The following is a 57,671-nucleotide window of genomic DNA, read 5'->3' on the forward strand; positions in this document are numbered from 1 at the left end:
AAATAAAATCTCTATATGTCTTTTCACCTTCACCTTCAATAACATATTCTCCAATGTTATTTTCTAAAAACTTATGTGAATCAAATGACACCTCTGGTCCTCCATATAAAATTTCAATATTTTCATCAACATTCTTAATAAGATTAGACAGTCTTGTAACCATTTCTACGTTCCATATATAAACTGAAAAAGCAACAACATCAGGCTTTTCATTAATAATTTCTTCTAATATCTTTTCTTCTCTATCATTAATAGAAAATTCCCTTATTATACTTTCACAATCCATATCTTTAGTAAAATTTCTTAAATATCTAACTGCTAAATTACTATGAATAAATTTAGAGTTAATTGCTGTAAGTAATATCCTCATTCGTATTTGTCTCCTCTACTTCTTTAGAGTTTATTTCATTTTTAAGTTTTTTAGCTCTTATAAAAAACATATCCTCCCAAACTTTTATCTCTTCTATATCAAAATATTTTAAAAGTATCTTTTTTATATCTTCTACATTTGAACTTATTATTGGATTCAAATTTTTAAATGTAAATTCTTTTACTTTACCCTTTGGAAGTATAACTCTTATTTTATTATTAAATAATTTACCTCTTTCTTTATTAATATCCCAAATTAATATTTCTCCATTCTCTTTTATATAAGAATTAATTTCTTTAATTAACTTTTCTTTTTCTATGTTACTCCAAAATCTATTTAAATTAAAAAAAAGTGTACATGCGTCATATTCACTTCCTTCTAACCCCTCTTTATCATTACTAAAAACATAATCAAGTGACAATTCTGATTCTACTTCTTTGGAAATACTGTATATTACACCAAAATTTTCTTGTCCAACATCTAATACGTCACCTTTTAAATTAATGTCTTCTAAATTAATAACTAATGTTTTCCCCATAAAATTCCCCTCTTTTCCCTCTAAATATATATTCTATCATTATTAAGCGTATTATTAAAGTTATGGAAACAATTTTTTTAATAATATTAAGTCTAAAAATTTAAAATTTCATAAAAAAGTTTAATTAAAATAAGAAACCACTCTATAATATTTACTTTTATAGAGCAGTTTCTATTTCACTTTAAGGCTTTATTTTAAATACTCTTATTCTTTTTATTATTAAATCTAATTATATTTAGTATGAGCAAACTAAATAAAAGAACTATTATAAATATCCAAACTGGCTTTGGTAAGTTGAAATTTAGTCCTAAATTACCACATTGTAATTTATATATGCAACCTATACCTGAATCTAATATATATATATTACCACATGAGTATTTTATTCCTTTTACATCACTTTCACCTTTTAATTTTAACAGCTTGTATAAAACACCATTTGAATTTACTGAACTTATAACGTTATTCTTTTTATCATAAAATACATTAGAATCTTTTTCTAAAATTTTACCTTCTTTATCTATTGCTAAACATTTAATACTATTAACTTTAGAAAATTGATATTCTGGTCCATCAACAATTTTATTAGGTGGATTATTTATTATAGGCATTAATTTATTTTCATCATTAAATCTTGGTGAACTTATTGGATCCCCTCCACTAAAATCTGGCCATCCATACCAGTTTTCTTCCTGTAATTTGTATAAATAATCAAAATCTCTTTTAACAGGTCTTACTCCTTTCTCCTCCATACCACCAACTATTGCTATTAAATTATTATTGCTATCTAAGTCCCACCCTGTTATATTTCTTATTCCACATGCATATAGAGAGGTCTTATTAGTTTTTAAATCTATTTTTATAACAGATGCGTTTCCAAATTTTTCAGCACTTATTTTTTGACCTCTAATACTTGAATTGGTATATGGCATATATGCCCCTGTTTTTTCTTCTCCATAATTTTCACCATTCAATACAATATTTATAGGACTCTTATCGTATGGAATTTTGTTAAAATCTATTTCTCCATTACCTTCTGCAATTCCGGAATTAGTTGCTGCTCCAATTGATAAAAGTAAATTTGAATCCTTAACAATAAGATTTCTATCAAGATTTTCACCGTTTGTTGGTATTTCTTTTAGAATTACCTCCAGAAATTTACTTGCCATATTATAATGATAAAGTTCATCATTTGAAATAAAATACATATCATCCTTTGTACAAACTATACTTTCTATAGAAAACGACTTATTTTCTACCAATGTTTCTTCTCTTCCATCATCTTTTAATAATTTTATATAGTTCTTATACGCCACATATGTATTTTCATATTCATCTTTATCAAAAGCCACTGCATTCTTACAATTTTTTGATGAAATACTCCAATCTATATTATCTTTTAAAATGTTTACTCTATAAATTCCTGAAAATTTAAACAATAAAAAAGCTAAACTTACTATTATAACGGAACTAAATAAAAATTGACAAAATCTTTTCAAATCTTAACCCCCTCAATATAAAATTAACCATATATTTTCCCTTGTTAAATTTATATTTTAAATCTAATAAAATATACCCTTAAGCTTAACCTTTTAAATTAAAATGTTTATCATATCTTAACTTTTAATTTAAAATGTTCATATTTAGTCATTACTTTGAATATGCTTTATTGTAATTTAAAGGAGTGAATTAGATTTGAGTAAGGACAACTTTTTAAAGAATTCTTTTTTACTGACGGCTTCTAATATAACAACAGGAATTCTTGGATTTATATTTACTATATATTTGTCTAAAATACTTGGTCCCGAGGGTATGGGCTTATATAACTTAGTTATGCCAATTTATAATTTGTTCATATGCCTTATGAGTGCAGGAATCGTAGCTGCTATTTCTAAAATATCTGCAATATATAAACAAAAAGGAGAATATAAAAATATAACTAGAACTATACGAATTGTTTCTCTTTTTAACATAACCTGGGCTCTACTTATTGGCATAATGGTTTTTTTTGCTGCACCAATAATAGGTAAATATGGTGTTAATGATGTGCGAACTATTGATGCTATACGTGTTATATGTCCAGCTATGGTTTGTATTGCAATTTCAAATATTTTTAAAGGCTATTTTTATGGAACATCGGAAATAAAAGCACCTGCTATTATTGATATTTTTGAAAAAGCTATGAGAATTGTAACTGTAAGTATTTTAATATTTTTCTTAAAAGCTAAGACACTTCAAAATATGGTTACATTAGCTACTGTTGCATTATGCATTGGTGAATTTCAAAGCTTATTATGTTTATTTATTTACTATAAATACACTGTAAAAAAAATTCCAAAATCATATGAAAAACCAGAAGGTAGATTTCAATTATTGTTTGATGTAATAATAGTAGCAATTCCTTTATGTTTAAATGGCTTCCTAAGCAATATTTTAGCTACACTTTGCACTTTAGTTGTACCTAGGAGATTAGTATGTGCTGGTTTTAATTATTCTGAAGCCTTAAGCTTAATAGGTAAATATAATGGTATGGCTATGGGATTGATCGCTATTCCTCTTATTGTTGTTTCAACTATAAATACTTTGCTTATACCAGATCTTTCGCAAACTTTAAGTCAAGGAAATCAGTATAAGGCTTCTCTTCGTATTAGAAAAGTAATTAAACTAGCCTTTTTACTTGGACTTTCAACGACTATAATATGCAATATCATTCCTGATGAATTAGGAAAAATTTTTTATGGCAGAAATGATTTAGGTCCATATATAAGAGTTGCATCACTTGCTGCACCGATTTTCTTCACTTCTACTACTATGTTTGGAATTTTAAATGGTCTTAATAGGCAGGGTGTTATTCTTAGAAATTCATTAATTGAAGCTTCAATTGAGTTAGTATGCTTATATGTATTTACATCAATACCGTGTATAAATATTTTTGGTAATAGTATAACTCTATTTATAGCTTGTGGTATTGGATTATCACTTAATTTATACGAAGTTAAGAAACATATTAATATAAATTTAAATTTTACAAATGTAATAATATACTTACTTCTTGGTATTTTAAGCTTTTTAATTATTAATATATTCGCTAAAAATGTTTTAGTTAATTTACCTATAGTAAATAGTTTTATGGTAATTGGTTTAACTTTTATAATATTTTTATATCTTGGAACCTTTGGAGAAAGCGATGTTTAATAATGTATTTACTACTTATTTTAATTAAAAACTGGGAAATTAGAATTTTTAATTTTTGACAAACATAAAAAGTTCATGTTTCTAAACTCTACATTTAGAAACATGAACTTTCTCCTTAATTATGTTATATCCTATTTCTCAAACTCACATCAAGATTCTATTCAAACATAGCCAATTATTTTAATTTTACTCTCAAAAATCTTGGCAAGATATTATATGCTTTTTGAGAGAATGACGTAATATCATTTTTTCTGATGCCGCCTAATATTATCATCAAGTACAAGTATGCAAATCCACCTACTGAAATCATAAGCATTGTTACTAATCCTTGTGCTATTCCTCCAGCATCTAACAATATGAGTAATACTCCAAAAGGTTCTTTAATTAAGTATATGCCTGCAACCATTCCTATTGAAGAAAGAATCGGTTTTAAAGTATGCTTAAACATTGGTAATCTCATTTTTAATGTTTTGCTAAGTTTTCGTTGATTTAATATAAAAGGTATTGCAAACCATAGAAAATTACCAAAAACAGCACCTAATACATTGATCTCTGGCATTCCAACCAATATGTAATTTGTAACTATTTTAGCTACTATACCTATCATAAATGTTCCTAAAACAAAGTAAAGCTTATTCATACTTTGCAATATAACATTTTGAATTTGTACAACGGCCATTAATATTACAACAACAGAACCGTATATCATTAATTCAAATCCTTGTTCTGAGCCATATAATAATAAATAAATTTCTTTACTTAAAACGGCAAGTCCTACAGCTGCTGGTATTGTCACTGCATAAGTTATTCTAAATGCAAAATTTACTTTTCTTCTAATCTCTTTTTTATCTTTTATAGCTACTGCACTTACAATTGCAGGTAATACTGTTGTTGCTAGTGCTGTAACTATTACTAACGGAACAGAAAGTAATGTTTTGTACGTTCCAAGTATTCCGTAAAGCTCATTAGCTTGTTTTTCTAAAAAACCAGCATAAGCTAATCTATTTTTTACATTTACCATATCAATTAAGCTACCCAAGTTTTGTAATCCAGCACTTAATGTGATTGGTACTCCGTATTTGACTAATTTCCTAACTATTCTCTTATTGCTTACCCTTTTAACAGGTGACTCTGCACCAAAGGCTTCCCCTTCATAATTTTTCTTATAATATACATATATCATATAAAGGCACGCTATTATTGCACCTAATGTAGTACCTACTGTTCCACCAGCGCTACCATAAGGAATGCTTATTTTTACTAAAACATAAGCAAATGCTAAACTCACTCCAACATTTATTATTTGTTCTAATACTTGAGATACAGCTATTGCTGTCATATTATTTTTACCTTGAAAGTACCCCCTATATGCTGACAATATAGAAGTCACAAAAATACTTGGAGCTAAAAATAGCAGACCATATGCCGCTTGTGGTGTTCCTATTGCATTTGCTATAGGCGTAGATAATATCATGATAAGTATACTTATTATACCGCCAACACCAGCATAAAGTATTGTAGATATCTTTAGTGCCTTAATTGCATCTCTTTTATTTTTCATAGCTGTAAGCTCAGCTACAACTTTTGCAATTGCTGGCTGAGCTCCTAAAGTAGTTACTGCATATGCAAATATGAATACTTCATAACACATTTGGTATATTCCAAGGCCTTCAAGACCTATTGTTCTTCTTAATAACGGAACATAAAATACAGACATCAGTTTAGCTAAAAGTCCTGCTGCTGAAAGAATTACAAAGCCTTTAGTAGATGATTCTTCTTTCATATTAAACCCCTATCTAAGTGAAAATTTAAATACATCACTCTTTATCTTCTTTAATATCGGAGGTAAAGCATTAACTACAGTTTTATTTGTTAAATAAGATACTTTACCTTTCATTTCTTTAAAAACTAATTTATATGCATATAAATATTGATATTCTAATCCATACTTGTTTTTGAAGAATGAATTTAATTTTCTATCTCCATATTTGTCATCACCAATTATAGGACTTCCTAAATGTGATAAATGAGCTCTTATTTGATGGCTTCTTCCTGTAATTAAATTAATTTCAAGTAGTGAATATGCACCATTAGTTTGTGTTGTAGTAACTTCCATTGCTATTTTTTTAGAATCTGGTACTTCTTTTTCATATACCTTAGATATATTTGTATCTTGATTCTTTAATATATATCCTGTATATAATCCATCTTTTACCTTTCCCTTAACTAAAGCTACATAATATTTTCTTACTCTATCTTCTCTTATTGTTTCATTGATAGATTTTAATCCCTCAAATGTTTTTCCAAACATAACCAAACCAGATGTGTTTCTATCTAATCTGTTACATGGTGCAGGTGTAAATGTAATTTCATTTTCTGGAACGTATGATCCTTTTTCTTTTAAATATGAAAGTACATAATCTGTTAATGTAGGTTCTTTTTCATCTTTATCAGGATGTACTAAAATACCTGGCCATTTTTCAACTACTAATAAATTTTCATCTTCATATGCTGTTTTCATTCCACTAAAATTTACTTGAATAAATTTTTCTTTCTTTTCCGGATTACTCTTTATATATTTTATTTCAACAATATCTCCTTCTTCTAAGAAATACTTTTCACTTTGTTTTTTACCGTTAACTCTTATATCTTTTTTTCTTAAAGCTTTAAATATTGCACTTAGTGGAACGTCCTTTAATAACTTTCTTAAAAATTTATCTAATCTTTGACCGGCTTCATTAGCTCCTATTTCGATTTTCAAATATTATCACTCCTATAATTTTTCTTTTGGTTACTTTGTTAAATAATTAAATGCTGTTAAACACTGAATTGCTACACCAAGTGGTATACAATCTTCATCTATATTAAAAAGATTACTATGTGCAGGTTCAGTGGTTTTCTTTTGTTTATTTCCTGATCCTAGAAAATAAAATGCTCCTGGTCTTTCCATTGCAAAATATGCAAAACTTTCAACTCCCATATGAGGTGCTTTTTGTTCAACTACATTTTCATTTTTTAATATATGACTTGCAGAACTCTTTAACAATTCTACCATATAATCATCATTGTATAGACAAGGATAGCTTTCTTCTATCTCTATTTCTGCTTTTGCTCTTGAAGACAAAGCAATTCCATTAACAATTTCTTTTAATCTTTCGCTTGCAAATATTCTGTCTTCTTTTGTCATCGTTCTAATTATTCCGCTTAATGTAACTTCCCCTGGAATAATATTTTGAGCTGTCCCCCCATTTATTGTTCCAATAGTAATTACTGATGGATTTACAGGCGATATTTCTCTACTAACTATACTTTGAAGTGCAATTACTATATGACTAGCTACAACAATAGGATCAATTGTTGTATGTGGTGCAGCTCCATGTCCCCCTTGACCTGTAATTTTTATTTTAAATGGATTAGATGCAGCATTAACAACGCCTTTTTTAACTTCTATATTTCCAATACTTACATTTTCATCAACATGAAGACCCAACACATAATCAACCCTTGGATTTTCTAGTACTCCATCTTGTATCATATATTGAGCTCCACCAACAGTTTCTTCAGCAGGTTCAAATAATAATTTCACATTTCCACTAAATTCACTTTTGTATTTATTTAATATTTGGGCTACTCCTAAAAGTATTGTTGTATGTGCATCATGTCCACATGCATGCATTTTCCCACTTACTTTTGAGCTATACTCACAAGATTTCATATCTTGAATAGGAAGTGCATCCATGTCTCCTCTTATTGCTATAGTCTTATTGCTGCCTACTTTTTCTCCTTTTATAATTCCACAAACTCCAGTTTTTGATACCTCTATATATTCAATGCCTTCTGTTTTTAAAAAGTCTTTTATAAGGTCAGAAGTTCTATGTTCTTCAAAACCAACTTCTGGATGCTCATGTATATCTCGTCTTATTGATATCAATTTGTCTTTTATATCATTAGCCTCTTTTTTAAAATCTATCATAAACACATACTTCCCTTCTAGATATTATGACCAATAAACTTCTATAACATCGCCCTCATCTATTCTAGCTGTATATGATGAATTTTCCCCATTAACTTTAGAATTTATTGTGCCCTTTGAAATTGTTAAATCAAAATCTATATAGTCAAAAATATCAACAAAAACATATTCATTTTTGCCTTTTAATACTATCTCTTTATTATTTACAATAACTTTTATTTCATTAAATTTTTCCTGAAATTTATCTTTATCTACATCATTATTTAAATTATCATCAGTACTTAATTCATAATCTTCATTTAACTTAGACTCTTCGTTTTCTTTTTTAAGTTCTTCATTGCTATCGTTTATTGGTTCAATATCTTCTAGTTTATCATTCTCTATTTGTGTTTCAACTAATGAACTATCTTTTTTTATAAGTCTTTCTCCATCTTGAGCTTCATATTCCTCATGTAACAAAACATCATCTTTGAACAAGCTTATTTCATCATTATTTAAAACATATTCTTTTATTTCAGAAACTTTATTTGGTATAAATACTCTAAGTTCATCACTATTTTTCAATTCATAATGTATATCTTCTATTTTATTATTTATTGTTATTATAGGTTCCAAATTTATAAGTTCATCATTAATATAAATAGTTATAGAATTTATATTTTCAATATAATCACGTACTTTAGGACTCGCATTATTACCATTCTTAGCATATTGTACTTCTATATTATCATTAGCCTTAACTTCTGTTTCTAATGCAGATTCATTTCCATTTATAAATATCTTAGCACTAGTTCCATATTCTCCAAATACAATTCTTTTACGTCCATTATATTTAAATCTTATACTCTTTCCATTTTTAGCTATAAGTAATGAGGGATTAATTCCCGCTTGAAGTAATACATCCATAACTGTATGCTTGTGAGAATTAAATAAACTAACAGGTGTATCATTTAATATAACATCAATAAAATCTGTACCTAAATTTCTTAATGCTATAAGTCCTATTCCTAGTACTGTAACCCCTGCTGATCCCAAGGAATTATCAGATATGCATTCTGTAATAGCATTTCTATCTTTAATTGCAATTCTTTGAGGTGGTAAATTTAAATTCACACTTATACATTCTAATAGTCTAGGTGTATGTGCCCCTCCACCAACTAAAAATACAGCACTTGGAGACTTTCCACCATTTAATTCTAAAATCTTACTTGAAATCTCTTCTGATATCTTTTTTACTGATGGATCAATTAATTTAATAATATTTGATGATAAAATTGTATTTTCAAGGCCTAACACATCAGTATAAACAATTTCTTTAGATTCATTTACAGACTTTTTTATAAATTCTGCTGTATTAAAATCAACTAAATACTCTTGTGCTATTATTTCAGTAACTTCATCTCCAGCCATGGGTACCATACCATATGCAGATATTGTTTCTTTATTACTTATTGCTATATCTGATGTTCCCGCACCAACATCTATAAGAGCAATATTTAATAACCTTAAATTTTTAGGTATAGCAGCTTCTATTGCTGCAATAGGTTCTAATGTTAAATTAGTTACTTTTAAATTTACCTTATTCATTACAGAATAAAGAGAATCAATGACAGATCTCGGTAAAAATGTTGCTATTACTTCTGCTTCAATAGTTTTCCCCTTATGTCCTATTAAATTAGATATAACAAAGCCATTTAAATAAAAGCTTTTAACAGAATAACCAACACAATATAATTTTCCATCAGCACTATTATCTATTTCTTCTTCTGCATTTTTAACAACACTAAGTTCTAAACTCCTTACAATTTCCTTATCAATTTCTTGATCTTCATCTATTTCTATTTCTGCCCTTGAATTTACAGTTCTTAAAAATCTCCCAGCAGCTGCTATGGATACTTCTGTAAGTGTAATTTCTATTTTCTCTTCTAATACTCTTTTCACTTTTTCAACCACAGAAGCAACTAAATTAATATCATGAATTTGACCATCTACCATGGCTCTTTCTTCATGTTCCATATATTCTTCACATACTACTTCAAATTTTTTATCTCTTATTATCCCTACAGTTCCTATTATAGATCTTGTTCCTATATCTAATGAAAAAATTATATCTTTAGGATTAAAATTTTTTAACTCCATCTAAACACAACCTTTATCGTACAAATTTAGTAATTATTCCTCTTAAATATACTATAAATTATATATTATAATCTAATCACATTCAATTAATCATAATTCTCACAATTTCTTTATTATCCAAATAATTATACTATATATTTCATAAAAGTTATAATAAAATAAAATTATACAAAATATTATTATTTTTTTGCATGAAAATAAGCATAAAAATGAAGTATTAAAACTCCATTCTTATGCTTATTTAATTTTATTTTTCTTATATTTTTCTCGTTCTTCTTTTGGATTTATTATTTTACCAACTGCAATGAGTATAACTGCTGCTAAAATTAATATAACAATCCATAATTTAACATTCATAACGAAATCACCTTATCTCTCAATATAATGCATAAATCATAAATATTTATCTAAAAGTATATATTCTATAAATTAATATAAAATCCTTTAAAATAATATTAACTAAATATATAACTATTTATTACAAATAATTTATTCTATTATTCTTTAACATTTTTTACTTTAGCAAGAAAGCAGAGGCATATAAAAACAATATTTTATTTACAAAACTATTAAACAATCTTTTGTATTAAATTATTTTCTGCTAATACCTTTAAAGAAAAACTTCTAATAATTCCATCTTTAAAATTTATAGTAACTTTATCATCTTCAATTGATTCTATTTTACCTAAGCCATAAGTCTTTTGCATTATATCATCACCTATTTTATATCCATAAGTATCCTTAGGCAGTTTGTCAAATCCTGATTCACCTATAAATCTAGATATTTCCTTAAATTGTCCTCTTCTATTCCTTGGTGCAAATAAATAAAGATTATCTATTGTTCTTGTTATTCCAACATAAAAAAGTCTTCTTTCTTCTTCTATGTTTTCTTCTTTGCTAGAGGAATGTGGAATAGTATCTTCATTACAATTTATAAGATATACATTTTTAAATTCCATGCCCTTTACTCCATGAATTGTACTAAGTATTACTCCTTCTCTTTGATTTTTATTTTTACTTTCTTCTATTTCATTACTTACATTTTCAATGTGAACTAAAAAATCAAATATATTTTTAAATCCTTCTGCGGATAATTTGAATTCTTCAATTACTTCTTCTAAATCATCTAAGTTCTGACTAAATCTTTCGCAATAAGATTTCAAATAATCTATATATTCTAGATCCATAACTATATATGAAATTGCAGAACCTAAAGAAACTTTATTTAAATAATTAAAGTCTTTCTTTAATTCATCCAGCTTCTTTCTTTGAAATGGTGGAGTATCATCTTTGTTTATTAATATATCAATCAAATTTTCCTGTATAGTATACTTTCTCACATAATCTATATTGTGCTTACTTATATATCTAAATGGTTTATTTATAATCTTTAGAAAACTCTCTTTATCAAAGGGGTTTACAACAAATTTTAAATAAGCTATCAAATCTTTACATATAAAATGTTCAAAAAAATTATATTGTCTATCTAACAATTTAAATGGAATATGATTTTTAGTAAATGCATCTATAACACTCATAGCTTCCATATTAGTTCTATAAAGAACAGCATTTTCTTCATATTCTATATTATATTTTTTTTCATTTTTAATTAAATCTACTAAAATATCCCCTTGAGACTTTTCGTTATAAGGAGTATAGAATTTGATTATTCCATTTTCTTTTTTATTAGATAATATTTTTTTATTATTTCTTTCTTTATTAAACTTTATTAATGCCTTAGACTTTTCAACTATATTATCTTTACTTCTATAATTAATCGATAAATAATGTTTTTTACTATCTTTAAATATCTCATCAAAAGTAACCATATACATTGGTCTAGACCCTCTAAATGAATAAATACACTGATCTTCATCTCCAACAGCAAATAAAGAATTATCTTCACCATAATTTATTAATTTTAAAAATTCAATTTGTAACTCATCACAATCTTGAAATTCATCAACTAGAATATATTTAAATAATTTTCTATAATAACTTAATGCCTTTTCATTATTTTCAAGTAATTCTAACGCTTCTATGGCTAAATCGTCAAAATCTATTTTTCCATGCTCTTTTTTATAATATTCATAACATTCTAAAGCATCTTCAAATATTTCTCTAGATACAGATGGTTTGAAATCACTCAGTCTTATTCTTGAAGTTTTATATAATGATATATTATTTAAAACTTCTTTAATTTTATCTTCATTAATGTCATCAAAATACTTTGTTAACACTTTATTTATAAGCTTGTTTACAATACTTCCATCTATTATATCTATACTTTTCCCTGTTCTTAAAAGAATTTTGTAAAAGAGTCCATGAAATGTGCCAAAGAATGGTGATATATTTTGTTTAAATCTATTTTCATATCTTTCTTTCATGTTTTTAGCTGCTGCTTTAGTAAATGTAATTACTATTATACGTCCATTACTAACTTTTAGTTTATTAACTAAATAATATATTCTGTTAATTATTACAGTAGTTTTTCCAGATCCAGGAGCTGCAATAATTAATGCATTTTTATCCTTAGTTATCACTGCTTCATTTTGATATATATCCAGATTATACATTAACTTCCTCTTTCCTTACTTAATTCTTGAATTATTATATAATAACGCAATAAATAACTATATTGTAATAATTATATTATAGATGTACAATAATTTTATTATATACTTTTATAGATACTTTCACAAACTATAGGTAGATAACTTAATTATAGTATTGTGAACTTTACTTAAAGGAGACTATTCATGGAAAATAAATTTAATGTTAGATACGAGAGAAATCTTACAATGTTAGTAGATTTTTATGAATTGACTATGGGAAATGGTTATTTCAATAAAAATCTTCAAAATAAAATTGCATATTTTGATATGTTCTTTAGAAGAGTTCCTGATGGCGGTGGTTATTGTATCATGGCTGGAGTTGAACAATTAATAGAATACTTAAATAATTTAAAATTTACTGATGAAGACATTATGTATTTAAAAAATAAAAATATTTTTTCAGAAGATTTTCTTAAATATTTAAGAGATTTTAAATTTAGTTGTGATGTTTGGGCTATTCCAGAAGGAAATCCAGTATTTCCAAATGAGCCATTAGTAACAGTAAAAGGTCCTGTAATCCAAGCACAACTTGTAGAAACAATGATACTTTTAACTATAAACCATCAAACATTAATAGCAACAAAAGCTAACAGGATTTGTAGAGCTGCTGGTAATCGTTCTGTAATGGAGTTTGGTTCTAGAAGAGCTCAAGGATATGATGGTGCTATTTATGGTGCTAGAGCTGCAATGATAGGTGGATGTGATTCAACAGCATGTACTATTTCAGATAAAATGTTTAATATTCCTGCTGTAGGTACAATGGCTCATAGCTGGGTACAACTATTTGACAATGAATATGAAGCATTTAAATCATGGGCTGAACTTTATCCAGATAATTGCTTATTATTAATAGATACTTATAATGTTATAAAATCTGGTATCCCTAATGCAATAAAAGTTTTTGATGAAATATTAAAACCACTGGGAAAAAGACCTACGGGTATTAGAATAGATTCTGGTGATATAACCTATTTAACTAAGCGTTGTAGACAAATGCTAGATGAAGCTGGATACGATGATTGTAAAATAGTAATCTCAAACTCACTAGACGAACATATAATTAGAGATGTACTAGAGCAAGGCGCTTGTATAGATTCATTTGGTGTAGGTGAAAGATTAATAACTGCAAAATCAGAGCCTGTATTTGGTGGTGTTTATAAATTAGTAGCTATAGAAAACGATAATGAACTAGTACCTAAAATTAAAATCAGTGAAAATGATGAAAAAATAACCAATCCTGGTTTTAAAAAAGTAATTAGAATTTTTGATAAATCTTCTCATAAAGCTTTAGCTGACCTAATAGCTTTAAAGAATGAACAAGTGGATGAAAGTAAAACATTGACTATATTTGATCCCGTTCATACTTGGAAGAGAAAAAAATTAAAAAATTACTATGCTAAAGAGCTTCAAGTTCAGTTATTTGATAGTGGCAATTGTATTTATGAATCACCTAGTGTGCTTGCAATTAGAGATTTTGCTAAAAATGAAACAAATAAATTATGGTCTGAAGTTCTTAGATTTGAAAATCCACATACTTACTATGTAGATTTATCTGAAAATCTATGGGCATTAAAGCAATCACTTCTTCATAAATATACTAAATCATATGAAACTCAAGATTAATCATTATGCTCTGTTTTAGCATAATGTTGATGTATTTAAAACAGATCCAATTATTAGGCACAATCAAAAAAATATCCTATATTTTTAACTTTAAATATAGGATATTTTTTATGCTAACTAATAGTTACTTTCATCATTATAAATAGATTTTTTTAAAAAGCTATATTCTTCTTTTATTATATCTTTGAAATTTATTCTATTTACTGATAAGTATTCTTTAAAAATACATTGTCCATCATCTTCAATATCACTTGTTAACATTGGACATGAATCATAACATTCATGATACTCCTTAGAACTTGACCAAAATGGACACTTACCCATAAACTCACACCCTTTTTTTGTAAGAAATTGTTTCCATCAGACTCATTATATTATAAAATATAACAAAAATAAAGTTTTTTAGCATTTTTACATATTTTTATAATATTTTTCTTTTTTTCTTTCTATTTATAAAAATATCTTAATGTTCAAAGCTATATAAAATTAACATTTATATAACCTTTATCTAAACATAATGTAATTTTTTCAAATTAAAAACTCTCTATTTCTTCTATAAAAAAATAAAGCTATACTATTAAAAATTAATAGTATAGCTTAAACTTCTAATTATTTTTATTTACTGTTATATTTATGATTTCATTTTGGAATGCTTTCAACAATGCCTTTTCTAATACCTTTTGGTTATCAAAGTTTTCTATATCTTTGCATACTGCAAATACCTTATTAGTCTCACCTTTGAAATTCATATAAGTTAAAGTTACATTTGGTTTATCATACTCTACATCTATAACTTTTATCCCCCAAGATATCTGAGCAAAATCATCTTTTATATTTAATTGATTTAGTTCTTTTATCTTTTTTACTTCTTTACTTGGATCTGTAATTATTATTAATTCGTCTCCAACTTTATATTTTCCCATAACTTTTTCCTCCTTATACATGAGCTGCTTAATTATAAGTAGTTTTTGTATATAACGTTAATTAATTAACAAATATATATTATTTTTTATTATTTAATTTTTCTTATTATATCACATATTATATATAATAAAACAAAAAAGTGAAAAAACATTAATTTACTTTATGTTAGAAAATTTCTACATGTAATAAATTAATTTTTTTCACTTATAATAAAATTGTGTTCATATATAGTTACTTCTATAAACACTAGCTATTTTTATCAACTGCTATATTTATTATTTCATTTTGGAAAGCTTTTAATAATGCTTTTTCTAATACCTTTTCGTTATCAAAATTTGCTATATCTTTGCATATTGCAAATACTTTATTTCTTTCACCTTTAAAATTTATATATGTTAAAGTTACATTAGGCTTATTATATTCTACATCTACAATTTTTACGCCCCATGCTATTTGTGCAAAGTCCCCATCTATTTTTAAACAAGTTAACTCTTTTAATTTTTCCATCTCTTTATTAGGATCAGTAACTATTATTAATTCGTCTCCAACTTTATATTTTGCCATATCGTACTCCTCCTCTATAATAATATAATTTTTAAAATAGATTGTTAATAAATTAACAACTTGTCCTACTTATATTTTAACAGAATTTGATAAAGTATACAATAGGTAATTTACAAAATATTAATAATATAATATTTTTTATGAATATTTTCCGTATATTTCTTATTATTTAATAATTATTACTACCTATTTCATTATTAAGTAATAATAATAATTGACTTTTAATTATTATTATTATATACTTTTAATATATTACAATAAACGGAGGTGTTTACAATTAACGAAATAGCTTTAATTTTCAAAGAAAAAAAGCTTAAATTGACACCACAAAGATTAGCTGTATATAATTATTTATTAGGCACTGCATCACACCCATCTGCCGAAATTATATATAAAGCTATTCATGAGCAATATCCAACCATGAGTTTAGCTACTGTATATAAAACACTAAAAACTTTAGTAGATGTAGGACTTATCCAAGAAATTAATGTTGGGGAAGGAAATTTCAGATATGATAGAAATCCTAATTCACACCCACATATACAATGTTTAACTTGTGGAAGAATTGATGACTTTGAAGATTTAAACTTGGATTATATTAATCAATTAGCAGAAGATCATTCCAAGTTTACAGTTTGTTATAATAGAGTTTATTTTTATGGATACTGTAAAGATTGTCAACATTTAAAATAATAAAAAAATAAATTATAAATATACCCATTTTTATAATCTTAGATTATTAAAAATGGGTATATTTTTTATAAAGTTAGAATTAAAAAAATATTATGTACATATAATTTAATTGAGGTGATACATAATGAAATTATTAATAATCAAAAAAAAATTTATTCTAGCTTTAATAGTTGTAATAATTATATCTACAACTATTATTATAAACAAAAGCAATACTTTACAAACCATTGCTCCTATAGATTCAACTAAAAACATAGATACCGATTTGACTTGTGATGGTCAAAATGAACATATAGAATTTATTAAAAAAGATAATACTGTTGATTTAAACATTTCTCATAATAGTAATAACACTTATCTATCTACTAAAATTAATGACAATGTACTTTTTTCTTTAAATAACCATTGGTCACCCAAAATTTATTTATATGATCTTTCTAGAGATGTAAGTCCAGAAATAATTCTACAAGGTGTAAAAGAAAATAAAAGCATATGTTATATATTTTCTTGGAAAGATGGTGAATTTCAAAATCTATATTCAAGTGATAAAAATATATTTGGCATATTAGACTCTAAAAATAATAAAACGCCTCAATGTTTTTCATTGTCAGCATCCAAAGGAAATTCATCTTCAAGCAGTTTTATGATAATAAATAATGAAGTATTAGATACAACAAACGAGGCTTCTACTATTCCGTCACTAAACAACATAACTAATTTCATCAAATTAATAGAAACACCTTATGAATTAGATGATTTACCTGATATATTTTCCCCTAAAATAGATAGTAACGATTTAGCTACTTTATGGAATTTAGATAAGGAGAATCATTCATATTCTTTTCAAGATGCATTCTTTTATGATTACGATTGGGATTCTTATAGTAATGCTACATCTTTAAAATGGAGATTAACTTTTGAAAAAAATAAATTAAAGGGAGAAGAGGGAGATAAAAGTGAAGTTATTTTTTATCTAGATTCTACAATAGAGGACTCTAATTTTAAAATCATTTCAATAAAAAGGATTAAATAAAAAGGCCGCTAATGCGGCCTAAAAGGGGGATGGGGGGGGGGCTTAATAAAAAGGTATTTTTTATTAAGCTTTTGGAGAATATATTCTCCGTTACAGTAATATTATTAACAACAATTCCATTTGTTATACATAGTATTTTAAATATCTTTAAATGCACCATTTTTATACAAATCTATTATCTTATCTATAAAATTAACTTTTTCTGGATGAACAAACCCCCTTAAAGATATTAACATTTCTAAATTACTATCTTCTTCTTCAATTTCTTTTTTATGATGAGAATTTGATCTTTTATTTTTCTTCTCACTTATATTTTTTTCTTGAGTGTTTATGTCATTTGATTTATCTGTAAAATCATTCATAATATCATTTGATGTATTCATAAAGTCACTTGTAATATCATTCATTGTATTTATGTTATTATTTCCATTCATAGGATTCATGTTATTCATGTTCATATTGTTCATATTCATGTTTCTTTGATTTGCATTTCCGAAATTACCTAAATTTATTCCTGCCATATTTGCTAATGGTGCTAAATTAGCTAAATTTAAGCCATCTATATTCATAGATGCTAAAAGACTATTTATATCAAAATTTCCTCCTAACATCCCCATTAATTGAGCTGGATCTATTCCAAATGGATTGACATTATTATTTCTAAAATTATTGCTTCCCATATTATTATCAACTGGCTGTTTTTCCTTACGTTTATGTTTAGCCATCAAAATTCCTCCAATTATAATTCTCCTAATTTAATATATGTATAATACAGTAAATATGTTTATACTTTTACGCATTTTTTTGGAGGGCTTAAAATTAAGCCCTCCATCCACTATCTAGCAGCAGCAAACATTTCCTGAATTGTTATATCCTGAATTGAAGAAACATCCACCAAATAATATAAATAGTAAGATAATTAAATATGATGAATTACAATTTAGTAATCCTGATCCACATGCTATTAATAAGAATATAATTGGTGCAACACCACATCCTCCACCTAAGAAGCCAGATCCAGTATTATTGTTTGTGCAGCAAGGTGTACAACAGCAATCATTCATTTTCTTTTCACAGCAACATTTATTCTTCTTTTTAGACATATATATCTCTCCTTCCTAAAAATTCAGAATTCTAGCAACAACAATTGCCAGTAAAATTACCTAAACCTGATGTAAATGGGCTTATTCCAGCACCACCGCATCCTGCATTATTTCCACCCCATCCATTACAAAGGAATAGAATTACTAATAAGAATAGATATGCACTACAGTTTCCTAATAATCCGCTGCCAGTTGCATACCCTTTGTTGTTACAACAGCAATTGTTATTGCTGCAGCAGCACTCTTTCATTGGACGTCCACAACAACAACAACAACAACAACAATCATCATCGCATCTACAGCAATTATTATTATTCATATAACTATTATTTCCACCGCCTAAGAAGCCATTACCACCACAGCCACAATAGAATAATATTAATAAAATCCAAATCCAGCTACCTAATCCACAGCCGGTACCAAATCCACCATTTCCACAACCTGGGTTGAATCCTGGATTTCCTCCGATGTTATTTCCACAACAACAATTATTGCTAGTATCTGAATCACAACAATTATCATCACATGAATTTAAGCCATTTAGGATATCATTCATCTCCATATATATTCCTCCTTGGAAATTTTTTATTCTTGATACTATATACTATTCGCTCATATTTAATTTGACACTATTTTTAAAATAAAATAAAACTCCATCAAAAAATTAATTTTGATGGAGTTTTAACTCTTTTATTTATTAAATTTAAACGCTAGTTTTCAATATAAATACGTTATTAGAGTATATTTAATCAATATCTGTAGCAAACTCTAAAAAAAGCTTGTCAATTAACTCTTCTGTTCCTTTTTTATTTAAAGATGAATAAAAATATAATTTATCATCTTTTGTTAAATTTAATGTATCTCTTATTAGTTTTTCACTTTTTTTGAACTCTGAATTTTTAAGTTTATCACTTTTAGTTGCAACTACAACTACATCATATCCAAAATGCTTAGCCCACTCATACATCATTATATCATCACCAGTTGGTTTATGTCTTGAATCTACAAGACATACTATTCTTTTTAATTCTTCTCTATGAGATAAATACGTCTCTATAGTCTTTCCCCAAGTGTCTTTTTCACTTTTTGATACTTTGGCATATCCATATCCAGGTAAATCAACTAAATAAAAGTCATTATTTATTAAAAAGAAATTTATAAGTCTTGTCTTTCCTGGTGTTCCACTTACTTTAGCTAATTTTTTTCTATTAGTTAAAGAATTTATTAAAGAACTTTTTCCAACATTAGATCTTCCAACAAAAGCAACTTCATTTCTACTATCAATTGGGTATTGATGTGGTTTTACGGCTGAAATAATAAATTCTGATTGTTTAATTCTCATTAGTATCCTCTCCAATTAGCGCATTTTTTAATACCTCATTCACTTGACTTACAGGAATGATATTTAATTTATTTTTTATTGAATTCGGTATCTTTTCTATATCTTTCTCATTTTCTTTTGGAATTATTATAGTATCTATACCAGCTCTAAATGCTGCTAATGATTTTTCCTTTAATCCTCCTATAGGAAGTACTCTACCAGTTAAAGTTACTTCCCCTGTCATAGCAATATTATGCTTAACTTTCTTACCTGATAAAGCTGACACTAACGCTGTAACCATTGTTACTCCAGCAGACGGTCCATCTTTAGGAACTGCACCTTCTGGTGCATGTATATGAATATCTTTATTTTTATAGAAGTTTTCTTCTATTTGAAATTTATCTGCGTTCGCTCTAACATAACTATAAGCAGCTTTTGCAGATTCTTTCATTACATCACCTAATTTCCCTGTAAGTTCTAGCTTTCCGCTTCCCTTCATAGCCATTACTTCTACCGGTAATGTATCTCCACCATATGCTGTCCATGCCATACCTGTAACTACACCGATTTTATCTTCTTTATCTATCTTATCAAATTCATACTTTCTTTTACCTAAAAGCTTTTGTACCTTGCTTTTATCAATTGTAATCTTTGATAGATCTTCACTTAACATTTCTGCTAAAGCTTTTCTTATAATAGAATTTAAATTTCTTGTAAGTCCACGAACTCCTGATTCTCTAGTATATCCTTCTATTATTTCATTAATTGCCTCATCTTTAAGTTCTACCTTATCAGAATTAATTCCCATTTCCTCAAGCACTTTTAGTATTAAGTGATTTTTAGCTATATTGAATTTTTCCTCATAAGTGTATCCAGATACCTCTATTATTTCCATTCTGTCTAATAAAGCTCTTGGTATAGTTTCTAAAGAATTAGCTGTAGCTATAAACATTACTTTTGATAAATCCATATCAAGTTCTAAATAATTATCTCTAAAAGTCTTATTTTGTTCACTATCTAATACTTCTAAAAGCGCGTCAGATGGTTCTCCCTTATAACTTGAACTAATTTTATCAATTTCATCAAATAATATTAAAGGATTCATAGTTTTAGCTTCTTTTAATGCATAAGCTATTCTTCCTGGTATAGCTCCAACATAGGTTTTTCTATGTCCTCTAATTTCAGCTTCATCTTTCATTCCGCCAAGAGATATTCTTGAATATTTTCTATTAGTAGAATGTGCTATTGACTTAGCTATTGAAGTTTTTCCTACTCCAGGAGGGCCAACTAAACATAAAATAGGTCCTTTAGAATTTTTACTTATTTGTTTTACTGCTAGATATTCTATAATTCTATCTTTAACATCTTCTAATCCATAATGTTCATTGTTTAATACTTCTCTGGCTTTTATTATGTCTATGTTTTCCTTAGTTTGCTTATTCCAAGGTATGTTAAATACCCAATCTAAATATGACTTTATCAAATTTCCTTCTGAAGAAGATGAAGAAGTACTTTTAAGTCTACTTAATTCATACTGAGCCTTTTCTTTAACTTGCTTTGGAAGTTTTGTTTTATTAAGTAAAGTTTCGTACTTATCTATTTCTTTCTTTTCTTCATCATCCATTCCTAATTCTTCTTGAATTGCTTTTAATTGCTCTCTAAGGTAAAATTGCTTTTGTTCTTCATCAATATGTTTCTTAACTTTTTTTGAAAGCTTATTTTGAATTTTTAATATATCTGTTTCAATTTTAACTCTAGTTAATACCAGCTCTATTCTTTTCTTAATATCTATTGTTTCTAATACTTCTTGCTTTACATCATCTTCAGTAACAGAGTAAGATGCTATTATGTCAACAAACCCACTAGGATCCTCTAAAGGTTCTGTTGATCTTATAATATCTGCATAGTTATCATCCGATAGCTTCAGCAAATCAATAAACTCTTCGTCTAAAAGTTTTATATAAGCTTCTAATTCTTCATTAACCTCTATTTCCTGTTCTATAATTTCTATAGAACCTTCAATATATTCATTATCATTCGCCACATATTCAACTATTTTTCCTCTTTTTACACCTTCAACAAGTACTCTAATTGTATTGTCAGACATTTTAAGAATTTGTTTTATTTTACAAAGTGTTCCTATATCATATATATCTGCTCTCTCTGGATCCTCTATTTCAGGATCTTTTTGAGTAACGAGAAAAATTTCTTCATTATTTAACATAGCTTCTTCAACTGCTGCTACTGATCTTTTTCTTCCAACATCAAAATGTGCTACTATATTTGGAAAAATAGTTAACCCTCTTAAAGGTATCAGCGGAAGTGTATATAAATTTTGTGTCATTCAAACGCCCCTCCATCTTAATTACTTCATTTAGTATACACATATTAAGTGTATATTTCAATAAATATACATAATTTAGGATTAGTCTAAATTATAAACTTGTTACAACTAATCTTAAATATTATTATTATAAATTATTATCAAAAGTTTTTCTAGCTTTTGCTGTTAATATTTCGTTTTTATAATTAAATTCTGCAATATACTTGTATGATAAATTCATTTTTTTATTACGTCAATACTAATTGATTTTCAAATATCTATATAAGAACAAAAATACTGATATCTAAATAGATATCAGTATTAAGATTAAGCTGATTCAATATCTTTTTTAACTCTATTTGATGCTAAAGTTCCCCTTGTTTTACCTTCCGGTAATCTTTCTACTTGAGGATTTTCTTTGTTTTTAATGCATTCTTCAGTTATAGTAACTTTCGTTATTTGTTCATCCGAAGGTATTTCATACATTATTTCTGTCATCATTTCTTCTATGATGGCTCTTAACCCTCTTGCACCAGTCTTTCTATCTATAGCTTCTTCTGCAATAGATGTTAGTGCTTCATTGTTAAACTCAAGTTCAACATCATCTAATTCAAATAGCTTCTTGTATTGTTTTACAAGAGCATTTTTCGGTTTAGTTAAGATGTTTATTAAAGCATCTTTATCTAATGATTCTAAAGTGACTAATATTGGAAGTCTTCCAACAAATTCAGGGATTAATCCAAACTTAAGTAAATCTCCTGGCATTATTTCTTTTAGAAGTTTACCAATGTCCTTTTCATGTTTACCTTGAATTTCAGCACCAAATCCCATAGAACTTTTTCTTGTTCTATTTTCTATTATTTTATCAACGCCATCAAAAGCACCACCACAAATAAATAATATGTTAGATGTATTTATTTGAATAAATTCTTGATGTGGATGCTTTCTTCCACCTTGAGGTGGTACTGAAGCAACTGTTCCTTCTAATATCTTTAGTAATGCTTGTTGAACACCTTCGCCAGATACATCTCTAGTTATTGAAGGATTTTCAGATTTTCTTGCAATTTTATCTATTTCATCTATATAGATAATTCCTCTTTCTGCTCTTTCAACATCATAATCAGCATTTTGTATTAATTTAAGAAGAATATTTTCAACATCTTCTCCAACATATCCAGCTTCTGTTAATGTTGTAGCATCAGCTATTGCAAATGGAACATTTAAAACTTTAGCAAGTGTTTGAGCAAGTAACGTTTTACCAGAACCTGTTGGTCCTAACAATAGAATGTTACTCTTTGACAATTCTACATCTGAATCTTGCTTATTAGTATTAATTCTTTTGTAATGATTGTAAACAGCTACTGATAATGACTTTTTAGCTCTTTCTTGACCAATTACATAAGAATCTAAATATTGTTTTATTTCATTAGGTTTAGGTACACTTTTGGTATCAAATTCCACAGTTTCTTCAAATTCATCTGCTATAATTTCTGAACATAAATCTATACATTCATCACAAATATATACTCCTGGACCTGCTATTAATCTTTTTACTTGGTCTTGAGTTTTACCACAAAATGAACACTTCAACTGTTTCTTTTCATCATATTTAGCCATATATTCACCTCACTTAGTACAATAAATAAATTACACTCTTATTTATCTTTTCCAGTTTCGTTCTTAGTTATTACTTTATCTACTAAACCATATGTCTTAGCTTCATCTGCTGTCATAAAGTTATCTCTTTCAACATCTGCTTCAATTACTTCTAAAGGTTGATCTGTATTTTCACTTAAAATCTTATTTAAAGATTCTTTGATTTTTAATATTCTATTAGCATGTATTTGAATATCTGTTGCTTGACCTTGAAATCCACCAAGTGGTTGATGAATCATTATTTCTGCATTTGGTAAAGCATATCTTTTGCCTTTAGCACCACTTGATAATAAAAATGCTCCCATAGAAGCAGCCATACCTACACATATAGTAGAAACATCTGGCTTTATATATTGCATAGTATCGTATATAGCCATACCAGCAGTTATTGAACCTCCAGGACTATTTATATATATAGATATATCCTTATCTGGATCTTCACTTTCTAAAAATAATAATTGTGAAACTATTAAATTAGAAGAATCATCATTTACTTCACCACTTAACATAATTATTCTTTCTTTTAACAATCTAGAAAATATATCGTAAGAACGTTCTCCTCTACTTGTTTGTTCTACAACCATTGGAACTAAACTCATATAATTCCCTCCTTTTTCATATAACAACATTTGAAATTGATTCTTATATAAATTATATAAAAAAATACCCAAAATGTTAATCTTAAATTTGAAATAATTGCCAGAAATACTTCTGGCAATTATTTTTCAAACTATAAAATTGTATAATATCTATTATTTACAAGATTCTTTTATTAATTTAAGAGTATTTTCTATAATTATATCTTTTTCAATCATACCTTTTTGAGCTTTTAATAAAATGTTAGCCATCTTTTTAGGATCCTTAGGTCCATACATTCTACCTAGCTCTAATGCTTTTTCATTTAATTGTTCATCAGTTGCTTTTACATCTTCAGATTTAGCTATTGCTTCAAGAATTATGTCAGCTTTAACTTTTCTTTCAGCATTTTCTTTCATGAATTCTCTCATTTTTTCAATTGTATTTCCAGTGAATTCCATATATTGATCTAAGCTTAATCCTTGATATTGTAATCTTGATTCAAGATCCTTCATCATAGAATCTATTTCTTTTGTTAACATTACTTCTGGAAGATCTATTTTTGAAGTTTCAATTATTGAAGTTATAACAGCTTCTTCAAATTCTCTTTCAGCTCTTGCATCATTAGATTCTTCTAATCTTTTCTTTATATTTTCTTTTAATTCTGCTAATGTATCAAATTCAGATACTTCCTTAGCAAATTCATCATCTAATTCTGGTAATTCTTTAACTTTGATTCCTTTTACTGTTACTTCAAACATTGCTGGCTTAGCATTTAATTCTTCTTTACCATAGTTTTCAGGGAAAGTAACATTAACTTCCTTCTTATCTCCTATAGATAAACCTATTAATTGTTGTTCAAAGTTATCAATGAATGTACCTGATCCTATTTCTAATGGGTAATCAGTACCTTCTCCACCTTCAAATGCTTCACCATCTACGAATCCTTTGAAGTCGATTATAGCTATGTTTCCATCAGCTACTGTTCCTTCTTCTTTAGTTTCAATTCTTGCATTTTTAGATTGCATTTCTTTTACTTGTTTTTCAACTTCTTCTTCAGATACTTCATATGAAGGTTTTTTAATATCTAAACCTTTATATTCTCCTACTTCTACTTCAGGATATGTAGTAACTGTTGCTGTATAAACAAGTTCTTTACCTTCTCCAATTTCAACAATATCAACCTTTGGATAATCAACTGGTCTGATATCTTCAGCCTTTAATGCTTCATTATAACTTTCATCTATAGCTATATTAACAGCATCATCATAAAAAATTTCAATGCCATACATTTTCTTTAGTATTGCCATTGGAACTTTTCCTTTTCTGAATCCTGGCACATTGTATCTACCTTTGTTTTTATTATATGCTTTAGTTAATGCGGCATCAAATTTTTCTGCTTCAACTTTTATTTCTAATTTAACCACATTTGTTTCTATCTTTTCAACTTTAGCTTCCATCTTATTAATTCCTCCTAAAATAGTATACATCTAATTTAACTAGGTTATTATACCATAAATCCCTGTTTCTTATCAAATTATTTATATAAATATTACTGTTTAGCAATATTGCAATTTACATCTATGTAATAAATATTACCATCTACAGTAATTTTTATTCCTTTTTCTTCACGTTCAAGAATTTCTATTTTTGCTCCAGCTAAATCCCACTTTATTACATCACTATTATTACTTATATTTGTTATCCATAAATATTGTTTTGTTGCTGCTGTTCCAAAATAAGGTCTATTACTAACAAAAACTATATTATCATCATTAACAAACTTGGGATTATAATTCCATAAATATTGTGGATTACTCATAATAGTTGATTCTCTTGTGAATACGTCACCCTTTGATGATTTATATTCTTCTTTTGATATAATCTGAGAAGTCCCATCTACATTATATAAAGTAATTGTTTGATCATTTTCCAATATCAATATTTTTTTTCCAGATTGACTGATATCATATACCAATGCCTTATCACTAGACTCTATATTTGTAAATTTTATATCTTCATTTTCTTTAATATATATAGCTTTAACTTTTTGCCCATTTTTTAAAGTTATTTCAAAAGATTCTTCTTCAGATTTAGGAAGTTCTGGTTCTTTTTCTACTTGGTCAATCCCTTGCTCCGATAAAATCTCATCATTCTTTTGAATTGAATCACTATCTATCCATGCCTGTATCTTTTGTTTTACATTTGAATAATCTGTAGTGTTACCTAACACTTTAATCATTGATATAATAACCACTAAACTAATTATTATAAATATTATTAAAAAATTTCTTTTTCTTCTTTTCATGCGTTTTTCATATTCTCTACTAAAAATACTTGGTTTAGCCAAAACTTTCCCTCCAAAATACATATATTATAACCAACCAAATTAATTATATATTATTATTTCTTTTAAATCTATATCTTAATTTATATTTAATATTTTCTTTATAATTTATGCTTACTGCACTTTTTACTTTTACACCCAGTACATTTATTACAATCAACAGATTGGTTATTCTTAGTACAACATCCACCACATTTTAAAAGACCTAATTCTTTAAGTTCTTCCATTGATAAATTGCATACATTTTCTGAATACTCCTCATAATCTGGAGTACCCTTTAATAATTCTTCTTTTTTTATTTCTATCATAATTTTTAATTCTCCTACTATATTTTTTGTTTATTCACATCTCCTTATGATTTGTTATTAAAATGAATTTTATGAAAAATATTGTTTTAGTAACCCTAAATAATGTATAATTACTTTATACTCAATTACATAATATTACTTTATTTATCATATTGTAATATAAAACCTTCTTCAAAATCCCATGTTGTTCATTTAGTTATTTTTTAGATGGACATAATATTTAGTCTGCATTTTAATTATGCAGACTTTTTTAGAATAAACTTATTATAATATATATATCATATATTTCTACATTAATATATAAAAATTGGAGTGATTAAATTGATATTTGATAGCCATATTCATACAATATTTTCATCTGACAGTGATATGAAAATATCTGATGCTATATCAAAAGCAAATGAATTAAATATAGGACTTACACTAACTGAACATTTAGATCAAGATTATCCTGATAAAGATCTGTTCAAATTAGATATTCCTAATTACTTTGATAATTATTCAGAATATAAAAATAATAATTTACTTTTAGGCATAGAATTAGGCTTAACTCTTCCTTCATTTAATACAATAAACGAAAAAGCAAAAAATTTTAATTATGATTTTGTACTAGGATCAGTACATGCTGTTTATGATGAAGATATTTACGTTGACTATTGTAAAAGAGATGATCTTACTAAAAAAGAATTCTTTCATAACTATCTTGAATTCATGCTAAACGTAATAAATAAATATGATTGTTTTGATTCATTAGCACATTTTGACTATCCTTGCAGATATACTAAGTTTGAAAACAATGAAATTGCTTTATGCGATCATGGTGAAATACTTGATAAAATATTTAAAACATTAATTTCTAAAGGAAAAGTACTAGAGATAAATACTCGAAGACTTGATACTAATGAAACATTTCATAATATGATAGATATTTACAATAGATATAAAGAACTTGGTGGTAAATATATAACCCTTGGTTCAGATGCTCATAATGTTAATGACATAGCCACTAATTTCAAAAATGCACTTTCGCTAACAGAAATACTAGGTCTAAAACCCATTTATTTCAAAAATAGAAAACCTGAATTTTTTTAAAATAATTAGACTAAAAAACTCCAATATAGTTTGTTTAATGTAAACTTAAATAAAATATCTGTTTTTATAGATGTTAATATGTGAATAAGTGAAGTGGCAATTAACTTTACTCATTCACATATTAACATCTTATTAAAACAAATCCTAAATAAAGATTATATTAACTTTTAGTATTCTTTTATTGCTTTTCTTTCACCTTTAAAATTATTAATCCTTTCACTTCTTTTTTTTAATTCATTTTTTATATTTTCTAAAGGTATATTAAGCTCAGCCATTAATACAAGTATATGATAAGTTAAATCACATATTTCATTTACTTGTTCCTCTTTATTGCTTTCCTTACTGCTTATTATAACCTCTGTGCACTCTTCTCCAACCTTTTTTAAAATTTTATTTATTCCTTGCGTAAAGAGATAATTAGTATACGATCTATTTTCTCCACTAATTTTTCTTTCTAAAATTGTACTATATAAATTTTTTATCTCATTTTCCATAAAAACCACTCCAATTCTATATTAAAAATCTCTATAAAAACAACTTTTGTTTCCAGTATGACATGCTGCTCCCTTTTGATTTACAGTAATTAAAATAGTGTCATTATCACAATCTATTTTTATTTCCTTTATATATTGAAAATTCCCTGATGTAGCCCCTTTATTCCAAAGTTTCTTTCTACTTCTACTATAAAACCAAGTAGTATCCCCTTCTAAAGTTTTCTTCAAACTTTCTTTTGACATATATCCTAACATTAATACTTCTTTACTTTTATAATCTTGAATTACAGCCGGAATCAGACCATTCCCTTTATCAAAATCAACAATATTTATGCGCTCCTCAATATTCATATAAACCTCTCTAATATATTAAAAATTAGCTTTGTTTTAAATTTAAATTCTTTATACTCTAATGGGTATTTTTTTATTAATCAAATATTTCTTCACATCTTTAACTGTTAATTCACCATAATGAAACAGCGATGCTGCTAATGCTGCATCAGAAATATTATTTTTAAACACCTCATAAAAATCTTCTAAACATCCACATCCGCCTGAAGCTATAACAGGTACACTGGTTATATTGCTTACTGCTTTTGTTAATTCTAAATCAAAACCATTTTTAGTACCATCAGCATCCATTGATGTTAATAAAATTTCTCCTGCACCAAGTTTTGTTACTTCTTCAACCCATGATAATAAATCAATACCTGTATCTATTCTTCCTCCATTAACAACCACATTCCAGCCTGAATTATCCATTCTTTTTTTACCATCGATAGCTAGTACAATGCATTGATTTCCAAAATAAAATGCACTTTCTTTTATTAAATTTTTATTCTTAACAGCTGCTGAATTTAAACTGACTTTGTCTGCTCCAGCTCTTAATATAGCTTTTATATCTTCTAATGAGCTTAATCCGCCTCCAACAGTAAATGGAATAAAAATTTGCTCAGCTACCTCTTCTACTACTTTAAGCATTATTCCACGTTTTTCATGAGTAGCTGTTATGTCTAGGAATACTAATTCATCTGCTCCCTGATCATTATAATGTTTTGCAAGCTCTACTGGATTTCCTACATCAATTAATCCTTTAAAATTTATACCTTTTACTACTCTTCCATCCCTTACATCTAAACAAGGAATTATCCGCTTAGTATGCATGTACTCACCCCCTTTTTAATAAATAATTAAATTATAATTATCTTGTTATATCTATTGCTTCCTTTAATGATAAGCTACCCGAATATATGGCTTTTCCTGTTATTGCCCCATAAACATCAATTTTTTTTAATTCTTTAATATTTTCAATATCTTTTATTCCACCAGATGCTGTTATATCTATATTTACAAGTTTTTTCAATTCAATAAGCATATCAACATTAGGACCCTCTAATGTTCCATCTTTACTTATGTCTGTAACTATTATATTTTTTACACCTAGGGTCTCCATATTTTTTGCAAAATCTAAATAATTAAGTTTGCTTTCTACAAGCCATCCTCTTCCATAAACATATCCATTTTTGCAATCTATACCAACTGAAATTTTTTCTCTATAACACTCAATAGCTTTTTTTAAAAGTTCTTCATCTTCTATAGCTATGGTTCCAAGAATAACTCTAGAAACACCATTTTCTATTAGTTTTTCTATAGTTTTAAAGTTTCTAATTCCTCCACCAACTTCTATAGGAATAGTCAATGTTTTGGCTAGTTTTAATATTATCTTCTCATTAACGCAATATCCAGATTTAGCACCATCTAAATCAACTAAATGAAGATAATCCGCACCTAAACATTCAAATTCTTTTGCTATATTAAAGATATCATTTGCAACTACTTCTTTTTTATTATAGTCACCTTGATAAAGTCTCACTGCTTGACCATCTATTATATCTATTGCAGGTAATATTATCACTTAATCAACTCCCCAAAGTTTTTTAATAACCTAAGTCCTACATCTCCACTCTTTTCCGGATGAAACTGTGCACCTATAATATTTTTATGTCTAACAATTCCAGGAATTTCATTAATTCCATATTCAGAATAAGCAATTAAATCCTCTTCATCATATCCTTGTGCACAATATGAATGAACATAATATACAAAATCACCTTCTTCAACACATTTACAAAGTTCATCTTTTTTATTATAAATAAGATTATTCCAACCTATATGAGGTATCTTTACATTATTATTTTTATCTTCTTTCAATTTAACAATATTACCTTTTAAAAGTCCTAATCCCTCTTCTTCATATCTCTCAAATCCTTTTTCAAAAAGAAGTTGCATTCCAAGGCATATTCCAAGGAGCGGTTTTCCATTTTCAGCTTCTTTTTTTATTATAGTATCTAAAGACTTTTCTTTTATATTGCACATTGCATCTTTAAATGCTCCAACTCCTGGTAATATAATTCCTTTAGAATTTTCAATTTCATTCTTATTACTTGATATTTTATTTTCTATTTCAAGGTTATTTAATGCATTACTTATACTTTTCAAATTTCCCATTCCATAATCGATTATAACTATCATGTAATTTTTAGCCCCCTTAAATTACAATATTCCCTTTGTAGATGGTACTTTATTTAATTCATTTCTTTCTTTTGCCTCTCTTAAAGCTCTTCCAAGTCCTTTAAATAAAGCCTCTATTTTATGATGATCATTTTTTCCATATAAAATTTTACAATGTAATGTTATTTCTGAATTTAATGCAAAAGCTCTAAAAAATTCCTCAACCATTTCAGTAGATAATCCCCCTACTTTTTCTCTAGTAAATTCACAATCAAATACTAAAAAACCTCTACCACTTATATCTAAAGATACTAACGACAACACCTCATCCATAGGCAGAAAAAAAGTTCCATATCTATTTATTCCTTTCTTGTCTCCTATGGCTTCTTTAAATGCTTTACCCAAAATTATTCCAATATCTTCAACACTATGATGATCACACACATTTAAATCCCCATCACAAGATAAATAAACATCCATATTACTATGAAATGAAAATAATTCTAACATATGATCTAAAAAACCAATTCCAGTATGAATTTTATTTAATCCATTTCCATCTAAATTAATATCTATTTTCACCTTAGTTTCACTAGTATTTCTTTCTATTTTAGCTATTCTATTTTGCATATTGTTCTACAACTTGATATATAAAAATTTCTCTTAATACATTTACTAGTTTTCTATTTTCTAACTGTGAACCTACTGTTATTCTAAATGTATCATCAGAAAAATTTCTAATTAATATCCCTTTCTCATTTAATCCATTTAATAAGGCATACTTATGTGATGTTCTTCCAAATATAAAGTTACCTTTGGATGGATAAAACTTTATCTCCATTGAAGCATCCTTCTCTATAGATTTAAGTTGAAGTAATAATTTTTCTCTATGAGCAATAATTACTTTAGAATTTTCTATAACTCTATCTGGATATTTCAATGCAGTTAATACCATAGCTTGAGAGTACGAATTAACTGTATATGGTATCTTTTTTTTACTTAATTTTTCTAATATGTTTTTATTAGATATTAAAAATCCTACCCTTAAAGCAGCTAAACCCCATGCTTTTGAAAGTGTTCTTGTAACAATTAAATTTTTATATTCATTTATATATGAAATCATACTTTCTCCATTAAATTCATAATAAGCTTCATCTACCAGTATTGGAATATTGGGAAATCTTTTTAATAATTTGATAATATCATTATTACTTAATGATAGACCTGTTGGATTATTGGGATTTGAAAATATAATCAAATCTACATTTTCCCTTTCCCCCAATTTAATAAATTCATCTAAATTAAATACTATATTTTCACCTAGTTTATACTTAACTATTTTTCCTCCAAATAAGTCAGTATAGAAATCATACATTGTAAAATCAGGATCTAATGTGAGTACTTTCTTACCATAACCTATATAACGGCTTATAACTAATTGAATCACTTCATCAGATCCATTTCCAACTATAATATTTTCACTTTGTGTTCCAGCATACTCAGCATATAGATTTCTTATTTCAAGCATATTATTTTCAGGATATCTGTGAAGCTCTATAGTAGATAAATTACTTTTCATTTCTATCATTATATTATTATCCATGTCTATATAACTTTCATTGCTATTTAATCTTATTTGGTATTCTTGATCTATATCTATATATTGATTCATTTATACAAGCCTCACTTTCACTGAATTTGCATGAGCAGTTAATCCTTCTTTATTAGCTAATGTTATTATTTTTTCTCCATTTTCTAAAATAGCTTTTTGAGAATAATATAAGAAAGATGATTTTTTAATAAAACTATCTACAGATAATGGTGAAAAGAATCTAGCTGTTCCACTAGTTGGTAGTACATGATTGGTTCCTCCAAAATAATCTCCTATTGGCTCTGGTGAATATCTTCCTAAAAATACGGAACCAGCATTTCTTACCTTCCCTAAATACTCCATTGGATTATCAACCATGAGCTCTAAATGCTCTGGAGCCACAAGATTTGATATATCTATGCATTCATCTATATCTTTACATATTAGAGCTTTACCAAACTTCTTAAGAGAATCTCTTATTATATCTTTTCTTGTAAGATTTTTAATTTGTAATTCTAATTGTTTTTCTACTTCATCATATAGTCTTTTTGAAGTTGTAACTAATATAGATGAAGCTAATTTATCATGTTCTGCTTGAGACATTAAGTCAGCAGCTATAAAACTTGGATTTGAGTTTTCATCTGCTATAATCAAAATTTCACTAGGCCCTGCAATCATATCTATATCCACAGTTCCAAATACTAATTTTTTAGCAAGTGCAACAAATATATTTCCTGGACCAACTATCTTATCTACTTTTTTTATACTTTCTGTACCATAAGCTAGCGCACCAATAGCTTGTGCCCCACCAACTTTATATATTTTATCTACCTTTGCTATACTTGCTGCAACTCCTATATATGGATTTATCTCCCCATCCTTATCAGGTGGAGTTACCATTATAATCTCATCAACTCCAGCTACTTTTGCAGGTATAACATTCATCAATACCGAAGAAGGATACGCTGCTGTTCCACCAGGAACATATACGCCAACTCTCTCTAATGGAATAACTCTTTGCCCTAAATAAACCCCTTTATCTTTAGCCATAATAAATCCATTTGTTTTTTGCTTTTTATGATAATCTTCAATATTTACTTTGGCCTCTTGTAGTGCTTGAATAAATTCTTTTTCAACACAATCAAAACATTTTTCTATTTCTTCACTTTTAACCTCTAATTTTTTTAGTTTAACTTTATCAAATTCATTAGTAAATTTAAATAACGCCTTGTCTCCAAATCTCTTAACTTCTGATAGTATAGTGCTTACATTAAACATAACATCATTTTGTATTGAACCTTCTCTTTGATTTAATTCTTTAATTAATTCACCCTTATTTGCTTCATTAACTTCCATTAAATTTAACAATTGAATCGCCCCCAATTTACTATTGTTAATTATTATATTGTCTTTTAGCATATATAACTTATCAGATTACATCTCTTACTCTATGAAGAAATTCCCTTATTTCATTTTGTTTCATTTTAAAACTAGCTTTGTTTACTATAAGCCTTGCACTTATATCAAATATATTATCCAAAACAATAAGTCCATTTTCTTTTAAAGTAGTTCCAGTCTCCATAATATCTACAATCCCATCACATAGCCCTAGTATTGGTGCAAGCTCTACTGACCCCTCTATTTTTATCACTTCTACATCCATTTGTTTCTTTTTAAAATACTCTTTTGCAACATTTGGATATTTACTTCCTATTTTTATATGTCCAGTCTTTTTAAAAACATCATTTTCAGGCAATGACGCTACTATAAATTTGCATTTTCCAATCCCTAAATCTAATACTTCATAACAATTATCTCCACTTTCCAAGATAGTGTCTTTTCCAACAACTCCAACATCAGCAACACCATGTTCTACATATGTTATTGAATCTGCTCCCTTAACTAAGAAATACTTAATATCTCCATTCCTATCATTAAAAACTAATTTTCTTCCTTTATTTTTTAATTCACCTGGATCAAAATTGGCTTTTTCTAATATTTTTATACTTTCTTCTTCTAATCTCCCCTTCGTAAGTGCAATACTTATTGCCATATTTATCTTCCCCCATATTTAACTATTTTAAATTCACTTAGCTCTTCATCATGAAATAATTCCACTACTTTTCCCTGTTTTCGCAGTTCCTCACTTTTCTTTATAGCTTGTACTACATCTTTGTTACCATAAAAAAATTTATAAATGTCTCTATTTTTCTCCATTATCTCATTATTATCTATATTTTTTATCACTACTAAATCAACATCAATTGAAAACCCTATTGCTGGCAGATCAGTGCCATAAGATTTTATTAATTTATTATATCTACCACCCGCTAATATACTATCTCCAATGTCTTCCCCATACCCCCTAAAAATTATTCCTGTATAATAATTAAGTTTAGGTACCATCCCTAAATCAAAGGTTATATTTTCTTTATATCCTAGTTCTTCTAATTGAATATATAACTCTTCTAAATAACTTATACTTTTTAAAAGTGCATTATTAAAGGCTAATTTTTTTCCTTCTTCAAGCACTTTTCTATCACCAAACATCCAAGGTAATTTATTGAAAAATTTTCTATACTCTTCTTTTATATCTAGTCTTTTTAGAAAGTCTTCTAAATTTTTTAAATTTTTTCCTTCTATCAATTTAGCTATCTTTTCTTTATTCTCCTTATTGATATTTAAATCGTTAAATGCAGAATTAAAAAATTCTATATTACCTATTTCTAATTTAAAATTCTTTAGCCCTAATTTTTTTAATGACTCTAATGCTAACACCAATATTTCTAAATCCTTATCAATACCATTAATCCCCACTAACTCAATACCACAATCAGTATATTCATTTCTTCTACCACCTAAACTCTCATGAACTCTAAAAACATTTGATATATATCTAATTCTTATAGGTAAAGCTTCACCTTTTAATTTAGTAGAAACTAATCTTGCTATTGGTATTGTCATATCTGGTCTTAAAACAAGTATTCTTCCCTTATTATCAAAAAACTTATACATCTCTTCTTCTTTTAAGCTTTCTGGATAATAATTAAATGTTTCATAAAATTCTAATGTTGGTGTTATTACTTCTCTGTATCCCCAATTACTAAATAAATCATCTATGTTTTTTTCTAGGTGCCTTTTTATTTCACATTCATTTAAGACAAGATCTCTTGTCCCTTCTGGAAGCATATTTCTTTTATTCATTACTCCACCCCACTTATTGCTTTTACTTTAACGCGTTAAATCGATATTGTAATTAATAATACTGTATATTTTTGTTAATGTCAATATTAACCATAGATCTTATTAACATTTATTTTATCATATTGACTATAATTTGTTAATTCGATATTTTTATTGTTTTATAATTAATATATTAATAATATATTTTCAATAACCGTAAGTAGGATGGAATATTTATTGAATAAAAAATATTTTAATTAATATAATAATTAATCTATCAATATTAATATAGGAGATGTTTGTATGAATATTTTTATTTTAATTTGTAATATTTGTATACCACTAATAATGATTTGGATAGGAATACTATATAGATATAATTCATCTAAAAAGATAAATAAAACTTTGGATTTAATTGCACCTATAGCAATGTTATTTTCAGGTATTTCTCATGACAAGAAATGTTCTAATAATAAAAATATATTAATATCAGTTAATAAAAAGTGTAGTTTAATATGGAGTATTTCTGGATTTTCTACATTATTTATTTGTTTGATATTATTAATATTAAATAAATCTGATATTAATAATATAAGTATTATATTATTAGAGATTGAATGTTTTATTTTTGTAATTATATATTTGACTGTAGAACATTTATTAAAAACTAAATTTTATAAAAAAAATTAATCAGCGAGCTTAATAATAGACCATTTAATTGGTTCTGGTGCAAAGATTATTGAAAGACAGAACTATTAAATTTACTGTTAAATTATTTTCATGAGATGGATATGATGCATGTGAATTTTTATTGCGTGAGTATTTACTGATAGAAATGCGTAATCAAAAATTATTTAAACCAGATTATTTTACAAAAATTATTCAAAAAAAGAATTAATATTTAAATTATTGGTGCTATTAAATAATTATTTATTTTTTCAATTTAAGCGGTCTCCGAATTGACAAATTTTAATCTTGGATCTATGTCAATATAGTAGACATAGATCCATATATTTTAGTATAAGTACCCAGTTACATTAAAAATTTTCTTATAATAATTAAAGTAAAGATTCCCATCTACGAGCTTCATACTATAATATAAATTTATTTTTAAAGCCCACATTCATCAATTTTTTGTATTGCTTCTTTATCTAATCTATGAATTATCCACTCATTCATTTGCTTAGCACCTATGCTTTCATAAAAGTTAAGAGATGATTCATTCCAATCTAAACAAACCCACTCCATTCTCTCACATTTTTCTTCCTTAGCTATATGTACTAGAGTTTCAAATGCTTCTTTTCCAATGCCGTTTCCTCTATATTCAGGATCTATGTAAATATCCTCTAAATATAATCCTGCTCTTCCTATAAATGTTGAAAAATTAAAGAAGTATATTATATACCCTATAACTTTATTATTAAATTCTATAATCAAAGCATGTGCCCTGTTATTTTCAAAAATTGATTCTCTAAGTGTTTCTTCAGTAGCAACAACTTCATCTAGCATCTTTTCATATACTGCTATTTTTTTAATAAATTCTAATATAGCCGGTATATCTTCTTCTGTGGTTTTCTTAAATTTAAGCCCTTTTATTTTTGTTTCTATATATCCCATATTTTACCCCCCTAATAAATTCATATTTATTTTATTATACCAAAAATAAACATCTAAAGGATACGCCTCCAGATGTTTTTAAGTTAATCATATTTAAATATTTGTTGATAAAAACAGAACCAAATATTAATAAATAATAACCTCCATTTCATCAATAGCTTTTCTTACAAGTTCATTTATATTTAGTCTCTTTTCTTCTTCTCTTATTGAATCAACTCTTGGTTTTGTTTTTGGATGTTTAGGCACAAAAATAGTGCAACAATCTTCATAAGGTAATATTGATGTTTCATATGTTTCAATCTTTCTTGCTATATCCATTATATCTGTTTTATCCATAGCTATTAATGGTCTAAAAACAGGTCTATCTGCACAATCATTACTTACTATAAGACCTTCCATTGTTTGACTTGCAACTTGACCTATACTTTCTCCAGATGTTACTGATTGAATTCCTTTTTCCTCTGCTATTTTACAAGCAACTCTCATCATAAATCTTCTCATTATTATAGTAAGTTCATCTTCTCTACACTTCTCTAAAATTTCCATTTGTATTTCAGTAAATGGAACAACATATAAATTTATCTTTTCAGTATATGAAGCTAAGATTTTTGCTAGCTCTTTAACCTTATCTTTAGCTCTTTCTGATGTATATGGATGACTATGATAGTAAACACAATTTAATTCTACACCTCTTTTAGCCATAAGATACCCTGCTACAGGTGAATCTATTCCTCCTGATAGCATAAGTATCGTGCTTCCATTCATACCATATGGTAGTCCTGCTACTCCTTTTTTAATGTCTGTATTAGACCATACATATGCATTTTTATTTCTTATTTCAACATTTATTAAAATATCTGGAGTTTTTACATCTACACTTATTTCTTTATCACAATTATTTAATATATAAGCTCCTATATCCCTTGATATATATGTTGAATTTTCACCAAAATTTTTATTAGCCCTATTAGTGTTTACTTTGAATGTTTTTCCTTTAGCTTCATTAAGTTTTTCAAGTCCTGCTTTTTTTATACAATTCATATCCATCTCTACTACATCTACTAATGCTACTTCAGATATGCCAAAAACATTACTTAATCTCTTAATACTCTCATCAATTTTATCAGTTTTTATAAAATACCTGCCACTATCTTGTATAAATTCTATTTTTATTCCTTCTAGTTTTTTTCCTATATTATCTCTTAATCTCTTTTCAAATTTATTTCTATTTAGTCCTTTTAAAAATATTTCTGGTGCATATTTAACTAAAATTAATTTTTCCATTATCTCTTCATTCTCCTTAAAAATTTAAGACCTTTTTCTAAGACTTCTATCACATAATCTACTTCTTCTTCAGTATTATCATAAGAAAATGAAAATCTAACACCGCCTAAAATTTCATCTTTAGTTAAATTCAGAGCTTTTAAAACATAGCTCCCACTATTTATCCTACCTTTAGAAGAACATGCCGATCCTGTGGATACATATATATTTTCTTCTTCTAAAAAATGCAATAAAACCTCTCCTCTAACTCCTTTAAATGATATATTTAGTATGTACGGTGAGAAATCATCATTCAATAAACTGTTAATTTTAATATCTTTAAACAATTCTAATTTTTCAATAAATCTTTGTTTTATTTTGTAGACTTTATTATAGTTACTATTCAAATTATCATTTACTATTTTAGCCGCTACTGACATCCCCATAATTCCTGATATGTTTTGAGTGCCTGCTCTAGCTCCAAATTCTTGTTCACCACCTTCAATTAACGGATTTAATATATTTGACTTTTTAATATACATAAACCCACAACCTTTTGGACCATAAAATTTGTGACTACTAGCAGTTAAAAAGTCTATATTCATTTCTTTTACATCTAACTTAAGTTTCCCATAACTTTGAACTGCATCCACATGAAATTTAGCTCTACTGCTATTTTCTTTTATTAGCTCACCTATTTGTTTTAAATCTTGTATTACCCCAACTTCATTATTAACATGCATTATTGATACAAGTGCAGTTTCTTTAGTTATAGAATTTTTAAGATCATTTAAATCTACTTTTCCATTACTATCTATTTTTAAATATGTTATCTCAATTCCATTGCTTTCCAAATTCTTTATTGTATTTGCAATTGAACTATGCTCAAATGGTGTTGTTATAAAATGAGCGCCTTTTTTTAATATACCTTTAATTACTTGATTATTTCCTTCGCTTGCACCAGAGTTAAAATATATTTCATTTTCATTTGCATTTATTGTCTTTGCTAAAACTTCTCTACATTCTTTAAGCTTTCTTTCACTTTTCAACCCTAATCGATGAAGAGAAGAAGGATTACCATAATACTCTTTCATTCCATAAGTGACTTCTTCTATAACTTCATTTAAAGGTTTAGTAGTTGCACTATTATCAAAATAAACTTCCATTATTTTTTCGTCCTTTCATTAAATATATGGCTTATTAATCATTAGATTTTTTTATTGTATTTTAAGAATATTTAAAATAACGCTTGTTCATGAGAAGCTTTATTAAATAAATAGTATACATAATATTCTTAGATCAAAACTTTCTCTCAATAAGTAATCATTGTTTTATACTAATTATTATTTTACACTACAATACTAAAATTGTCTCAAAATAAGCCTAATCTTTTTTTATATTTTGTACTAATCTTTTTAATTTATTAGTTTTATAAAAGCTTTTGTAAAACTTACTTCACCACATTTTAGATTAAAGTTTCTAATTTTATATTTCGCCACACTTTTTAATCTTAAATTTTTTTATTTCTTAATAATAAAAGGTTATGTTTTAGCAGCCTGTTGATATATGTATAAGCAAAGTGAATTTAGTAATTGAACTTAGGAATACTAAAAATTAATATATCAACACATATTTAAAACACAGCCTAATAAAAAAATCGCTAAATTTAAATTATTAATAATTTAAATTTAGCGATTTTAATTAAACTTGTCTTTGTTATATATAAGAATTTAACATTTAGTATAGTATGCAACCCCCATACTGCCTGGACCTACATGTAATCCTATTATAGGGCCTATATATTGAATAGTAACAGGTATATCTAATTTTTCTTCTAGTCTTTTAGCAAGTTCTAATCCTTCACTTTCACAATTAATATGATGAACTATAACTTCGCCTAAACCTTTTTCTTTAACATTCTTTATAACTTCATTTACTATTGTATCAACTGCTTTTTTCTTTGTTCTTACTTTATCAAATACTGTAGTTTCCCCATTCTCTACTGTTAAAATAGGTCTTATTTGAAGTATTGTTCCAAGTAAAGCAGAAGCTCCGCCTATTCTTCCACCTTTTTTTAAATACTTTAGTGTATCTGGTACAAATAAAAATCTACTATTTTCTTTTACTTGTATTGCTGCTTTAACAACTTCATTTATACTATTTCCAAATTTAGCACTTCTTGCAGCCTCCAACACTTGATATCCCATCTGCATACAATTAGTTGTTGAATCTATTAGCTCTATTTTTGCATCAGGATATTCTTCTAAAATCATTTCACGAACTAAATTAGAACTTGAATATGTTCCACTCATCTTTGATGATAAAAATATTCCTACAACATCATGTCCATTAACTACTTTTTCCTTAAATATTTTAAAAAGTTCATCAATACTTGGTTGTGATGAAGTTGGAATTTCATTGCTTTTTTCCATCTCTTCATAGAATTCTTTGTTATTTAAATCAATTTCTTTATAACTTTTTCCATTTAAAATAACATTCAATGAAGCAATTGAAATATCATATTCTTCAAGTAATTTTTGTGGAATACAACTAGTACTGTCTGTTACTATCTTTACTGCCATGGTTATCCCCCTAATATATGTAATTTTTATAACTACAATTATATCATATTTATTAGTTATTTCCCTATATTATCGGTTTCTAATCTATATTTTTACACATTAAGAAAAAGACGTAGTAATATATAATGTTCGTATATTACTACGCCTTCTTCTTGTTAATAAATTAGATTTATTTATACTAAATTATTTATATTTAGTAACATTTTAATAAATCTTATTAAAATGTTACCTTATAAGCCCCTTTTAGTTAATCACATAACTTTTTAAATTTATTCCATTGCTACAAATTCTATTTTTTCAACATGTTGTATTCCTGACAAACCATTTAAAAGTGTTTTTATATCTCCTATTAATGTAGACATATCAATTGTAACACTTATATTTGCTATTCCATTTATAGGTATACCTTGATTTATAGTTAGTATGTTACCACCTTGTTCTGAAATATAATTTATTATTCCAGATAAAACCCCTGTTTGATCTTTAACTATTAAATTGAAAGTCACTTTTTTGCCTTGAGAAGTCTCTGCAAAATCAAATATATAATCTTTATATTTATAATATACACTTCTACTTATCCCTGCTATTTTCGTAGCTTCAGTAATTTCTTTGACCTTGCCATCTTTCAATAGCTTTTGAGCAAAAACAACTTTTTCATAAACATCCGGTAAAACTCTTTTGTCTATAACTAAGTAATTTCCTTTCATCGACAATCTCCTTTTATTACAAATGCCCCCTTGTTATCTGCTTGTAATTCTAAAACTCCCCATTTAATACTATGATCTTCTAAATATTGCTTAATATTATTGCTAAAGCCATTAGCCCCATTATCGATTATAGACATAATAGTTGGTCCTGCACCACTCAAATAGCACCCTAATGCTCCAAGCTCATAACATTTATTATAAACGTCATCAAAGTGAGGTATCAACTCTTTTCTATAATTTTGATGAAGTGCATCATTACAAGCACTTCTTATTAAATCATATCTATCAGTAGCAAAGCAAGAAATCATAAGTGCTGCTCTCCCAATATTATAAATTCCATCTTGTCTTGAAATTTGTTTTGGAAGAACTTTTCTTGCTTCTTCAGTAGATAATCTGAAATCAGGTATTATAGTTATAAATTTAACTTTATCTTTAATTTCTATTTTATTATATACAGTCTTATTATTTTCAATTATTGCAACAACTATTCCCCCAAATAGAGCTGGTGCAACATTATCCGGATGACCTTCTATTTCAACAGCCATTTCTAATAGTTCATCCTTTGAAAATTTTCCCCCTAAAATTTCATTAGCTCCAACTAATCCCCCAATTATGCAGCTAGAGCTACTTCCAAGTCCTCTTGATATAGGTATATCTTGCTTTAATATAGATATTTCAAGCCCATTGATTACATAACCTGCCTTATTAAAGCAATACTTCATAGCTTTATATATTATATTATCTTCATTACAAAATTCTTCTGGTATCCCATTAAAATTTAATCCATCATTTATTTCTCTAAAGGCAAATTCATTATATAATTCTACTGCCATTCCTATTGAATCAAATCCTGGTCCCATATTTGCTGACGTAGCTGGCACTCTAACTTTAATCATAATTTATCCTTCAATTCCAAGATAAGAAAGTAATGCTTTTTTCATCTCAGACTTATCCCAAACTTCATCATGAAGAATTTCATATTCCGATAAATTAACCAAACTATATGGTATATTGTTTTTTGTAATTTCAGATAACTTCTTTAATACCTCAAAATCATCAATTTCATCATTTGAAATATTTAGTGCTTTACAAATACTTCTTGGGAATTTAAATGGACTAGCAGTTGATGCTATCAACACTTCTTTAGTATCATTAGTTTCTGCTTGATATTTATTTTTAACAACATAACCAACAGCCGTATGAGTATCCATTAAGTAATTATCTTTTTCATAAACTTCTTTTATTGCATTAGATACTTCTTCTGTTGTAGCATATTCTCCATAAAACTCTTTCATAAATTTTTTCATGTCATCATTTATTTCGTATACGCCATTTTCATTCAATGAATTCATAAGATTATTTATAACTTCTGAATTTCGTCCACTTGCCTCGAATAACAATCTCTCAAGATTAGATGATACTAAAATATCCATTGATGGTGATTCCGTTAATACAAGTTCACGTCTCTTATCATAAATACCGCTTTTAAAGAAATCTGTTAAAACTTTATTTTCATTTGAAGCACAAATAAATTTATCTATAGGAAGTCCCATTTGTTTCGCGTAGTATGATGCTAATATGTTTCCAAAGTTCCCTGTTGGAACTACTACATTAATTTTTTCATCTTGTTTTATAACCCCTTTTTTCACCAAGTTGAAATACCCATAAAAATAATATACTATTTGTGGAACTAATCTCCCTATATTTATAGAATTTGCAGATGATAAAGCAAATCCTTTCTTTAATAAGTTATCTTTAAAATCATTATCTCCAAATATTTGTTTTACAGATTTTTGTGCATCATCAAAATTTCCATTTATGCCGATAACTTTAACATTATTGCCTTGTTGAGTTATCATTTGTCTTTCTTGTATAGCACTTACACCTTTCTTAGGATAATATACCACTACTTTAAATCCATCAACATTTTTAAATCCTTCTAAGGCTGCTTTTCCTGTGTCTCCTGATGTCGCTGCTAATATTACTATATCTTCCTCTTTATTGCAAATCTTTTTTGCTCTTTTCATTATCTGTGGAAGAAATAGTAATGCTGCATCCTTAAATGCACAAGTTGGACCATGATATAATTCTAAAAAGTTATTATGTACCTTAACTTCAAACCTATTATTATATGATTCATTAATTGCGTTCTTTAAATCTTCATCATCAATATCAGTAAAATATTCATTAATAATTTCAAATGCTAATTCTTCATAACTAAATTCCTTTTTATTCTTTAATGATGAATATACACTAGGAAAACTTTCAGGTACATAAAGTCCTCCATCTTTAGAAATTCCATTTATTATTGCCATTGCAGAGGATACCCCATATTCCACTCCTCTAGTACTTATAAATTCCATTCAATCACCCCAATTTCTTTATCTAATTATATATGCCTTTTCTTAATATATATATATTATCATGTCCTTATACAGAAAACAAGTGTTTTTATTTTAAATACAAATAAGCATAACTATTCTCAGATAGAAATGCTTATTGGCATTAATTGTATTCCCTTATTTTCAACTTTGCAACAAGGTCTTTCAGGTACTATTATCCCATTATCTTTTAAACATTCTAAAAGCGAATCACAATAATTTAAAAGATCTTCATAAAACTTTTCTGTACCTGTTTTTCTTAAAAAATTTATACATCCTGATCCACAGCATGTTTTTACTACCTTGCCAATTACTTTACATTCACAATTTATTTTATCAAAGATATTATAATCGTTATTCATAAAATTGTTTTTATTAACAGTTAAAACAGTAGTACAATCCCCTGTGGTCATAATTAAATCCTCAGTATTATTTAAAGTCAGTGTTCCTTTTAAGTTATTTAATAATTTTAAGAGAACTGAAAAATTTATAAATTTATATTTTTCTTTATCTAATAATGGATCTAATTTGTCACACCCTATAGCACTTAATAAAGCAATTAAAGTTTCTACATAAGACACAATTGATTGATTAGTTATTTGTCCTGTGATTTCTACTAATTCTCCTGATTCAACTTCATCGTTTAATATATTAATAGCATTTCTAGAATGCAATATTTCCCCTTTATTAAAAAAATTATTAAGATTTCCATTAAGAACAAATGTTGTATATGTCCTACGTATTTCTTCTTCTAACCTTACGTTTCCTGTACCATTAAAATCTTTCCATACTTGATTATGCTGTTCTGCATTTACCAAATTGCCTTTATTTTCATCTCTATATCCTTCTCTTTCGTTTTTTCCTTCAGTTTCCTGTTGAAAAGAACCACTCCTACTATCAAAATGAACTCCTTCAGAAACTTTTGCATCTCTAATTCTTTTTTGAATTCTTGTATCTATATAACCTGATAAAACTAAAGAAGATAAATTTCTAACTAAGTTTTCATCTAAATATATAAGTATATCAAAAGGATTATTCATATATTCTCTCCTTATAAAAAAATCACTAAGCGACTGTAGAGCGTTTATTTTTTTACGCATCTGCCTTTTTAAATTCATTTGAAAAAATCTAGCAGGCGACTGTATTCTCTATTTTTATTATCTATAAATTATTTATATGATTTCTATTAACATATTATTTCTCCTAAAATCTTAAATAAATCATATATATTTATTAAATTAATACATAGTATAATCATTATATACTTATGATATAATAGTTATTATATTAATTTTAAGTTGTGGTGTTTTTATGCGTATTATAAAAAAAATTTTTAAATTTTCATTAATAATTATATTAATTTTAAGTATTAGCTTAGGAATAATCTTTAGAAAAAAAATTCAATTAACTTATACTATTGTTAAAGATGTAATTTCTTTAAAAGATAATTTTTCGTTAAATAAAGAATTTGAATTCTCACCGACTAATGATGTAGATTATAAAGATATAATCTATAAAGATACTAATAATGTACAATTAAAATTAGATATTTATAAACCTTTGAAAAATATCTATAAGAGTTCTCCTGTAATTCTATATGTACATGGTGGAAGTTGGGTATATGGTGATAAGAGCATTCCTCAATTTATCACTCCAATACTAGATATATTTAGAAATAATGGATTTACTATAATAAGTACAGAATACGAACTTATGCGTTCGCATGAAAATTTCGAAAAACAAATATGTGATATAAAAGATACTTTAAGATGGATTTACAAAAATAGCGAAGACTATAATATGAATCCAAACCAAATTGGAATTATAGGTATGTCATCTGGTGCTCATTTATCATTGATGAGTGCATATACTTCAAATGATGATTTTACTGATGATGTAGATTTAGCTAAGTATCCTTCAAAAGTGAAATATGTCATTGATTTTTTCGGTCCTACAGATCTTAATTTGTTAGATACATCTGATTTGAATTGGGACTTAACAAATATTTTTAATTCTATAAATGATAGAAGCTCTATAGCCTCTGAATTTAACCCTATTAATTATATTAATTCTAACATTCCAGATACTTTGATAATTCATAGTAAGAGTGATTCCCTTGTTCCTTATGAAAGTTCTTTAGACTTATATAATAAATGTGTTGAGGAAAAAGCATCTGCTCAATTAGTACCTTTAGAAGGTACTTCACATGATATGTCAAACATATTTACACAAGATATAATCGATCTAACCAAAGAAGTATTAAAGTTTATAGTAAAAAAATCTCCATTATATTAATTAATATAATGGAGATTTTAATTTTAGGATATGTGTTGATATATGCAATGGGGAAAGTGGCATATATCAACACATGATTATAGCATTGCTCCTTTATCAATAGATATATCTTTTTAAAATTGTTCCTTATGCCCACATACTTTTCTTTCATAGTTAAAACTACTCTATCATAGTGCTTCTTATTTCTTATTTCCATATAAAAAGTCCTCTTCTAAACAATAGGTTTTAATATATTCTTTGTTTAAAAGAGGGTTTTATTCACATTTAATATTCATATGATTTAATGTTTTCAGATAATACAACTTTTAATTTATCATTTTCTATAACTTTTTTATATGAACATATAAATTCATTTAATTCATTATCACTTAAATCTATCTTTTGAAGACTTATTAACCTCATTTGATCTTCTTCTATTAATGCTGTTAGATTATTTTTCTCATTACTTATTGTGTATTCAGATACTGTTTTCACTTTAATTCTGCTCTTATATTTTTCTTGAAATCCCATGGTTTTTCTAATAGACTCATAACCATTTGGCATTTTATTTAAATTTATACCTGCCATTTTTAGTTGTTCTTCAATCATAGAAGAGTCTATTCCATATCTCTCTAAGAATTTCTTCTGTATATTTAATAACTTATCTTGTGAAATGTTATTTTCTCCCATATATGTCATGATATTTTTAGAAAAATCTTGCATTGTTAAATTTCCAGCAGCTAATTCATAATACATAGAATAAATATAACTTTCAAATTTATCTACATCTTTATCCTTAGCTTTATTTTTCAACTCATTAAAATCTATAATTTTGTCATCCATATATACTCCTCCTTATTTATCATTATATACTAATACACTTATTTATATATTAACAAATCTATTTATTAGTGTAAATTTTTAAATTTATAAATTATTTTACAATATACACTATATAAATTCTATGGTAAGTATTATAATATATCTCATAAAAATACTTAAAATATAATTTTTAGGAGGATATAATTACTTATGATTATTTCACAATTTCTAAATTCATTTGATGGGACTAAGCTTTATGTAAGAAAAAGCTTAGTTGATAATGCTAAAGCAGTGCTTATTATAGCTCATGGCTTAACCGAACATTGTAATCGTTATGAACATTTGATTAAAAATTTAAATATGGATGGTTTTAGTACTTATCTTTTTGATCATAGAGGACATGGAAAATCTCATGGTACAAGAGGTCATTGTAATAACTTTGATGAAATAATTCAAGATATAAATTTTATGGTAGATATAGCAAAAAAAGAAAATAAACATCTACCAATATTTTTAATTGGACATGATTTAGGGGGATTAGCTATAGCAGAATTTGCAATAAACTATCCCAATAAAGCTAGTGGACTTATTATGTCTAGCGCTTTAACAAATAATACTAATGATACTTATATTGCAAATGATGTAGAAAAACTAATTTGTAGTGATAAAAATGTAGTAAATAATTATATTAAAGATTCTTTAATATTAAAAGAAGTCTCAGATAGCTTATATACTGAAATTCAAAAAGCTCTTAAATCTTTAAATAAAGATTTACATAAATTTGAATTTCCAGTATTAATTCTTCACGGAAAAGAAGACAAGCTTGTTTCATGTAAAGATTCAGAGAAATTCTATAATGCAATAAAATCATCTGATAAAACAATTAAAATTTATGATGGTTTATATCATGAAATTCTTAACGAACCTGAACGTGATTATGTGATTGATGATATTAGCCAATGGATAAAATCACATTTATAACATATCAATATTCATTAAACATATATCCACATAAAAAAACATTATAATTATTGGCTATGTTTTAAAACAGTGTTGATATATGCAATAGGTGAAGTGGCATTGTAAATGGACTTTTAGAACCCTTAATGAGTATTGTTACATTTACTGCTTGTCCTAATTTTATATTGGGAACAAGCTAAAATGGAACTATACTCATTTTAGTGTTCTTAAGTGAGAGTCGAAATTTTATATTTCGCTCCTCGAACTTACTCAGCGAAGTCGAGTTTCCTTTTTACATTCCGCCCACTTTGCTTATGCATATATCAACACTCTGCTAAAACATAGCCTAATTATTAAACCTAAAAGAACTAAATCTGATAGATTAATTTAATCATTCAGATTTAGTTCTTTTATATTGTTACCATTTAATAATTATAATTTATTTATTAACTCTTTAATATTTTCTATATATAATCTTTTTACACTTAAAAGTTCTGTTAAAGATTTATTAAAACATGTTACTTTTACACCTTTAGCTTCTATCATACACTTCCATGAATCCTTATTTTCTCCAAATATATCTTTAGTAATATGCTTACCAGATACTGATAAAAATGGTACTATAGTTATTTCTTTTATTTGTCTTATTATAATTTTATCTAAAATTTCATTTATAGAAATTTTTCCTTCTAAAGTTCCTATAAGTACATTTTCATAATTCATATTTAATAATTCTTTTTGAAACATGCTATATACAATATCAGATTTATTTGTTGTACCATGACCTATTAATAATAAATTTTTATCTTTAGGTAATTCATTTTTTATACCGTCTACTATATTACTAAATACCATTCCTTTAGATTTATTATCTAATTGTAAAATAGGATTTCCTAATATAATTTTATTAAACTCATGACTATATTTAGAAACAAATTCTTTTATTTTCTCATACTCATTTCCATGAAGTACATTTAAAGGCATTATTATAATATCCGTACAATCCTTTAATTTTGCACCTCTTAAAGCTTCCTCAAAATGTAATATATAAATACCAAAATCATTTGATAATTTTCTTAGTATTATTTTAGATGTAAAACACTTAAAAACTAAATATTCACTTCCATAAACTTCTCTTATCTCATTTTCTATTGGATCTATACATTTTTTTATAGCTTCGGTATTTGATGTACCAAAACTAACTAATATAATAGCTTTATTATTTTTCATTTACAGAAAACCTCTTAAATGCATCTAAGAACTCATCAATATGTTCTTCTGTATGCTTTACACTTAAAAACATAGCTTCAAATTGTGATGGTGCAATATTAAAGCCTTCATTTAACATGTGTTTAAAATATCTTTTAAATCTTTCGTTATTACAAGTTTTCACATCTTCATATGTATTTACTTTTTCTAATTCTGTAAAGAATAATGTTAACATTCCACCAACCCTATTTATTGTTAATGGTACATCATTTTCTTTTGCTATTTCTATAAGACCTTCTTGAAGTTTTTTACCCATTTTTTCAACATGATCATATAATTCCATATTATTTTTCAGCTTAGTTAATGTAGCAAGTCCTGCTGCCATTACAATAGGATTTCCTGACATTGTTCCTGCTTGGTAAACTCCTCCACATGGAGATAACTTTTCCATTATTTCTTTCTTACCAGCATATGCTCCACATGGAAGACCGCCACCCATTATTTTGGCATATGTAATTAAATCAGGCTTAACATCAAATAATGTTTGTGCTCCCTTAAATGCCACTCTGAATCCTGTCATTACTTCATCAAATATAAGCAATGCACCATATTCATCACATAAAGATCTTAATTCCTTAATAAAATCTTCGTTGGCCTTTATAACACCCATATTTCCTGCAACTGGCTCTATGATAACAGCAGCAATTTCATTTCCTTGCTTTTTAAAAAGTTCTTTTATTTGAGTTTTATCATTATATAGTCCTATTAATGTGTTTTCTACACTTTCCTTTGGTACTCCAAGAGATCCTGGAATTCCTTCTGTAAGTACTCCTGAACCTGCTTCTATTAAAAATCCATCAAAATGTCCATGATAACATCCTGCAAATTTAACTATCTTACTCTTTCCAGTATATCCTCTTGCAAGCTTTACAGCACTCATAGTAGCTTCTGTACCTGAATTAACCATTCTTATCATGTCTACATTATCTAAATTTTCACACATAAATTTACTTAGTTCTAATTCTAACTTAGTTGGTGCTCCAAAAGCTAAAGCATTTTCACATGTTTCTTTAATAGCACTTACTACATCTTCATCACAATGTCCTAAAAGTAGTGGCCCCCATGCTAAAACAAAATCTATATATTCTTTTCCGTCTTCATCTTTAATAATTACGTCTTTTCCTGACTTTATAACTGGAGGATTCATTCCCATCTCTTTAAAACATCTAACAGGACTATTTACTCCACCTGGCATATATTTCTTTGATTCTTCGAATATCTCTAAACTATTCATTATATTCACTCCCTGTACATATCATTAAAATACTTGTAATAAAACTTAATTTTACTCAATATATTCAATAAAAAGTGGATAATTGAGAGTTTCAGTTAAAACTCCTAAAGACTTTCTAAAAAATATATTTTAAAATTCTACTAGGAATTTTCTCCTTAACTCTACACTTTCCACTATCAATTCTCAACTAAAATTTATCTATTTAAAATTTGTGCCGCTTCTAATGCATGATAAGTTATTATTATATCTGCTCCAGCTCTCTTTATTGAAGTTAAAATTTCCATTATTATTCTTTCTTCATCTATAAGTCCTTGTTTGCCTGCTGCTTTAACCATTGCATATTCACCACTTACATTATAAGCTGCAAGAGGCATCTTAAAGTTTTCTTTGCATTCTCTAATTACGTCTAAATAAGGTAATGCTGGCTTAACCATTATAATGTCGCAGCCTTCTTCTATGTCTTTTTCTGTTTCTCTTAATGCTTCTAATCTATTGGCTGGATCCATTTGATAAGTTTTTCTATCCCCAAATTCTGGTGCTGATCCTGCTGCCTCCCTAAATGGTCCATAAAATGCTGAACAATATTTTGCAGAATAACTCATTATACTTACGTTTTTAAATCCATTGTCATCTAATGCTTTTCTCATAAATCCAATTCTACCGTCCATCATATCTGAAGGTGCTACCATATCAGCTCCTGCCTTTGAATGAGATACTGCAATTTTTCCTAAGTATTCAAGTGTCTCATCATTATCTACATCGGATTCATGAATTATTCCACAATGTCCATGAGATGTGTATTCACACATGCAAACATCTGTTATAACAAGTAGTTCTTTATTTAACTCCTTAATCTTTCTTACAGCTTGTTGAACAATTCCGTTATCATTATATGCTTCACTTCCACAAGCATCTTTATGCTCTGGAATACCAAATAAAAGCACTCCTGCAATGTTAGCTTTTTCAACTTCTGCAATTACTTCATGTAATCTATCTATTGAATAATGATAATTATCTGGTAAAGAAGAAATTTCTTTCTTTATATTTTCTCCTTCTACAACAAATATAGGATATATAAAATCCTTAGTATGTAGTGTAGTTTCTCTTATCATATCTCTAATAGCTGATGTTGCTCTTAATCTTCTACCTCTTTTTATCATAATTACGCCTCCATATCTTTTACAAATGACTCAATTTCTTTTAAAAATCCATCTTGTGAATGCTCCTTACAAATATAAGCCTTTATTCCTAACTCTTCAAGTGGTTTATTAGTTCTAGTGCCTATTGCTATAACTTGTTTTTCTTTAATAGCATCTAAGCCAACCATATCTATCATGTTATATACAGTTGATGGGCTTGTAAAAAATACTATATCAACTTCATCAAATGCTCTTTTATTTCTTACTCTTCCTTTTACTGTATCATAAATAAATACTCTATCTACATTAGCACCTACATTAGATAATTCATCTGCTATATCTGACTTTGCTAATGATGAACATGGAATAAGTACTTTTTCATTTTCTTTAACATGTGGTTTTAACACTTTTATTAATCCAGCACCTATAAATTCTCTAGCTTTCACAAAACATATTATACCTCTTCTTTCAAGAGCTTGCCATGTTGCTTTACCTATAGCTGATACTTTAGCTTGTAATTTTCTTATATCATATTTCTTTTCTATTAAATAGTCAAAGAATATATCAACTGAATTCACAGAAGTAAATACTATATGATCATAATTTTCTAAATCATCCATATAGATATCTAAATTACTAGCTGTACTTTCTATTTCTATAGCACTTAAAGCCGTAACTTCAGCACCCATATCTCTTAACTTTTGCTTTAAAGTAGCTGCTTGTTTTTGAGATCTAGTTACACAAATATTTTTGCCAAACAAAGGTTTATGTTCATACCAAGCTAAGTCTTCATTTAAATTAACCACTTCACCAATAACAATTATACATGGTGATTGTAATTTAGCTTCCTCTACTTTTTCACATATATTCTCTAGAGTTCCAACTACCTTCTTTTGCTTACTTGAAGTTCCTCTCATAACAACTCCACAAGGTGTAGAAATATCTTTTCCATTTAATACAAGTTCATGTACTATGTTTTCTAAATTGCTTAATCCCATCATAAATACTAAAGTTCCTTCTTCCATAGCTAATGCTTTGAAATTAGACTTAATATGTTTTGCTGACATTCCAGTTACAACATGAAAACTTTGAGCTATTCCTCTATGAGTTATTGGGATTCCTGCATAATTTAATACTGCTATTGGAGAAGTTACTCCTGGTATTACTTCAAACGGAATATTTTCTTCCTTAAGAGCTAATACTTCTTCTCCTCCTCTTCCAAAAACATAGGGGTCTCCACCTTTAACTCTTCCAACTATATGACCTTTTTTTGCTAATTTTACTAGCATTTCATTTATTTCTTCTTGTGTTTTATAATGTGCTCCTGGTTCTTTTCCACAATAATAAATTTCACAAGAATCGCTTAAATAATTTAAAATATTATTTGAAACTAATCTATCATATAAAACTGCTGTACATTCTTTTAATTTGTTCACAGCCTTTATAGTTAATAACTCTTCATCTCCTGGTCCTGTACCTATAATATATACTTTATTCATAATCTATTTTTAATAAGATGTTATGCCTACTACATAAACCTCTTATTAATTCTAAGCCACCTTTCAGTAAATTTTCAATATGCACCTTAAATGAATATCAATGTTTTAGTATAAAAGCTATCTATAGTTAGAGTTTGTTTTTTATAATTTTTGAAATCAAACTTCCTCTATGATTATCATTATATTAAAACATCAATATCATACTTAAATAACATTATTCTAATATTTTTTGTGCTAATTTCTTTCCTAATTCAATATTATTAGTTTTGCATCCTAAAATATCTTTTTTAACTATTTTTCCACCTATATCATATATTCCAATCATGTATAAATCATCACCTTGAATTTCTGAATAAGCTCCAATAAGGCTATGACAATCACCTTGTAATTCTTTCATAAAACTTCTTTCAGCTTCCACAGTTAAAGTTGCTTCTGCATCTATTAAAGCTTCAAAATATTTATTAGCATCCCCATCTTTTAAGCACTCAATTCCAAGTGCCCCTTGAGAAACTGCTGGCAAAAATTCCTTTGGGTCAAAATAATCTGTTATTAAATTTTCATCACCAAGTCTTTTAAGACCTGCTGCTGCTAGCACGATTCCATCTAAGTTTTGTTCTTCCATTTTCTTTAATCTAGTTTGAACATTACCTCTTATAGGTACTATCTCTAAATCATTTCTTAGCAGTTTTAGTTGTGCTGCTCTTCTTATACTACTTGTTCCAACTTTAGCACCTTGTTTAAGATCTTTAAATGAGATATCTCCATTTGAAATAAATGCATCTCTAATATCTTCTCTTCCTGTTATAGCTGTAATCTCAAATTCACTACTAACTTCAAAAGGAACATCTTTCATGCTATGAACTGCAGCATGAGCTTCCTTATTTAAAAGAGCAAGTTCGATATCCTTGACAAAAAGTCCTTTACCACCTATTTTATTTAATGATACATCTAGCTTTCTATCTCCCTCAGTTACTATAAGTAATTTTCTACCATTTATATTAAATTTTGATTTTAATTTATCCATAATTATTTCAGTTTGAACTTGAGCCAACTTACTTTTTCTAGTTGCTATTATTAATTCATTCATTATTCTTACTTCTCCTTTATCTATCGAAATTTTTAACTTAAAATATAATCTATATTAATTTATTTAATATTTCTTCTTCAAAGTAAAGTTTTAATACTAATTCCTCTTTATGATTGTCATAAAAAAACTTAAAATCATCGCAAGAAATAAAATCTATTATCTCTTTTTTATATTTTGAAAGATTTATAGCTTTATTTCTAATCTTAGTTGTTAAAGCTATAAAATCATCATAACTTTCTAATAGATCTTGTACTTTATTTGCAAGCATTACTGAACCTTTAGGATTTCCACCATTTGTATTTAATGCAAAAGTTATATTTTTAAGATTTCTTTGAACAGGTATAACACCCATGCCATTCTTAAAACTTGAAGAGTCTATATATATTTTATAATTCTTATCACAATATTTTTTTATATTATCGTTAATTTCTCTATCATCTATTGTTATCAGAACTAAATGTTTATTTTCTAAAAACTCATAATTAAACTGATTTTTTATTAAAATCAGTCTTTCTTTAAATTCTTCACATAAACTTATTACTTCTTCACAAAAATCTTTTGAAATGACTTCAACATAGCAGCCTATTTTTAAAAAATGTTTAATCTTTATAAATCCAGCTCTTCCTCCACCAATCACACCAATATTTATTTTATAAGAAAATAGTGAAACAAAGGAATAATCTATTTTTTCTCCATAAATATGCTCTTTATTATTCTTAAGCATTCCTCTTCACTTCCCTTTAAAGTTTCTTCTTTCATTACCTCTATAGCTCTATTTATGTAATAGTCAGATGTACTCTTTATCATTTTATTCGCTAAGTCAATATCATTTTTGTCTTTACATTTATTTTTAAATGTAGTCATTCTCTTATCATATATTTCTTTAGAAGTTACTTTTAACTCTTCTATTAATGGAGTGATACTTCTTAGTCTTTTCCATTCATAATACTCATTTAAGTATTTCTCTAAAATAAATTTATTTGAATCCATCTTATCAAAACGCATTTTTTTATTACCATCATTTATGTGACTTATATTATCTATGTTATAAACCTCAGCTCTATCTATATAATTAATCTCATCATCAACATCTCTTGGAACTGCTAAATCATAAATTAGTATTTTGTTTCCTACTTCATTTATATCCTGCTCTTTTATAACTATATGAGGTGCTGATGTACATGAAATTACGCAGTCCATATCATTTATGTATTTATTTTTTTCTTCAAAATCTATTACTTTTACTCTATCATCAGTAATTCCAGTCTTTATTTTCTTATTTCTAACTGCTAAATAGACTTCATTTATATTATGTGCAAGTAAATATTTCATAGTTAAACGTCCTACATCACCATATCCTAATACCATGAATTTTTTACATTCTTTATTAATAGATTCATTTACAACTATTGATGCTGATGATACTGGAATTTCAAATAATCTCGATTGACTTTTAAACTTTTTCCCACATGTTATAGCATATTGAAATAATCGTTGTAGTTCTAAATTAAGAGCTTTTATATTTAAAGACTTAAAATAAGAACTTTTTACTTGACCTAGAATTTGATCTTCCCCTAATATTTTTGAGTGAAAACCACAAGTCACTTCAAATAAATGCTTACATGCTCTTTTATCTTCTGATATAAAAACATGTTCTTTATAACTATAGTCCCAATTCAAAACTTCAAAAATCTTTTTTAATAGTTCTTCATTAATATAAGAAACATTAAAATAAATTTCTGTTCTATTACAAGTTGCAAGTATGATAACTTCATCCAAATATTGTAACAAACTATTTAGATACTCATCATGTTTGTTTGCTTTTATAGTTAATTTTTCCCTAATTTCTATTGGTGTATTCTTTTTTATTCCTAATACTGCTATCATTATTTTTCCACCTTGTATAATTATTTAAATATTTATATGTTCTAATTTAATATACTTATTTTATATTAAAACATATAATAAAAAAAGCAAAATTCTAATTTATAATAATTATTTTTTAATATAAATTACATTTTATTACTTTATTTGTATTAAATGTTGTTATAATAGTCTTTCTTAGAACAAAATCGCTAAGGCGACTTTGGAGCCGTCGATTTTTTTAGCCATGCGCCCTTTCCAAACGCAGTGCAGGAATAATGGTGCGGCATATGATTATTTTTTATTCTTTAGGGGTACTCATAATACCTTTAAAACACATTATTTTAAAAGTTATCCACAAATTTTTTAATAATATAAATTCCTAAAGAATAAAATATTATTACGATAAATACCATTTAGCCTTTTTTATATGTATCTTTTCAATTATTATAATTAATTACTTCTAAAGTAACATCATAATTTTCCATATATTAAAAAGTTCAAGTTGTCTAATTAATTACCACTTGAACTTTTAATTCCTTTATAAATATTATTTCAGCTCCATTTTAAGTGAATATTGATATTTTTAAATAGATGATCTATTTAAAACATTATTTATAAATTCTTCTTTTCCTATTCTATCCATAACTTTAGAAATTCTTTCACCAGGTTGTCCTACTTCTCTATAGTAGTCAACAATTTTATCAACCATTGGAATTATTTCTTCTTCTTTAAATATCTTTCCTAAAGAGTCTCCAATTCTCATTCCTCTACCGAATCGTCCACCAACAAAGATTTCTCC

56 protein-coding genes (2 of these 56 cut by a window edge) are annotated in these 57,671 nt (G+C 26.9%); 8 read left to right on the plus strand and 48 right to left on the minus strand.

The features are described 5' to 3' along the window. The 3 genes from NG901_RS08905 to NG901_RS08915 form a co-directional block, all read right to left on the minus strand. Window positions 1-370: the beginning of a B12-binding domain-containing radical SAM protein gene (locus NG901_RS08905; protein WP_252213732.1), read on the minus strand. It extends 1,295 nt beyond the left edge of the window; 370 of the gene's 1,665 nt are visible here — the first part of the coding sequence; its start codon is at window positions 368-370; the stop codon falls past the left edge of the window. After that, on the minus strand, window positions 345-908 hold the full coding sequence (locus NG901_RS08910; protein ID WP_252213734.1) for a hypothetical protein: 564 nt from the start codon (window positions 906-908) through the stop codon (window positions 345-347). Before NG901_RS08910 ends, NG901_RS08905 begins: the two co-directional genes overlap by 26 nt. 194 nt (window positions 909-1,102) lie before the next feature. Further along, window positions 1,103-2,407, minus strand: coding sequence for a hypothetical protein (locus NG901_RS08915; protein ID WP_252213736.1), 1,305 nt, complete (start codon window positions 2,405-2,407; stop codon window positions 1,103-1,105). 196 nt (window positions 2,408-2,603) lie between these two features. On the opposite strand from NG901_RS08915, the gene spoVB reads away from it, so the two are divergent. Further along, window positions 2,604-4,103, plus strand: coding sequence for a stage V sporulation protein B (gene spoVB, locus NG901_RS08920; RefSeq protein WP_252213737.1), 1,500 nt, complete (start codon window positions 2,604-2,606; stop codon window positions 4,101-4,103). A 175-nt stretch (window positions 4,104-4,278) separates the two neighbouring features. Here the strand turns inward: spoVB and NG901_RS08925 are convergent, their stop codons facing one another. The 5 genes from NG901_RS08925 to NG901_RS08945 all read right to left on the minus strand — a co-directional run bounded on the left by NG901_RS08925 (window position 4,279) and on the right by NG901_RS08945 (window position 12,791). Then, the gene (locus NG901_RS08925) at window positions 4,279-5,886 is read right to left on the minus strand and encodes a putative polysaccharide biosynthesis protein (protein ID WP_252213739.1); all 1,608 of its coding nucleotides are present in this window, start codon (window positions 5,884-5,886) and stop codon (window positions 4,279-4,281) included. 9 nt (window positions 5,887-5,895) lie between these two features. After that, window positions 5,896-6,864, minus strand: a complete 969-nt coding sequence (locus NG901_RS08930) for an RluA family pseudouridine synthase (RefSeq protein WP_252213741.1) — start codon at window positions 6,862-6,864, stop codon at window positions 5,896-5,898. A gap of 30 nt (window positions 6,865-6,894) precedes the next feature. Continuing rightward, window positions 6,895-8,076, minus strand: a complete 1,182-nt coding sequence (locus tag NG901_RS08935) for a M20 metallopeptidase family protein (RefSeq protein WP_252213742.1) — start codon at window positions 8,074-8,076, stop codon at window positions 6,895-6,897. 24 nt (window positions 8,077-8,100) lie between these two features. Beyond that, the gene (locus NG901_RS08940) at window positions 8,101-10,215 is read right to left on the minus strand and encodes a cell division protein FtsA (RefSeq protein WP_252213744.1); all 2,115 of its coding nucleotides are present in this window, start codon (window positions 10,213-10,215) and stop codon (window positions 8,101-8,103) included. Between the two features lie 569 nt (window positions 10,216-10,784). Beyond that, on the minus strand, window positions 10,785-12,791 hold the full coding sequence (locus NG901_RS08945) for an ATP-dependent helicase (protein ID WP_252213746.1): 2,007 nt from the start codon (window positions 12,789-12,791) through the stop codon (window positions 10,785-10,787). A 183-nt stretch (window positions 12,792-12,974) separates the two neighbouring features. Here NG901_RS08945 and NG901_RS08950 point away from each other — a divergent pair, with 183 nt between their 5' ends. Further along, a complete protein-coding gene (locus NG901_RS08950) occupies window positions 12,975-14,453 on the plus strand; it encodes a nicotinate phosphoribosyltransferase (protein ID WP_252213748.1) in 1,479 nt (492 codons plus the stop codon). Window positions 14,454-14,570: 117 nt separating this feature from the next. On the opposite strand, the gene NG901_RS08955 is transcribed toward NG901_RS08950, so the two are convergent. The 3 genes from NG901_RS08955 to NG901_RS08965 form a co-directional block, all read right to left on the minus strand. Next, entirely contained in the window at window positions 14,571-14,777 is a 207-nt protein-coding gene (locus tag NG901_RS08955) for a hypothetical protein (protein ID WP_252213750.1), read from the minus strand. 281 nt (window positions 14,778-15,058) lie between these two features. Continuing rightward, the gene (locus tag NG901_RS08960; RefSeq protein ID WP_252213752.1) at window positions 15,059-15,376 is read right to left on the minus strand and encodes a hypothetical protein; all 318 of its coding nucleotides are present in this window, start codon (window positions 15,374-15,376) and stop codon (window positions 15,059-15,061) included. 247 nt (window positions 15,377-15,623) lie between these two features. Continuing rightward, a complete protein-coding gene (locus NG901_RS08965; protein ID WP_252213754.1) occupies window positions 15,624-15,941 on the minus strand; it encodes a hypothetical protein in 318 nt (105 codons plus the stop codon). A 276-nt stretch (window positions 15,942-16,217) separates the two neighbouring features. Between NG901_RS08965 and perR the strand changes: the two genes are divergently transcribed. Next, window positions 16,218-16,634, plus strand: coding sequence for a transcriptional regulator PerR (perR, locus tag NG901_RS08970; protein WP_205449880.1), 417 nt, complete (start codon window positions 16,218-16,220; stop codon window positions 16,632-16,634). A 124-nt stretch (window positions 16,635-16,758) separates the two neighbouring features. Beyond that, complete coding sequence (locus NG901_RS08975) at window positions 16,759-17,667, plus strand: hypothetical protein (protein ID WP_252213756.1); 909 nt, start codon at window positions 16,759-16,761, stop codon at window positions 17,665-17,667. Window positions 17,668-17,804: 137 nt separating this feature from the next. Here the strand turns inward: NG901_RS08975 and NG901_RS08980 are convergent, their stop codons facing one another. The 10 genes from NG901_RS08980 to NG901_RS09025 form a co-directional block, all read right to left on the minus strand. Then, window positions 17,805-18,392 (minus strand): hypothetical protein, encoded by a 588-nt coding sequence (locus NG901_RS08980; protein ID WP_252213758.1) that lies wholly within the window; start codon window positions 18,390-18,392, stop codon window positions 17,805-17,807. 114 nt (window positions 18,393-18,506) lie between these two features. Further along, window positions 18,507-18,770 carry a hypothetical protein gene (locus tag NG901_RS08985; RefSeq protein WP_205449878.1) on the minus strand — a complete coding sequence of 88 codons (264 nt, stop codon included), beginning with the start codon at window positions 18,768-18,770 and terminating at the stop codon, window positions 18,507-18,509. Between the two features lie 31 nt (window positions 18,771-18,801). Beyond that, window positions 18,802-19,332: a hypothetical protein gene (locus NG901_RS08990; protein ID WP_252213760.1), complete on the minus strand. Its 531-nt coding sequence runs from the start codon at window positions 19,330-19,332 to the stop codon at window positions 18,802-18,804. Window positions 19,333-19,515: 183 nt separating this feature from the next. Continuing rightward, entirely contained in the window at window positions 19,516-20,112 is a 597-nt protein-coding gene (gene yihA / locus NG901_RS08995; protein WP_252213762.1) for a ribosome biogenesis GTP-binding protein YihA/YsxC, read from the minus strand. After that, window positions 20,102-22,435 carry an endopeptidase La gene (lon, locus tag NG901_RS09000; RefSeq protein WP_252213764.1) on the minus strand — a complete coding sequence of 778 codons (2,334 nt, stop codon included), beginning with the start codon at window positions 22,433-22,435 and terminating at the stop codon, window positions 20,102-20,104. The genes yihA and lon overlap by 11 nt, the downstream gene beginning before the upstream one ends. 306 nt (window positions 22,436-22,741) lie before the next feature. Further along, window positions 22,742-24,031 carry an ATP-dependent Clp protease ATP-binding subunit ClpX gene (gene clpX, locus NG901_RS09005; protein ID WP_252213766.1) on the minus strand — a complete coding sequence of 430 codons (1,290 nt, stop codon included), beginning with the start codon at window positions 24,029-24,031 and terminating at the stop codon, window positions 22,742-22,744. Window positions 24,032-24,069: 38 nt separating this feature from the next. Next, window positions 24,070-24,669: an ATP-dependent Clp endopeptidase proteolytic subunit ClpP gene (gene clpP / locus NG901_RS09010; RefSeq protein ID WP_252213768.1), complete on the minus strand. Its 600-nt coding sequence runs from the start codon at window positions 24,667-24,669 to the stop codon at window positions 24,070-24,072. 153 nt (window positions 24,670-24,822) lie between these two features. Beyond that, complete coding sequence (gene tig, locus NG901_RS09015; protein WP_252213770.1) at window positions 24,823-26,106, minus strand: trigger factor; 1,284 nt, start codon at window positions 26,104-26,106, stop codon at window positions 24,823-24,825. Between the two features lie 92 nt (window positions 26,107-26,198). After that, the gene (locus NG901_RS09020; protein WP_252213772.1) at window positions 26,199-26,996 is read right to left on the minus strand and encodes a hypothetical protein; all 798 of its coding nucleotides are present in this window, start codon (window positions 26,994-26,996) and stop codon (window positions 26,199-26,201) included. Window positions 26,997-27,094: 98 nt separating this feature from the next. Beyond that, on the minus strand, window positions 27,095-27,301 hold the full coding sequence (locus NG901_RS09025; protein WP_252213774.1) for a hypothetical protein: 207 nt from the start codon (window positions 27,299-27,301) through the stop codon (window positions 27,095-27,097). A 321-nt stretch (window positions 27,302-27,622) separates the two neighbouring features. On the opposite strand from NG901_RS09025, the gene NG901_RS09030 reads away from it, so the two are divergent. Further along, a complete protein-coding gene (locus NG901_RS09030) occupies window positions 27,623-28,393 on the plus strand; it encodes a histidinol phosphate phosphatase (protein ID WP_286673965.1) in 771 nt (256 codons plus the stop codon). A 167-nt stretch (window positions 28,394-28,560) separates the two neighbouring features. Here NG901_RS09030 and hisE read toward each other — a convergent pair whose 3' ends face one another. The 10 genes from hisE to hisZ form a co-directional block, all read right to left on the minus strand. Then, window positions 28,561-28,887 carry a phosphoribosyl-ATP diphosphatase gene (gene hisE, locus NG901_RS09035; protein WP_252213778.1) on the minus strand — a complete coding sequence of 109 codons (327 nt, stop codon included), beginning with the start codon at window positions 28,885-28,887 and terminating at the stop codon, window positions 28,561-28,563. Between the two features lie 21 nt (window positions 28,888-28,908). After that, on the minus strand, window positions 28,909-29,238 hold the full coding sequence (gene hisI, locus NG901_RS09040) for a phosphoribosyl-AMP cyclohydrolase (RefSeq protein ID WP_252213780.1): 330 nt from the start codon (window positions 29,236-29,238) through the stop codon (window positions 28,909-28,911). 51 nt (window positions 29,239-29,289) lie between these two features. Further along, complete coding sequence (gene hisF / locus NG901_RS09045; protein ID WP_252213782.1) at window positions 29,290-30,051, minus strand: imidazole glycerol phosphate synthase subunit HisF; 762 nt, start codon at window positions 30,049-30,051, stop codon at window positions 29,290-29,292. A gap of 37 nt (window positions 30,052-30,088) precedes the next feature. Beyond that, entirely contained in the window at window positions 30,089-30,802 is a 714-nt protein-coding gene (gene hisA / locus NG901_RS09050; protein ID WP_252213784.1) for a 1-(5-phosphoribosyl)-5-[(5-phosphoribosylamino)methylideneamino]imidazole-4-carboxamide isomerase, read from the minus strand. Further along, a complete protein-coding gene (hisH, locus tag NG901_RS09055) occupies window positions 30,799-31,419 on the minus strand; it encodes an imidazole glycerol phosphate synthase subunit HisH (protein WP_252213787.1) in 621 nt (206 codons plus the stop codon). The genes hisA and hisH overlap by 4 nt, the downstream gene beginning before the upstream one ends. A 21-nt stretch (window positions 31,420-31,440) precedes the next feature. Continuing rightward, a complete protein-coding gene (gene hisB / locus NG901_RS09060; RefSeq protein ID WP_252213789.1) occupies window positions 31,441-32,028 on the minus strand; it encodes an imidazoleglycerol-phosphate dehydratase HisB in 588 nt (195 codons plus the stop codon). Next, window positions 32,018-33,070, minus strand: coding sequence for a histidinol-phosphate transaminase (gene hisC / locus NG901_RS09065; protein WP_252213791.1), 1,053 nt, complete (start codon window positions 33,068-33,070; stop codon window positions 32,018-32,020). Before hisC ends, hisB begins: the two co-directional genes overlap by 11 nt. Further along, window positions 33,071-34,357 carry a histidinol dehydrogenase gene (gene hisD / locus NG901_RS09070; RefSeq protein ID WP_252213793.1) on the minus strand — a complete coding sequence of 429 codons (1,287 nt, stop codon included), beginning with the start codon at window positions 34,355-34,357 and terminating at the stop codon, window positions 33,071-33,073. It abuts the gene before it with no gap. A 61-nt stretch (window positions 34,358-34,418) separates the two neighbouring features. Continuing rightward, window positions 34,419-35,042 (minus strand): ATP phosphoribosyltransferase, encoded by a 624-nt coding sequence (gene hisG / locus NG901_RS09075; protein ID WP_252213795.1) that lies wholly within the window; start codon window positions 35,040-35,042, stop codon window positions 34,419-34,421. 2 nt (window positions 35,043-35,044) lie between these two features. Continuing rightward, on the minus strand, window positions 35,045-36,193 hold the full coding sequence (gene hisZ / locus NG901_RS09080) for an ATP phosphoribosyltransferase regulatory subunit (protein WP_252213797.1): 1,149 nt from the start codon (window positions 36,191-36,193) through the stop codon (window positions 35,045-35,047). Between the two features lie 282 nt (window positions 36,194-36,475). Between hisZ and NG901_RS09085 the strand changes: the two genes are divergently transcribed. Further along, window positions 36,476-36,862: a hypothetical protein gene (locus tag NG901_RS09085; protein WP_252213799.1), complete on the plus strand. Its 387-nt coding sequence runs from the start codon at window positions 36,476-36,478 to the stop codon at window positions 36,860-36,862. A 420-nt stretch (window positions 36,863-37,282) separates the two neighbouring features. Here the strand turns inward: NG901_RS09085 and NG901_RS09090 are convergent, their stop codons facing one another. The 8 genes from NG901_RS09090 to NG901_RS09125 all read right to left on the minus strand — a co-directional run bounded on the left by NG901_RS09090 (window position 37,283) and on the right by NG901_RS09125 (window position 45,762). After that, on the minus strand, window positions 37,283-37,789 hold the full coding sequence (locus NG901_RS09090) for a GNAT family N-acetyltransferase (RefSeq protein WP_252213801.1): 507 nt from the start codon (window positions 37,787-37,789) through the stop codon (window positions 37,283-37,285). Window positions 37,790-37,915: 126 nt separating this feature from the next. Further along, window positions 37,916-39,073, minus strand: a complete 1,158-nt coding sequence (gene thiI, locus NG901_RS09095; RefSeq protein ID WP_252213803.1) for a tRNA uracil 4-sulfurtransferase ThiI — start codon at window positions 39,071-39,073, stop codon at window positions 37,916-37,918. Beyond that, window positions 39,073-40,218 (minus strand): cysteine desulfurase family protein, encoded by a 1,146-nt coding sequence (locus tag NG901_RS09100; protein ID WP_252213805.1) that lies wholly within the window; start codon window positions 40,216-40,218, stop codon window positions 39,073-39,075. Before NG901_RS09100 ends, thiI begins: the two co-directional genes overlap by 1 nt. 564 nt (window positions 40,219-40,782) lie before the next feature. After that, window positions 40,783-41,634, minus strand: coding sequence for a DegV family protein (locus NG901_RS09105; RefSeq protein ID WP_252213807.1), 852 nt, complete (start codon window positions 41,632-41,634; stop codon window positions 40,783-40,785). Between the two features lie 269 nt (window positions 41,635-41,903). After that, window positions 41,904-42,341 carry an ACT domain-containing protein gene (locus NG901_RS09110; RefSeq protein WP_252213809.1) on the minus strand — a complete coding sequence of 146 codons (438 nt, stop codon included), beginning with the start codon at window positions 42,339-42,341 and terminating at the stop codon, window positions 41,904-41,906. Next, window positions 42,338-43,237 (minus strand): homoserine kinase, encoded by a 900-nt coding sequence (gene thrB / locus NG901_RS09115; protein WP_252213811.1) that lies wholly within the window; start codon window positions 43,235-43,237, stop codon window positions 42,338-42,340. Before thrB ends, NG901_RS09110 begins: the two co-directional genes overlap by 4 nt. A 3-nt stretch (window positions 43,238-43,240) precedes the next feature. Beyond that, window positions 43,241-44,704, minus strand: coding sequence for a threonine synthase (thrC, locus tag NG901_RS09120; protein ID WP_252213813.1), 1,464 nt, complete (start codon window positions 44,702-44,704; stop codon window positions 43,241-43,243). A gap of 119 nt (window positions 44,705-44,823) precedes the next feature. After that, window positions 44,824-45,762, minus strand: a complete 939-nt coding sequence (locus tag NG901_RS09125; protein WP_252213815.1) for a DUF6414 family protein — start codon at window positions 45,760-45,762, stop codon at window positions 44,824-44,826. 271 nt (window positions 45,763-46,033) lie between these two features. Between NG901_RS09125 and NG901_RS09130 the strand changes: the two genes are divergently transcribed. Then, complete coding sequence (locus NG901_RS09130; protein WP_252213817.1) at window positions 46,034-47,017, plus strand: alpha/beta hydrolase; 984 nt, start codon at window positions 46,034-46,036, stop codon at window positions 47,015-47,017. A gap of 264 nt (window positions 47,018-47,281) precedes the next feature. Here the strand turns inward: NG901_RS09130 and NG901_RS09135 are convergent, their stop codons facing one another. Further along, on the minus strand, window positions 47,282-47,839 hold the full coding sequence (locus tag NG901_RS09135) for a DUF3867 domain-containing protein (protein WP_252213819.1): 558 nt from the start codon (window positions 47,837-47,839) through the stop codon (window positions 47,282-47,284). 189 nt (window positions 47,840-48,028) lie between these two features. Here NG901_RS09135 and NG901_RS09140 point away from each other — a divergent pair, with 189 nt between their 5' ends. Further along, complete coding sequence (locus NG901_RS09140; protein ID WP_252213821.1) at window positions 48,029-48,799, plus strand: alpha/beta hydrolase; 771 nt, start codon at window positions 48,029-48,031, stop codon at window positions 48,797-48,799. 411 nt (window positions 48,800-49,210) lie between these two features. Here NG901_RS09140 and NG901_RS09145 read toward each other — a convergent pair whose 3' ends face one another. From NG901_RS09145 to NG901_RS09180, 8 genes are all read right to left on the minus strand, one after another. After that, window positions 49,211-50,008, minus strand: coding sequence for a sirohydrochlorin cobaltochelatase (locus tag NG901_RS09145; protein ID WP_252213823.1), 798 nt, complete (start codon window positions 50,006-50,008; stop codon window positions 49,211-49,213). Next, complete coding sequence (gene hemL, locus NG901_RS09150; RefSeq protein ID WP_252213825.1) at window positions 49,998-51,281, minus strand: glutamate-1-semialdehyde 2,1-aminomutase; 1,284 nt, start codon at window positions 51,279-51,281, stop codon at window positions 49,998-50,000. Before hemL ends, NG901_RS09145 begins: the two co-directional genes overlap by 11 nt. A gap of 194 nt (window positions 51,282-51,475) precedes the next feature. After that, on the minus strand, window positions 51,476-52,441 hold the full coding sequence (gene hemB / locus NG901_RS09155) for a porphobilinogen synthase (protein ID WP_252213827.1): 966 nt from the start codon (window positions 52,439-52,441) through the stop codon (window positions 51,476-51,478). Window positions 52,442-52,443: 2 nt separating this feature from the next. Further along, entirely contained in the window at window positions 52,444-53,919 is a 1,476-nt protein-coding gene (gene cobA / locus NG901_RS09160) for a uroporphyrinogen-III C-methyltransferase (protein WP_252213829.1), read from the minus strand. Between the two features lie 214 nt (window positions 53,920-54,133). Further along, a complete protein-coding gene (gene hemC, locus NG901_RS09165; RefSeq protein WP_252213831.1) occupies window positions 54,134-55,006 on the minus strand; it encodes a hydroxymethylbilane synthase in 873 nt (290 codons plus the stop codon). Window positions 55,007-55,055: 49 nt separating this feature from the next. Next, on the minus strand, window positions 55,056-55,730 hold the full coding sequence (locus NG901_RS09170; protein ID WP_252213833.1) for an NAD(P)-dependent oxidoreductase: 675 nt from the start codon (window positions 55,728-55,730) through the stop codon (window positions 55,056-55,058). Beyond that, complete coding sequence (hemA, locus tag NG901_RS09175; protein WP_252213835.1) at window positions 55,688-56,893, minus strand: glutamyl-tRNA reductase; 1,206 nt, start codon at window positions 56,891-56,893, stop codon at window positions 55,688-55,690. The genes NG901_RS09170 and hemA overlap by 43 nt, the downstream gene beginning before the upstream one ends. A gap of 562 nt (window positions 56,894-57,455) precedes the next feature. Next, a protein-coding gene (locus NG901_RS09180; protein ID WP_252213837.1) for a ferredoxin-like domain-containing protein crosses the window boundary here: on the minus strand, window positions 57,456-57,671 show its end. The gene runs 651 nt beyond the window's last position; only the last 216 of its 867 coding nucleotides appear in the window; its start codon lies beyond the right edge, outside the window; its stop codon occupies window positions 57,456-57,458.

Source organism: Clostridium sp. CMCC3677, from assembly GCF_023845585.1.
In the GTDB taxonomy this organism is placed as follows: Bacteria; Bacillota; Clostridia; order Clostridiales; family Clostridiaceae; genus Clostridium; species Clostridium aquiflavi.

Excerpts from the sequence above, each read along its gene's own strand:
- hemB (WP_252213827.1), bottom strand. The coding sequence starts at position 52,441 with ATGATAAAAAGAGGTAGAAGATTAAGAGCAACATCAGCTATTAGAGAT.
- hisE (WP_252213778.1), bottom strand. The coding sequence starts at position 28,887 with ATGGAAAATGAGATAAAAAATTTATATAGTACAATTTTAGAAAGAAAA.
- NG901_RS08940 (WP_252213744.1), bottom strand. The coding sequence starts at position 10,215 with ATGGAGTTAAAAAATTTTAATCCTAAAGATATAATTTTTTCATTAGAT.
- NG901_RS08950 (WP_252213748.1), top strand. The coding sequence starts at position 12,975 with ATGGAAAATAAATTTAATGTTAGATACGAGAGAAATCTTACAATGTTA.
- clpP (WP_252213768.1), bottom strand. The coding sequence starts at position 24,669 with ATGAGTTTAGTTCCAATGGTTGTAGAACAAACAAGTAGAGGAGAACGT.
- NG901_RS08965 (WP_252213754.1), bottom strand. The coding sequence starts at position 15,941 with ATGGCAAAATATAAAGTTGGAGACGAATTAATAATAGTTACTGATCCT.
- NG901_RS09090 (WP_252213801.1), bottom strand. The coding sequence starts at position 37,789 with ATGGGATATATAGAAACAAAAATAAAAGGGCTTAAATTTAAGAAAACC.
- hemC (WP_252213831.1), bottom strand. The coding sequence starts at position 55,006 with ATGAATGAATTAATAATAGCAACTAGAAAAAGTAAGTTGGCTCAAGTT.
- NG901_RS09135 (WP_252213819.1), bottom strand. The coding sequence starts at position 47,839 with ATGGATGACAAAATTATAGATTTTAATGAGTTGAAAAATAAAGCTAAG.
- thrB (WP_252213811.1), bottom strand. The coding sequence starts at position 43,237 with ATGATTAAAGTTAGAGTGCCAGCTACGTCAGCAAATATGGGACCAGGA.
- hisH (WP_252213787.1), bottom strand. The coding sequence starts at position 31,419 with ATGATAGTTATAATCGATTATGGAATGGGAAATTTGAAAAGTATAAGT.
- NG901_RS08985 (WP_205449878.1), bottom strand. The coding sequence starts at position 18,770 with ATGTCTAAAAAGAAGAATAAATGTTGCTGTGAAAAGAAAATGAATGAT.
- NG901_RS08935 (WP_252213742.1), bottom strand. The coding sequence starts at position 8,076 with ATGATAGATTTTAAAAAAGAGGCTAATGATATAAAAGACAAATTGATA.
- hisZ (WP_252213797.1), bottom strand. The coding sequence starts at position 36,193 with ATGAATAAAAGAAATATGCTTCCAGAAGGGACAAGAGATCTTGTCTTA.
- NG901_RS09100 (WP_252213805.1), bottom strand. The coding sequence starts at position 40,218 with ATGGAAGTTTATTTTGATAATAGTGCAACTACTAAACCTTTAAATGAA.
- hisI (WP_252213780.1), bottom strand. The coding sequence starts at position 29,238 with ATGAATATTGAGGAGCGCATAAATATTGTTGATTTTGATAAAGGGAAT.
- cobA (WP_252213829.1), bottom strand. The coding sequence starts at position 53,919 with ATGAATAAAGTATATATTATAGGTACAGGACCAGGAGATGAAGAGTTA.
- NG901_RS09140 (WP_252213821.1), top strand. The coding sequence starts at position 48,029 with ATGATTATTTCACAATTTCTAAATTCATTTGATGGGACTAAGCTTTAT.
- NG901_RS08990 (WP_252213760.1), bottom strand. The coding sequence starts at position 19,332 with ATGGAGATGAATGATATCCTAAATGGCTTAAATTCATGTGATGATAAT.
- tig (WP_252213770.1), bottom strand. The coding sequence starts at position 26,106 with ATGGAAGCTAAAGTTGAAAAGATAGAAACAAATGTGGTTAAATTAGAA.
- NG901_RS08910 (WP_252213734.1), bottom strand. The coding sequence starts at position 908 with ATGGGGAAAACATTAGTTATTAATTTAGAAGACATTAATTTAAAAGGT.
- hisC (WP_252213791.1), bottom strand. The coding sequence starts at position 33,070 with ATGAATCAATATATAGATATAGATCAAGAATACCAAATAAGATTAAAT.
- hisB (WP_252213789.1), bottom strand. The coding sequence starts at position 32,028 with ATGCAAAATAGAATAGCTAAAATAGAAAGAAATACTAGTGAAACTAAG.
- thiI (WP_252213803.1), bottom strand. The coding sequence starts at position 39,073 with ATGGAAAAATTAATTTTAGTTAAATATGCACCAGAAATATTTTTAAAA.
- NG901_RS09125 (WP_252213815.1), bottom strand. The coding sequence starts at position 45,762 with ATGAATAATCCTTTTGATATACTTATATATTTAGATGAAAACTTAGTT.
- thrC (WP_252213813.1), bottom strand. The coding sequence starts at position 44,704 with ATGGAATTTATAAGTACTAGAGGAGTGGAATATGGGGTATCCTCTGCA.
- NG901_RS08975 (WP_252213756.1), top strand. The coding sequence starts at position 16,759 with ATGAAATTATTAATAATCAAAAAAAAATTTATTCTAGCTTTAATAGTT.
- NG901_RS08980 (WP_252213758.1), bottom strand. The coding sequence starts at position 18,392 with ATGGCTAAACATAAACGTAAGGAAAAACAGCCAGTTGATAATAATATG.
- NG901_RS08945 (WP_252213746.1), bottom strand. The coding sequence starts at position 12,791 with ATGTATAATCTGGATATATATCAAAATGAAGCAGTGATAACTAAGGAT.
- lon (WP_252213764.1), bottom strand. The coding sequence starts at position 22,435 with ATGACACAAAATTTATATACACTTCCGCTGATACCTTTAAGAGGGTTA.
- NG901_RS08960 (WP_252213752.1), bottom strand. The coding sequence starts at position 15,376 with ATGGGAAAATATAAAGTTGGAGACGAATTAATAATAATTACAGATCCA.
- NG901_RS09085 (WP_252213799.1), top strand. The coding sequence starts at position 36,476 with ATGAATATTTTTATTTTAATTTGTAATATTTGTATACCACTAATAATG.
- NG901_RS08955 (WP_252213750.1), bottom strand. The coding sequence starts at position 14,777 with ATGGGTAAGTGTCCATTTTGGTCAAGTTCTAAGGAGTATCATGAATGT.
- NG901_RS09025 (WP_252213774.1), bottom strand. The coding sequence starts at position 27,301 with ATGATAGAAATAAAAAAAGAAGAATTATTAAAGGGTACTCCAGATTAT.
- NG901_RS09145 (WP_252213823.1), bottom strand. The coding sequence starts at position 50,008 with ATGAAAAATAATAAAGCTATTATATTAGTTAGTTTTGGTACATCAAAT.
- yihA (WP_252213762.1), bottom strand. The coding sequence starts at position 20,112 with ATGAGAATTAAACAATCAGAATTTATTATTTCAGCCGTAAAACCACAT.
- hisG (WP_252213795.1), bottom strand. The coding sequence starts at position 35,042 with ATGGCAATAAGTATTGCACTTACGAAGGGGAGATTAGAAGAAGAAAGT.
- NG901_RS09105 (WP_252213807.1), bottom strand. The coding sequence starts at position 41,634 with ATGGCAGTAAAGATAGTAACAGACAGTACTAGTTGTATTCCACAAAAA.
- hemL (WP_252213825.1), bottom strand. The coding sequence starts at position 51,281 with ATGAATAGTTTAGAGATATTCGAAGAATCAAAGAAATATATGCCAGGT.
- NG901_RS09110 (WP_252213809.1), bottom strand. The coding sequence starts at position 42,341 with ATGAAAGGAAATTACTTAGTTATAGACAAAAGAGTTTTACCGGATGTT.
- NG901_RS09130 (WP_252213817.1), top strand. The coding sequence starts at position 46,034 with ATGCGTATTATAAAAAAAATTTTTAAATTTTCATTAATAATTATATTA.
- clpX (WP_252213766.1), bottom strand. The coding sequence starts at position 24,031 with ATGGCTAAATATGATGAAAAGAAACAGTTGAAGTGTTCATTTTGTGGT.
- hemA (WP_252213835.1), bottom strand. The coding sequence starts at position 56,893 with ATGATAGCAGTATTAGGAATAAAAAAGAATACACCAATAGAAATTAGG.
- NG901_RS08925 (WP_252213739.1), bottom strand. The coding sequence starts at position 5,886 with ATGAAAGAAGAATCATCTACTAAAGGCTTTGTAATTCTTTCAGCAGCA.
- hisF (WP_252213782.1), bottom strand. The coding sequence starts at position 30,051 with ATGCATACTAAGCGGATAATTCCTTGTTTAGATGTAAGGGATGGAAGA.
- NG901_RS09170 (WP_252213833.1), bottom strand. The coding sequence starts at position 55,730 with ATGCTTAAGAATAATAAAGAGCATATTTATGGAGAAAAAATAGATTAT.